The organism is Armatimonadota bacterium, assembly GCA_016223145.1.
Lineage (GTDB): Bacteria > Armatimonadota > Fimbriimonadia > Fimbriimonadales > Fimbriimonadaceae > Nitrosymbiomonas.
In genome coordinates this window covers 59,921-116,675 of sequence record JACRPN010000013.1, presented here as the reverse complement: position 1 = coordinate 116,675, position 56,755 = coordinate 59,921, and the positions used below count along the sequence as shown (strand labels likewise).

General features: G+C 60.2%; 55 protein-coding genes, 1 tRNA gene and 1 riboswitch (1 of these 57 only partly in view). Of the genes, 46 read left to right on the top strand and 10 right to left on the bottom strand.

The window, feature by feature from the left end:
* From rpoB to HZC36_12215, 3 genes are all read left to right on the top strand, one after another.
* On the top strand, positions 1–3,183 hold the 3' portion of the coding sequence (rpoB, locus tag HZC36_12225; protein ID MBI5707741.1) for a DNA-directed RNA polymerase subunit beta. Its footprint begins 870 nt before the window's first position; only the last 3,183 of its 4,053 coding nucleotides appear in the window; the start codon falls outside the window, past its left edge; its stop codon occupies positions 3,181–3,183.
* A 77-nt stretch (positions 3,184–3,260) separates the two neighbouring features.
* Complete coding sequence (gene rpoC / locus HZC36_12220) at positions 3,261–8,027, top strand: DNA-directed RNA polymerase subunit beta' (protein MBI5707740.1); 4,767 nt, start codon at positions 3,261–3,263, stop codon at positions 8,025–8,027.
* A 169-nt stretch (positions 8,028–8,196) separates the two neighbouring features.
* Positions 8,197–9,684, top strand: coding sequence for a hypothetical protein (locus HZC36_12215; protein ID MBI5707739.1), 1,488 nt, complete (start codon positions 8,197–8,199; stop codon positions 9,682–9,684).
* Positions 9,685–9,878: 194 nt separating this feature from the next.
* Here HZC36_12215 and HZC36_12210 read toward each other — a convergent pair whose 3' ends face one another.
* Together HZC36_12210 and lysS are read right to left on the bottom strand one after the other, a co-directional pair.
* Positions 9,879–10,088 (bottom strand): hypothetical protein, encoded by a 210-nt coding sequence (locus tag HZC36_12210; protein MBI5707738.1) that lies wholly within the window; start codon positions 10,086–10,088, stop codon positions 9,879–9,881.
* A gap of 16 nt (positions 10,089–10,104) precedes the next feature.
* Positions 10,105–11,742, bottom strand: coding sequence for a lysine--tRNA ligase (gene lysS, locus HZC36_12205; GenBank protein ID MBI5707737.1), 1,638 nt, complete (start codon positions 11,740–11,742; stop codon positions 10,105–10,107).
* 416 nt (positions 11,743–12,158) lie between these two features.
* On the opposite strand from lysS, the gene HZC36_12200 reads away from it, so the two are divergent.
* The 6 genes from HZC36_12200 to HZC36_12175 all read left to right on the top strand — a co-directional run bounded on the left by HZC36_12200 (position 12,159) and on the right by HZC36_12175 (position 20,019).
* Complete coding sequence (locus tag HZC36_12200; GenBank protein MBI5707736.1) at positions 12,159–12,542, top strand: 30S ribosomal protein S12; 384 nt, start codon at positions 12,159–12,161, stop codon at positions 12,540–12,542.
* Between the two features lie 14 nt (positions 12,543–12,556).
* Positions 12,557–13,027, top strand: a complete 471-nt coding sequence (gene rpsG, locus HZC36_12195; GenBank protein ID MBI5707735.1) for a 30S ribosomal protein S7 — start codon at positions 12,557–12,559, stop codon at positions 13,025–13,027.
* 324 nt (positions 13,028–13,351) lie between these two features.
* Positions 13,352–15,481: an elongation factor G gene (gene fusA, locus HZC36_12190; protein MBI5707734.1), complete on the top strand. Its 2,130-nt coding sequence runs from the start codon at positions 13,352–13,354 to the stop codon at positions 15,479–15,481.
* A 341-nt stretch (positions 15,482–15,822) separates the two neighbouring features.
* Entirely contained in the window at positions 15,823–17,034 is a 1,212-nt protein-coding gene (gene tuf / locus HZC36_12185; GenBank protein ID MBI5707733.1) for an elongation factor Tu, read from the top strand.
* An 82-nt stretch (positions 17,035–17,116) separates the two neighbouring features.
* Positions 17,117–18,304: a hypothetical protein gene (locus HZC36_12180; protein ID MBI5707732.1), complete on the top strand. Its 1,188-nt coding sequence runs from the start codon at positions 17,117–17,119 to the stop codon at positions 18,302–18,304.
* Between the two features lie 71 nt (positions 18,305–18,375).
* A riboswitch (S-adenosyl-L-homocysteine riboswitch) is annotated at positions 18,376–18,466 on the top strand.
* 137 nt (positions 18,467–18,603) lie between these two features.
* On the top strand, positions 18,604–20,019 hold the full coding sequence (locus tag HZC36_12175; GenBank protein MBI5707731.1) for an adenosylhomocysteinase: 1,416 nt from the start codon (positions 18,604–18,606) through the stop codon (positions 20,017–20,019).
* Positions 20,020–20,174: 155 nt separating this feature from the next.
* On the opposite strand, the gene HZC36_12170 is transcribed toward HZC36_12175, so the two are convergent.
* Positions 20,175–20,630, bottom strand: a complete 456-nt coding sequence (locus tag HZC36_12170; GenBank protein ID MBI5707730.1) for a transposase — start codon at positions 20,628–20,630, stop codon at positions 20,175–20,177.
* A gap of 552 nt (positions 20,631–21,182) precedes the next feature.
* On the opposite strand from HZC36_12170, the gene rpsJ reads away from it, so the two are divergent.
* The 19 genes from rpsJ to HZC36_12075 all read left to right on the top strand — a co-directional run bounded on the left by rpsJ (position 21,183) and on the right by HZC36_12075 (position 33,537).
* Positions 21,183–21,482 carry a 30S ribosomal protein S10 gene (gene rpsJ, locus HZC36_12165; GenBank protein MBI5707729.1) on the top strand — a complete coding sequence of 100 codons (300 nt, stop codon included), beginning with the start codon at positions 21,183–21,185 and terminating at the stop codon, positions 21,480–21,482.
* A 239-nt stretch (positions 21,483–21,721) separates the two neighbouring features.
* Positions 21,722–22,348, top strand: coding sequence for a 50S ribosomal protein L3 (gene rplC, locus HZC36_12160; GenBank protein MBI5707728.1), 627 nt, complete (start codon positions 21,722–21,724; stop codon positions 22,346–22,348).
* A 10-nt stretch (positions 22,349–22,358) separates the two neighbouring features.
* On the top strand, positions 22,359–23,024 hold the full coding sequence (rplD, locus tag HZC36_12155; protein MBI5707727.1) for a 50S ribosomal protein L4: 666 nt from the start codon (positions 22,359–22,361) through the stop codon (positions 23,022–23,024).
* Positions 23,021–23,380: a 50S ribosomal protein L23 gene (locus tag HZC36_12150; GenBank protein ID MBI5707726.1), complete on the top strand. Its 360-nt coding sequence runs from the start codon at positions 23,021–23,023 to the stop codon at positions 23,378–23,380. Before rplD ends, HZC36_12150 begins: the two co-directional genes overlap by 4 nt.
* Before the next feature lies 1 nt (position 23,381).
* Positions 23,382–24,212, top strand: coding sequence for a 50S ribosomal protein L2 (gene rplB / locus HZC36_12145; GenBank protein MBI5707725.1), 831 nt, complete (start codon positions 23,382–23,384; stop codon positions 24,210–24,212).
* Between the two features lie 98 nt (positions 24,213–24,310).
* The gene (gene rpsS, locus HZC36_12140) at positions 24,311–24,598 is read left to right on the top strand and encodes a 30S ribosomal protein S19 (protein MBI5707724.1); all 288 of its coding nucleotides are present in this window, start codon (positions 24,311–24,313) and stop codon (positions 24,596–24,598) included.
* A 79-nt stretch (positions 24,599–24,677) separates the two neighbouring features.
* On the top strand, positions 24,678–25,307 hold the full coding sequence (rplV, locus tag HZC36_12135; GenBank protein ID MBI5707723.1) for a 50S ribosomal protein L22: 630 nt from the start codon (positions 24,678–24,680) through the stop codon (positions 25,305–25,307).
* Between the two features lie 3 nt (positions 25,308–25,310).
* Complete coding sequence (gene rpsC / locus HZC36_12130; GenBank protein ID MBI5707722.1) at positions 25,311–26,111, top strand: 30S ribosomal protein S3; 801 nt, start codon at positions 25,311–25,313, stop codon at positions 26,109–26,111.
* Positions 26,098–26,520: a 50S ribosomal protein L16 gene (rplP, locus tag HZC36_12125; protein ID MBI5707721.1), complete on the top strand. Its 423-nt coding sequence runs from the start codon at positions 26,098–26,100 to the stop codon at positions 26,518–26,520. Before rpsC ends, rplP begins: the two co-directional genes overlap by 14 nt.
* Positions 26,521–26,540: 20 nt before the next feature.
* Complete coding sequence (rpmC, locus tag HZC36_12120; protein MBI5707720.1) at positions 26,541–26,834, top strand: 50S ribosomal protein L29; 294 nt, start codon at positions 26,541–26,543, stop codon at positions 26,832–26,834.
* Entirely contained in the window at positions 26,834–27,154 is a 321-nt protein-coding gene (gene rpsQ / locus HZC36_12115) for a 30S ribosomal protein S17 (protein ID MBI5707719.1), read from the top strand. The genes rpmC and rpsQ overlap by 1 nt, the downstream gene beginning before the upstream one ends.
* Positions 27,155–27,275: 121 nt before the next feature.
* On the top strand, positions 27,276–27,647 hold the full coding sequence (rplN, locus tag HZC36_12110; protein MBI5707718.1) for a 50S ribosomal protein L14: 372 nt from the start codon (positions 27,276–27,278) through the stop codon (positions 27,645–27,647).
* A gap of 1 nt (position 27,648) precedes the next feature.
* Positions 27,649–28,047 (top strand): 50S ribosomal protein L24, encoded by a 399-nt coding sequence (rplX, locus tag HZC36_12105; protein ID MBI5707717.1) that lies wholly within the window; start codon positions 27,649–27,651, stop codon positions 28,045–28,047.
* Positions 28,048–28,203: 156 nt separating this feature from the next.
* Positions 28,204–28,791, top strand: a complete 588-nt coding sequence (rplE, locus tag HZC36_12100; GenBank protein ID MBI5707716.1) for a 50S ribosomal protein L5 — start codon at positions 28,204–28,206, stop codon at positions 28,789–28,791.
* A 174-nt stretch (positions 28,792–28,965) separates the two neighbouring features.
* Complete coding sequence (locus tag HZC36_12095) at positions 28,966–29,754, top strand: hypothetical protein (GenBank protein ID MBI5707715.1); 789 nt, start codon at positions 28,966–28,968, stop codon at positions 29,752–29,754.
* Between the two features lie 164 nt (positions 29,755–29,918).
* Positions 29,919–30,719: an ABC-2 family transporter protein gene (locus HZC36_12090; GenBank protein MBI5707714.1), complete on the top strand. Its 801-nt coding sequence runs from the start codon at positions 29,919–29,921 to the stop codon at positions 30,717–30,719.
* Positions 30,720–30,839: 120 nt separating this feature from the next.
* Entirely contained in the window at positions 30,840–31,346 is a 507-nt protein-coding gene (locus tag HZC36_12085; GenBank protein ID MBI5707713.1) for an RNA polymerase sigma factor, read from the top strand.
* Positions 31,343–31,678 (top strand): hypothetical protein, encoded by a 336-nt coding sequence (locus HZC36_12080; GenBank protein MBI5707712.1) that lies wholly within the window; start codon positions 31,343–31,345, stop codon positions 31,676–31,678. Before HZC36_12085 ends, HZC36_12080 begins: the two co-directional genes overlap by 4 nt.
* The gene (locus HZC36_12075) at positions 31,666–33,537 is read left to right on the top strand and encodes a hypothetical protein (protein ID MBI5707711.1); all 1,872 of its coding nucleotides are present in this window, start codon (positions 31,666–31,668) and stop codon (positions 33,535–33,537) included. The genes HZC36_12080 and HZC36_12075 overlap by 13 nt, the downstream gene beginning before the upstream one ends.
* A 223-nt stretch (positions 33,538–33,760) precedes the next feature.
* Here HZC36_12075 and HZC36_12070 read toward each other — a convergent pair whose 3' ends face one another.
* The 3 genes from HZC36_12070 to nadC form a co-directional block, all read right to left on the bottom strand.
* Positions 33,761–34,540, bottom strand: a complete 780-nt coding sequence (locus HZC36_12070) for a DUF5602 domain-containing protein (GenBank protein ID MBI5707710.1) — start codon at positions 34,538–34,540, stop codon at positions 33,761–33,763.
* Positions 34,541–34,816: 276 nt separating this feature from the next.
* Positions 34,817–35,551 (bottom strand): biotin--[acetyl-CoA-carboxylase] ligase, encoded by a 735-nt coding sequence (locus tag HZC36_12065; protein ID MBI5707709.1) that lies wholly within the window; start codon positions 35,549–35,551, stop codon positions 34,817–34,819.
* 40 nt (positions 35,552–35,591) lie between these two features.
* Positions 35,592–36,446 (bottom strand): carboxylating nicotinate-nucleotide diphosphorylase, encoded by an 855-nt coding sequence (gene nadC / locus HZC36_12060; GenBank protein ID MBI5707708.1) that lies wholly within the window; start codon positions 36,444–36,446, stop codon positions 35,592–35,594.
* A gap of 388 nt (positions 36,447–36,834) precedes the next feature.
* Here nadC and HZC36_12055 point away from each other — a divergent pair.
* Together HZC36_12055 and HZC36_12050 are read left to right on the top strand one after the other, a co-directional pair.
* Positions 36,835–36,910, top strand: a tRNA-Arg gene (locus HZC36_12055).
* A gap of 90 nt (positions 36,911–37,000) precedes the next feature.
* Positions 37,001–37,309 carry a hypothetical protein gene (locus HZC36_12050; GenBank protein ID MBI5707707.1) on the top strand — a complete coding sequence of 103 codons (309 nt, stop codon included), beginning with the start codon at positions 37,001–37,003 and terminating at the stop codon, positions 37,307–37,309.
* Positions 37,310–37,380: 71 nt separating this feature from the next.
* Here HZC36_12050 and HZC36_12045 read toward each other — a convergent pair whose 3' ends face one another.
* On the bottom strand, positions 37,381–38,364 hold the full coding sequence (locus HZC36_12045) for a PEP-CTERM sorting domain-containing protein (GenBank protein ID MBI5707706.1): 984 nt from the start codon (positions 38,362–38,364) through the stop codon (positions 37,381–37,383).
* Between the two features lie 265 nt (positions 38,365–38,629).
* Between HZC36_12045 and groES the strand changes: the two genes are divergently transcribed.
* A complete protein-coding gene (gene groES / locus HZC36_12040; GenBank protein MBI5707705.1) occupies positions 38,630–38,920 on the top strand; it encodes a co-chaperone GroES in 291 nt (96 codons plus the stop codon).
* Between the two features lie 104 nt (positions 38,921–39,024).
* Here the strand turns inward: groES and HZC36_12035 are convergent, their stop codons facing one another.
* Complete coding sequence (locus tag HZC36_12035; GenBank protein ID MBI5707704.1) at positions 39,025–40,383, bottom strand: DUF4038 domain-containing protein; 1,359 nt, start codon at positions 40,381–40,383, stop codon at positions 39,025–39,027.
* Between the two features lie 258 nt (positions 40,384–40,641).
* Here HZC36_12035 and HZC36_12030 point away from each other — a divergent pair, with 258 nt between their 5' ends.
* The 12 genes from HZC36_12030 to HZC36_11975 all read left to right on the top strand — a co-directional run bounded on the left by HZC36_12030 (position 40,642) and on the right by HZC36_11975 (position 52,115).
* Positions 40,642–42,000, top strand: a complete 1,359-nt coding sequence (locus HZC36_12030) for a DUF2330 domain-containing protein (protein ID MBI5707703.1) — start codon at positions 40,642–40,644, stop codon at positions 41,998–42,000.
* 288 nt (positions 42,001–42,288) lie between these two features.
* Complete coding sequence (locus HZC36_12025; protein MBI5707702.1) at positions 42,289–43,854, top strand: OmpA family protein; 1,566 nt, start codon at positions 42,289–42,291, stop codon at positions 43,852–43,854.
* 2 nt (positions 43,855–43,856) lie between these two features.
* Positions 43,857–44,642, top strand: a complete 786-nt coding sequence (locus tag HZC36_12020) for an ABC transporter permease (GenBank protein MBI5707701.1) — start codon at positions 43,857–43,859, stop codon at positions 44,640–44,642.
* Positions 44,636–45,451 (top strand): ABC transporter ATP-binding protein, encoded by an 816-nt coding sequence (locus HZC36_12015; GenBank protein MBI5707700.1) that lies wholly within the window; start codon positions 44,636–44,638, stop codon positions 45,449–45,451. The genes HZC36_12020 and HZC36_12015 overlap by 7 nt, the downstream gene beginning before the upstream one ends.
* The gene (locus HZC36_12010) at positions 45,448–46,389 is read left to right on the top strand and encodes a hypothetical protein (protein ID MBI5707699.1); all 942 of its coding nucleotides are present in this window, start codon (positions 45,448–45,450) and stop codon (positions 46,387–46,389) included. The genes HZC36_12015 and HZC36_12010 overlap by 4 nt, the downstream gene beginning before the upstream one ends.
* Positions 46,386–47,066 (top strand): hypothetical protein, encoded by a 681-nt coding sequence (locus HZC36_12005; GenBank protein ID MBI5707698.1) that lies wholly within the window; start codon positions 46,386–46,388, stop codon positions 47,064–47,066. Before HZC36_12010 ends, HZC36_12005 begins: the two co-directional genes overlap by 4 nt.
* 186 nt (positions 47,067–47,252) lie before the next feature.
* On the top strand, positions 47,253–48,053 hold the full coding sequence (locus HZC36_12000; protein ID MBI5707697.1) for a PEP-CTERM sorting domain-containing protein: 801 nt from the start codon (positions 47,253–47,255) through the stop codon (positions 48,051–48,053).
* A 278-nt stretch (positions 48,054–48,331) separates the two neighbouring features.
* The gene (groL, locus tag HZC36_11995) at positions 48,332–49,975 is read left to right on the top strand and encodes a chaperonin GroEL (GenBank protein MBI5707696.1); all 1,644 of its coding nucleotides are present in this window, start codon (positions 48,332–48,334) and stop codon (positions 49,973–49,975) included.
* Positions 49,976–50,069: 94 nt separating this feature from the next.
* Positions 50,070–50,648, top strand: coding sequence for a four helix bundle protein (locus HZC36_11990; protein ID MBI5707695.1), 579 nt, complete (start codon positions 50,070–50,072; stop codon positions 50,646–50,648).
* 507 nt (positions 50,649–51,155) lie between these two features.
* On the top strand, positions 51,156–51,569 hold the full coding sequence (locus HZC36_11985) for a BON domain-containing protein (GenBank protein MBI5707694.1): 414 nt from the start codon (positions 51,156–51,158) through the stop codon (positions 51,567–51,569).
* A 73-nt stretch (positions 51,570–51,642) separates the two neighbouring features.
* A complete protein-coding gene (locus HZC36_11980; protein ID MBI5707693.1) occupies positions 51,643–51,810 on the top strand; it encodes a CsbD family protein in 168 nt (55 codons plus the stop codon).
* 95 nt (positions 51,811–51,905) lie between these two features.
* Positions 51,906–52,115: a hypothetical protein gene (locus HZC36_11975; GenBank protein ID MBI5707692.1), complete on the top strand. Its 210-nt coding sequence runs from the start codon at positions 51,906–51,908 to the stop codon at positions 52,113–52,115.
* A gap of 188 nt (positions 52,116–52,303) precedes the next feature.
* Here the strand turns inward: HZC36_11975 and HZC36_11970 are convergent, their stop codons facing one another.
* On the bottom strand, positions 52,304–52,942 hold the full coding sequence (locus HZC36_11970) for a hypothetical protein (GenBank protein ID MBI5707691.1): 639 nt from the start codon (positions 52,940–52,942) through the stop codon (positions 52,304–52,306).
* Positions 52,943–53,045: 103 nt separating this feature from the next.
* Between HZC36_11970 and HZC36_11965 the strand changes: the two genes are divergently transcribed.
* Both HZC36_11965 and HZC36_11960 read left to right on the top strand, forming a co-directional pair.
* Positions 53,046–53,228 carry a hypothetical protein gene (locus tag HZC36_11965; protein MBI5707690.1) on the top strand — a complete coding sequence of 61 codons (183 nt, stop codon included), beginning with the start codon at positions 53,046–53,048 and terminating at the stop codon, positions 53,226–53,228.
* A gap of 1,086 nt (positions 53,229–54,314) precedes the next feature.
* The gene (locus HZC36_11960) at positions 54,315–54,884 is read left to right on the top strand and encodes a PEP-CTERM sorting domain-containing protein (protein MBI5707689.1); all 570 of its coding nucleotides are present in this window, start codon (positions 54,315–54,317) and stop codon (positions 54,882–54,884) included.
* A gap of 535 nt (positions 54,885–55,419) precedes the next feature.
* Here HZC36_11960 and HZC36_11955 read toward each other — a convergent pair.
* Complete coding sequence (locus HZC36_11955) at positions 55,420–55,653, bottom strand: hypothetical protein (GenBank protein ID MBI5707688.1); 234 nt, start codon at positions 55,651–55,653, stop codon at positions 55,420–55,422.
* 474 nt (positions 55,654–56,127) lie between these two features.
* On the opposite strand from HZC36_11955, the gene HZC36_11950 reads away from it, so the two are divergent.
* Positions 56,128–56,755: hypothetical protein (locus tag HZC36_11950; GenBank protein MBI5707687.1), on the top strand; the 628-nt coding region annotated here is incomplete at its 3' end.

The following is a 56,755-nucleotide window of genomic DNA, read 5'->3' as shown; positions in this document are numbered from 1 at the left end:
GACGGCAAGCTGTTGCTCAAGCGACTTCAGCGCATCGAACCCGAAACCGCGAAGCTGATCGAGTCTTTCGAACTCGATACGATGACCGTTCTTTCGCTGCCGGACGTGGTGGAAGCCACGCTCGACCAGGACCCCACCTCCAACTGGAAGGAAGCCGTTCTTGACATCTACAAGCGGCTCCGCCCCGGTGAAGCCGCAAACGAGGAAGCTGCCCGGCAGCTCATCTACGGCCTCTTCTTCGATGTCAAGCGCTACGACCTGGGCAAGGTCGGCCGGCGGTTCCTCAATAACCGGCTCGGCGTGGACATCCCGCTCGACCGTCGCTGCCTGACCTCCGAAGACCTCTGCGGAATCCTTCTCAAGATGGAAACGTACGTCAAGCGCGAGGCAGAAAGGGACGACATCGACGACCTGAAGAACAAGCGCGTGCGCTCCATCGGAGAGCTGCTGCAGAGCCAGCTTCGCCTTGGGTTCGTGCGCATGGAAAAGGTCGCCCGAGAGCGTATGACCTCGACCGACCAGGAGAACCTCCTTCCCGGAATCATCCTTTCGGTCAAGCCGGTCAGCGCCGCCATCAAGAGCTTCTTCAGCAGCAACCAGCTCAGCACGTTCATGGACCAGACGAACCCGCTCAGCGAGCTGACGAACAAGCGTCGTTTGTCCTCGCTCGGACCGGGTGGTCTCCAGCGAACCAGCGCCAAGCTGGAAGTTCGCGACGTCCACCGTTCGCACTACGGTCGCATCTGCCCGATTGAAACGCCAGAAGGACCGAACATCGGCCTGATCTCGCAGCTTACGGCGCATGCCCGCGTCGATGAGTTCGGGTTCATCATGACCCCCTACCGCCGCGTGGTGAAGGGCGTCGTAACCGAGGAGATCGTGTACCTGACGGCTCAGGAAGACGAGGGCATGCTGATCGCCCCGGCAGACACCCGCACGGACGAGAACAAGAAGATCCTGGCAACAACGCTTCAGGTTCGATGCGCCGGCGCGGAGTATTCGGGCGCCAGCTACCCGATCGTTCCTCTGGAGCGAGTCGGCTTGATGGACGTATCTCCGGTGCAGATCGTCTCAGTGGCGACGGCGCTCATCCCGTTCCTTGAGAACGACGACGCGAACCGTGCTCTGATGGGCGCGAACATGCAGCGTCAGGCGGTCCCCTGTCTTCGAGCCGAGCGGCCCTATGTCTGCACGGGCTATGAGCGCACGGCGGCCGTGGACTCGGGCGCAGCGGTTGTGGCGCACCAGTCGGGAATCGTCGAGATGGTGACCGCGCTCGAGATCAGGATTCGCCGGGTGACCGGAGAACTGGACAAGTATCCGCTGATCCACATGCTCCAGTCGAACAAGTCGACCTGCTTTACGCAGCGTCCCGTTGTGGAGCTTGGCCAGCACGTGCTCGCCGGCGACCCGCTTGCGGACGGTCCTTGCACGGACCAATCCGAGCTTGCGCTTGGAAAGAACGTGCTCGTTGCCTTCGTGCCGTGGGGCGGCTACAACTATGAAGACGCGATCATCATCAGCGAGAGGCTGGTGAAGGACGACGTGTTCACCTCGATCCACATCGAGCGCCACGAGACTGAGGCGGTCGACACCAAGCTTGGACCGGAAGAAATCACCCGCGACATCCCGAACGTCGGCGAAGAGGCCCTGAAGGACCTCGACGAGAACGGCATCGTGCGCGTCGGCGCGGAGGTTCGGCCGGAGGACATCCTGGTCGGAAAGGTCGCGCCCAAGGGCCAGGTCGAGATGACCGCCGAAGAGCGGCTGATCATCGCGATCTTCGGCAAAAAGGCCGAAGAGACCCGCGACGTATCGCTCAGGCTGCCGCACGGTGAAAAGGGAACGGTTGTGGACGTAAAGGTCTTCAGCCGCTACAAGTACCAGTGCAACGGATGTGGCCACGTTTACAAGGAATCCAAAAAGCGCGATCGGCTTTTCTGCGATCGCTGCGATGAGTCTCTGAACCAGCTTCCCGGCGACGAGCTGCCGGCCGGCACGAACATGACCGTCCAGGTCTACATCGCCCAGAAGCGCAAGCTGATGGTCGGCGACAAGATGGCGGGACGCCACGGCAACAAGGGCGTCATCTCGCGGGTGGTGCCGGAAGAGGATATGCCGTTCCTGATGGACGGCTCGCCGGTGGACATCATCTTGAACCCGCTCGGCGTTCCGAGCCGAATGAACATCGGCCAGATTCTGGAGACGCACCTCGGCTATGTCGGCAAGCTGCTCGGCCTGCGCTATCGCTGCCCGGCGTTCGAGGGCGCTTCGGAGCAGGAAGTTCTCGTCGAGATGGATCGCCTGGCGCAGACGATGCGCCATGAAGTGCTGGCCAACTACGTGAATCGCGAACTGAGGCTCGGCGTACAGTTCCAGAAGGACGACGCCATCGACACGATGTTCGAGCGGATTCAGGCTCAGCTCCACACGCTTGACGAAGAAGGCTTGGAGCGCGTCTCGCGCATCCTGTCCGGTCCTGCGGTCAAGAGCGTCGAAGAACTGCTTGCCGTGGACCCCGAGGAGTTCGTCTCCGAGGATGCCGAGTTCATCGGCGAGGAAGGTGAAGAGGCCCCCGCGCCCAAGGCTCCGGGCAAGCCGCACAAGGCGGGCAAGGAAGTGTATGCCACGATCCGCGACAGGATCGAGCACAACGCGTTCCGGCGCGCCGGCATCGACCCCGCCTCCTGTAAGTCGCTGCTTCGCGACGGAATGACGGGAGACGTGATGCCGAACCCGATTACGGTGGGCATCATCTATATGCTCAAGCTGGAGCACCTTGCGGAAGAGAAGATCCACGCCAGGAGCATCGGCCCATACTCGCTCGTCACCCAGCAGCCGCTCGGTGGAAAGGCGCAGTTCGGCGGCCAGCGCTTCGGAGAAATGGAGGTGTGGGCGCTGGAGGCTTATGGCGCTGCGTACACGCTCCAGGAGCTTCTGACCATCAAGTCGGACGACGTGATGGGCCGCGTGAAGGCTTACGAGAGCATCGTCAAGGGCGAAAGCATCCAGGAGCCCGGCATTCCGGAGTCCTTCAAGATTCTGGTGAACGAGCTTCGGTCGTTGTGCCTCAAGGTCACGGTCGAGGACAAGGCGAACAAGGAGCTACCGCTCAAGGATCTGGATGAGCTGGGCAGCGGGGAAGACGTCCGCCTCGCCCGCAGTGTCGGGTTCTTCAACTGAGTTTGACTCCGGCACAGGGCTGTGCCGGAGATTCCGAGTCAACTGTTTCGCGAAGGTTTAGGAGAAAGTAAGCGCGCATGGCAGACGTTAGCCAATTTGACAAAATCCGCATCGGTATGGCCTCGCCCGTGGACATCCGCGGCTGGTCGCTCCGCAACGGCGTCCACCACGAGGTCAAGAAGCCGGAGACCATCAACTACCGGACCTTCAAGCCCGAGCGCGACGGCCTTTTTTGCGAGCGCATCTTCGGGCCCGTCAAGGACTACGAGTGCTCCTGCGGCCGGTACAAGAAGGTCAAATACGCCGGCATCATCTGCGAGCGCTGCGGCGTCGAGGTCACCAAGAGCCGCGTCCGCCGCGAGCGCATGGGCATCATCGAGCTCGCCGCGCCGGTCTGCCACATCTGGTACCTGAAGGGCGTGCCCTCGCCCCTCGCGCTGATCCTGGACATCTCGCCCAGGCTGCTCGAAAAGGTCATCTACTTTGCCAGCTTCATCATCATTGACATCGAAGCCGACAAGATCGCCGAGCTTCTGCCCAGCATCCGCGAGTGCGTCGAGCACGAGAAGGCCAACATCATGGGCCAGATGCGCGAGCTGGAAGAGGAGAGCTTCGACCGCTTCTCCGATGAGCTCGACGGCAACCAGGACGAATACGACGACCAGTCGGTCCGCGAACGCTCCAAGGCCATCAACGACCGCATCCGCGCCGAATACCGCGACGCCGACGACCGGCTGAAGGACCTTGATCTGGCCGTGGACATCCTCGGCAAGCTCGAACAGAACCAGCTCATCGACGAGGACAAGTATCGCGCCGTCAGCAAGATGCTGGACGCGGTGGGTCACCGGCTAAACGTGGACCTTCGTTCGATGCTTCGCGCCAACATCGGCGCCGAAGCCGTGAAGGAGCTTCTCGGCCGAGTGGACCTCGACACGATGGCCCGCAGCTTGCGCCAGGAAATCATCGTCACCACCAGCCAGCGCCGCGCCCGCGCGATCAAGCGCTTGGAAGTGGTCGAGGCGCTCATCAACTCCAAGAGCCGCCCCGAGTGGATGATCCTGGACGTTGTCCCGGTCATCAGCCCCGAGCTGCGGCCCATGGTGCAGCTCGACGGCGGCCGCTTTGCGACCTCCGACCTGAACGATCTCTACCGCCGCATCATCAACCGCAACAACCGGCTGAAGAAGATCATGGAGATCCACGCGCCGGAATCCATCATCAACCACGAAAAGCGCCTCCTGCAGGAAGCCGTGGACGCCCTGGTGGACAACGGACGCCGAGCTCGCCCGGTGGTGGGTTCGAATTCTCGCCCACTCAAGTCGCTCAGCGACATGCTGAAGGGTAAGGAGGGCCGTTTCCGAAAGAACCTGCTCGGAAAGCGCGTGGACTACTCCGGCCGTTCGGTCATCGTGGTCGGCCCGCACCTCAAGCTGCACCAGTGCGGCCTGCCCAAGGAGATGGCGCTCGAGCTGTTCAAGCCGTTCGTGATGAAGACGCTGGTCGAAAAGAAGATCACGCAGAACATCAAGACGGCCAAGCGCATGATCGACCGCATGCACCCGGCGGTTTGGGACGGCCTGGAAGAGGTCATCAAGGAGCATCCGGTTCTTCTGAACCGCGCGCCCACGCTGCACCGGTTGGGTATCCAGGCGTTCGAGCCGATCCTCGTGGACGGCAAAGCGATCCAGATTCACCCGCTGGTCTGCCACGCGTACAACGCGGACTTCGATGGCGACCAGATGGCCGTTCACGTGCCGTTGTCGCTTCAAGCGCAGTCGGAGGCCCGCGTGCTGATGCTCAGTACGCAGAACCTCTTCTCGCCGGCAGACGGCCGCCCGATCCTCTCGCCGATTCAGGACATCGTGCTCGGCGCGTTTGCGCTCACGTACCTCAACACCGAGTCGATGGAGAAGTTCATGGCTCGCGAAGAGGCGCACGCGAAGGACCCGGAGAACAACCCCGGCAACCGCGCCTATCGCGACCCGATCGAAGTGGCGTTCCACATCGAAACGCCGAACGTCGAGGAGCGCATCGGCCTCAACGATCCGGTCAAGGTTCGCATCCGGCGGCCCGTCTTCTCGCCCGACGGCGAGGTGGACTATCGCGACCCGGTTACGGGCGTCGAGTATCGCTACGCGACGATCGAGGACGAAGAGGGCGAGGAGCGAAAAGAGCTTCAGCCGCTGCCTCAAGAATTTGAGGACATTATCGCGGTCACCACACCGGGACGGCTCTACTTCAACGACGTGCTGCCGTACCCGCTCAAGCACTCCGACGCGATGCTTGACTATTCCCTAAACAAGAAGAACATCTCCGAGTGCATCGTGCTCTGCCACAAGCGGTGCGGGCTCGGCGGGACGATCAAGCTGCTGGACGACATGAAGGACCTCGGCTTCCGCTGGGCCACCAAATATGGCCTTTCGATCGCGGTCACCGACATGGACCCTCCCAAGCGCCGCGAAGAGATCCTGAACGAAGCGGACGACAAGTCGCAGACCATCCTTACCCAGTACCGACGGGGCATGCTCGCGTTCAACGAAATGCAGCAGAGCCTCATCAAGCTGTGGGCGGACACCTACGACGAGATCGGTAAGGAGATTGTCGCCGGTATGCGGCAGACGAACCCCCTGTCGATCATCACGGTGTCCGGCGCTCGCGGCTCGGTCAAGCAGCTTTCGCAGCTTGCCGGTATGCGCGGCCTGATGTTCAACCAGTTCAACGAAGTTATCTATGAGCTGCCCGTCCGGAACTCGTTCCAGAAGGGCCTGAACATGCTCGAGTACTTCGTGACCACGCACGGCGCCCGAAAGGGTCTTGCCGACACCGCTCTTCGAACGGCAGACGCGGGCTATCTCACCCGTCGATTGGTCGACGTCTCACAAGACGTGATCATCAAGGCCCTGGATTGCGGTACAGGTGAAGGAATCCTCGTTCATCGCATCCTCGATGAAGGCGAAGTGATCGAGCATGTCGGCGAGCGCTGCCACGGCCGCGTCGCGCTTTGCACGCTCACCGACCCGGACACGGGCGAAGTCTTCGTGCAGTTCGATTCGATCATCACAAAGGACCAAGCTAAGCACATCACCGCCATCGAGAACAAGTTCGTGAGCGCGAGCGATGCTTGCGAGACCGATGAAGAGCGCGATGCCGTCGCCAAGCAGTACATCGGTTGCGGGTTCGACGTGAACGAGCACGGCCAGCTCTGCGTGCAGCTTCGCAGTCCGCTAACCTGCGAGCTGGATCAGGGTATCTGCTCCAAGTGCTACGGCGTGGACCTCTCGACAGGCAAACCGGTCGAGGTGGGCGTGGCCGTCGGAATCATTGCCGCGCAGTCCATCGGTGAGCCTGGAACGCAGCTCACGATGCGTACCTTCCATACGGGAGGCGTCGCGGGTTCGGCAACCATCGCTCGAACCAGCCAGTACAAGACGGGTAAGTTCATCCGCCAGTTCATGGCCGACCTTGAAGCAGCCACGGACACCGAAGCCAAGAACCTCGACCCAACGAAGCTGCTCGAATCGCAGGAAGCCGTCGTCAAGGGCCTGTTCCAAAAGGACATGCTGACGATCAACGAAGAAGATCCCAAGGCCAAGAAGAAGACTGAGCGCCAAACCAAGGCGGCCCAGAAGCTCTTGGACAAGATGGACACCGAATCCCGCAAGATGTGGGAGCGGTCGAGGAAGATCTTCTTCTACGCCTGGACGGGTGAATCCAGCGGTATCGTCCGCGTCGAAGAAATCTTCGAAGCGCGGCGCCAGCCTCGTGGAAAGGCGATCATCTGCCCCGTGACCGGTACTGTTCGAACGATCAAGGAAACGCAGTTCGGACGCTGGGTCATCGTGGACTCAGTCGTCTCCACTGCGAGCCCAATGAAGGACGCTTATGTGAGCGACGTTCAGGCCTGGCAGAAGAGCGGCGACTACGATACCGCGCTCGACCGCCTGACAGGGCAGAAGATGACGGCGGCGACTTTGACAGCTCTGCGAAAGCATGGCGTCGAAGAGGTTGCGGTTTACTACCCGATCCTGGTCCCGCCTCTCGGCAACCTGCCGGTCAAGGTCGGCTCCAAGGTCATCAAGGGCGACCCGCTGACCGAGGGCCCGCGCGATCCGCACGAGATTCTGGAGCTTGCCGGCTCGGCCGCGGTCTACGACTACTTCGTCGAGAACCTGCAGTCGGTCTATAAGGCCCAGGGCGTCGACATCAACACCAAGCACGTCGAGGTCATCATCCGACAGATGCTGCGCAAACGCCGCATCAAAGAACCGGGCGATGCGCCGTTCCTGCCTGGCCAGATCGTGGACCGCTTCACCTTCAGCCGTGAAAACGCCAAGGTTCGCAAGGCAATCCAGGAAGGCAAGAAGGTCAAGTACATCGACCCGATCAGCAGCGAAAGCGTGGAGCGCGATCCGAAGGAAGCGACCGCCGAGTGGATCCTGCTTGGCATCACCGAGGCTTCGTTGGCCACCGAGTCGTTCCTCAGCGCGGCCTCGTTCCAGAAGACGACCCGCGTTCTGACGGAAGCCGCGGTGCGCGGAAAGAAGGACCATCTGATCGGCCTCAAAGAGAACGTCATCATCGGACGGCTCATCCCGGCCGGTACAGGCGTGCCGCAATACCGCTCGGTGGCGATCGACATCGAGCGCGGGCCGGCATGGGCTCAGCAGTCGCTGACGGCTCTTGTTGAGGCTGAAGACGGCGAACTGGGCCTCGGCGACGAGGCGTTGGGCTTCCCGACCCTGGCTGAGATGGCCATGGAGGACCTCGACGACCTGGATGATCTGGGCGAGACCGGGATCGTGGTCGAGGCCGAAGAAGAAGGAGAAGGCGCCGAGAAGGAGTAGTCCTCTTTGGAGCTCGGAAGGCGGCGCCGGCAACAGCCGGCGCCGCCTTCCTTTATGTTTGTTGGCGTTTGCCCCCGTTTGCCGTTTCCGTTCCGACCTTTGTCCAGATTCCACACCAACCCCAGGGCTCTCTGATTCGTCTGAACTCTCGAATCAGGAGGGAAACACCATGCTTTCCGTGCTTGCGGCGCTTGCCGTCGCCCCCATCTTTGTCCAGGACCAGCCGAAGAACGGCCTCGCCTTCAGTACCGAGCTCAAGACCCTTGTGGTTTTCAAGGAGGGTTTCGGGTTCTACGTCCGTGAGGGGAAGGCCCAACTAGAAGACGGCTGGGCTACCACCAACCTTGTCCCTCGTGCCATCCGAGGCACGCTGTGGATGTATCCGACGGCCAAAGACGACCGAGTCGACACGGTCGTGATGACCAACGACAACCAACTCGAATTCAAGGACAAGGCCGAGATCAGCGCCCTCCTAAAGGACAAGGTCGGTTTGCCGCTCTCCATTGCAACGGAAGGGCGGACCGTGCAGGGAGAGCTTTCCAGCCTCCTTCCCACCATGATGCTGCTCAAGGACGCCCAGAAGAACTACATTGCGCTGGAATACGCCAAGGTGGAGACGATTACTTTGGTGGGTTACCCGGTGCGGGTCAAGCTGACGACCGCCAAGCCAAACGGGGTCGCGGGCATCGGGATGGCCTACATCCAAGAGGGCATCCGGTGGGAGCCGAGCTACCTGCTGGAGCTGCAGCCCGGCAAGCAGGGGCGCCTGACTCTGCGCGGAACGCTCTTGAACCTCGATGAGGACCTGAAAAACACCGACGTCGTCTTTGTGGTCGGGGCGCCGCTGATAGCCAACCGTGGCCAGCTTGACAGCTTCCTTATCGGAATGATGCCGGGACTCGCCTCTGGCGGACTGGGAGGCCCTGGAGGGGGTCTCGGCCAAGGGCGTGATTCCCAATCCAACCGGCCCGCGCCCGCCGGAAGGGGCGGAGGAGGCTTTGGCGGGAATGCCGGCGAGGACTTCGAGGCGGGCGGCGCGTTGCCCGCGGCGGAATCCGGAGAACTCCACTATTACACTAAGCCCAAACTGAGGCTCAGGCCTGGCGATCGAGCGATGGCTTCGATCTTCGAGGTCACCGTGCCGGTGACCTCCTCGTTCGAATGGAACGCCGACACCGACGAGCTTTACTATCTGCTCAACATCAAAAACACCTCCAAACAACCCCTAACGACGGGGCCGGTGTTTGTGGTCGAGGATCAGCGCCCGGTCGGCCAGCAGCAGATAAAGTACACGCCTGCGGGTGGTTCGGGGGAACTGCGGCTCGCGGCGGGAATCGGGCTACGGGTCAAGAAGCAGGAAGTCGAGGTGAGGCGGGGCGAAGTGGTGAAGATCGGGGAGACGCAGTTCCTTCCGATCACGCTCAAGGGCACGCTCACGCTGGAGAACTTCCGTGCCGAGGCGGCAGACGTGAAGGTTCGGCGCCAAGTGAACGGCAAGGTGCTGGAGGTGAAGAACGGCGGCGCGATCGAATACACATCGGTGAACCCAGGTGATCCCAATGCCTCGAATGTAGTGGAGTGGAAGATCAGCGTGCCTTCCGGCGGAAAGCTGGACTTGGAATACAGCTATGAGGTGTTTTCGGTGATTAGGAAGTAGAGGGCTTAGGGAGCTATCCCTGGCTCCCCGGAGTCTCCCTCCCCATCCCCTCCCTCATCCCGATCATCGGGACAAGGGAGGGGCTACGCGCCCTCCTCGTCTTGGGGCGATGGTAGAGTGAGGGGTCGTTTTCTCTGCCTCTCGGACCCTTGCTTTCCCAGGGGCCAGGCGAGGATGCCTGCGCTCCGTCCCGCCTACAGCTCGATGGTCTTGCGCTTGTAGGTGTCCTCGGCCTTGATGACCTTTTCCTTCTTGACGGGCTCTTTCATGAAGAGCATCACGACTCCGATGATCGCGGCGATGGCCACGCCGGGGCCCATCAGGAGCCAATCGCCCGAGGTGAAGGCAAAGATCGCCAGGATGGCGGCCAGCGCGAGAAAGACGTAAGCTCGAATCTTGGTCATGGCGTGTTCTCTTATACTAGGATGACGCCTCAGGAGGGGCCTCCGGCTTCATGGTGGGGAAGAGAATGATCTCTCGGAGGTTTTCCGCGCCGGTTAAGATCATCGCCAGCCGGTCGATGCCGATGCCGCAGCCGCCCGCCGGAGGCATGCCGCACTCGAGAGCGTAAAGGAATTCTTCATCCATCGGGTGGGTCTCGTCGGCGCCCTTCGCGGCCGCCTTGACCTGCTCTTCAAAGCGCTCGCGCTGATCGATGGGGTCGTTGATCTCGGAGAAGGCGTTGCAGACCTCACGGCCCCGAATATAGCCCTCGAAGCGGCGGGTGAGGCGCGGGTTGCCGGGCACCTTCTTGGCGAGCGGGGAAGTCTCGATCGGGTAGTTGATGATGAAGGTCGGCTGGATGAGGTTCGGCTCGACGAAGTGTTCGAGGAGTTTCTCGATAATGCCGCCGAGGGAGTCCTCTTTGGCGGTGGGCAGGCCGACCCGCGCCATGGCAGCCTTGGCCGACTCAAACTCAGCAAGCTCGCCGGGCTCGATGCCGGAGTACTGCTGGATGCCGGAAAGAAGGTCGAGGCGAGCCCAGGGCTGAGAGAAGTTGATTTGGGTCTTGGGCTCGTCTGACCGGTCGGACTGGTCTGACGCGTCCGACCTGTCGGACTTGAGAGAGACAGAAGTGCTCCCAAACACCTCCTCCGCCACGCTTCTGAACAGCCCCTCCACCATCGCCATCATGTCTTCCAGGTTGGCGTAGGCCTCGTACCATTCCAGCAGCGTGAACTCAGGGTTGTGGCGGTTGCTGACGCCCTCATTCCGGAACACGCGCCCGATCTCATAGACCTTCGGCAGGTCGCCGCAGATCAGCCGCTTCAGATAAAGCTCCAGGCTGATGCGGAGCTTGACGTCCACGTCGTAGGCGTTGTAGTGGGTCAGAAACGGCCGTGCCGCCGCGCCGCCCGCGACGAACTGGAGCATCGGGGTTTCGACCTCGATGTAGCCCCAGTTTTCAAAGAAACGCCGGGTCGCAGCGACGATCTTGCTTCGCTGCACCAGCTTCTCGCGTTCCTCGGGTCGGGCGATGAGGTCCAGATGGCGATGGCGATAGCGGATTTCGACGTCTTCGAGCTCATACCAGGTCTTGCGGGAGGTCACGTTGCCGGCGTCGTCCTTCTCCTCCAGAACCTTGCCAAGAGGGAGCGTGTGGAGGCACTTCGAAAGCGGCGTGATGTGCCTGACGTGGATGCTCTTTTCACCGGTCTTGGTGATGAAGAGTTCCCCGGAGACGCCGACGTGGTCGCCGATGTCGAGCAGGTTAAAGAGCTCCCAACCCTGCGCGATCTCACCGCTCATCTGGAGGTCGTCCCGTCGAAAGTAGGCTTGGATCTTGCCGTCTCCGTCAGAAAGATGGGCAAATCCGGCCTTGCCCATGAGGCGGTAGCTGGTGACGCGGCCGGCGAAAGAGACGCGGGTAGGGAGTTTGGGGTCTGGGGTCTGGCTTTCGGCGCGTTCGGCGGGGGTGGGGCCGAAATCGTAGTTTGCCAGAAGGTCCGAGGCGCTTGCGGTGGTCTCGAATCGCTCGACCGCATAGGGGTCGTGCCCCAACTCGCGCATCTTGGCGAGCTTGGCAAGTCGAATATCGCGAATGGACTCTTCGGACATGGGAAGGGTGATTGTACTTGGAGATGCGATCTGCGATGGGCGACGGGCGATCGAGGAGTGTCAGCCCTGTCGCGGCGATCCTATCGAAGCCTGCTCCCATCAACCCGGTCGACCTGAAGCGACTCATCGCGCATCGCTCATCGCCCTTCGCGTCTTCAGCCCCTTGACAAGCTTCGTGCCACCTGTCCATAATCCACCTTGGTCTTTGAGGCTGTTGCCTTTTGGGCCAATATCCCTTGTGTGGAGGCTCCCGAGCGCCGAGACGGATTCTGAAGCGAGCGACAAGCAGACGAAGAACCAGAAGGCACGGGCCCCTGTCGAGAGATCGAAGGGGCTTTTTTGATGGGGAGCCAGAGTCGGACAGGTCAGACGAGTCAGACATGTCGGACACAAACAATGGAGAATTTGGAAACAGTATGCCGACAGTCAATCAATTGGTAAGAAAGGGCCGGTCGATTCCGCGAGTCAAGTCGAAGTCGCCCGCGCTCAAAGGGAACCCGTTCAAGAGGGGCGTTTGCACGATCGTCCGAACCATGACCCCCAAGAAGCCGAACTCGGCGCTGCGCAAAGTGGCCCGTGTCCGCCTTACCAACGGCATCGAAGTCACCGCCTATATTCCCGGCATTGGCCACAACCTGCAAGAGCACTCGGTCGTGCTCGTTCGCGGCGGCCGTGTAAAAGACCTGCCCGGCGTGCGCTACCACATCGTCCGCGGCACGCAGCAGACCTCGGGAACCTCGAACCGGATGCAGGGGCGCAGCAAGTACGGCGCCAAGCGTCCGAAGGCGGCGGCGAAGTAAGGAGCTTATAGGAAATGCCAAGAAAAGGTGCTGTCCCCAAACGTCGAATCCTTCCCGATCCCGTCTACGGTTCGGAGCTTGCCCAGCGGTTCATCAACCGCATGATGCTCGATGGCAAGAAAGTCACCGCCGAGAAGATCTTCTACGGAGCGCTTTCTGAGCTGGAAGAGAAGACCGGCAACCCCGGCATCCAGGTATTCGAGAAGGCCGTTCAGAATGTGATGCCCGGCGTCGAAGTGCGCCCCCGGCGCGTTGGCGGCCAGACCTACCAGGTCCCGATGGACGTTCGCCCCGAGCGCAAGCGCAGCCTCGCCTTCCGATGGATCGTCGAAGCCGCTCGCAAGCGTTCCGGCAAGACGATGAAGGACAAGCTTTCTGCCGAACTGCTCGATGCCGCGAACGGCACGGGCTCCTCCGTGAAAAAGCGTGAGGACACGCACCGAATGGCCGACGCCAACAAGGCGTTCGCGCACTATCGCTTCTAGTCGTGGATTCTGGGCTGGGAAACCTTGAGTTTTCCGGCCCAAGTTGCCCATAATGGACATGAAGGGCCGCACAGGCGGCCATTCGGAGCAAGACCATGAAGGAGGCCAACACCTCGGCAAAGGCATAAGCGAATCGAACCGCTTGGCCCTGCCGCATTGAGCGACGGGGTTTTTTGTTGCCAGGCCGCCTCCCAATGGTATTGCTCACTTCCTGCTAATAGAACAAACAACGATCAGCGACAAAACACCGAACGAATGGAGTACCCAGTGGACAGGGCCGTCCCTGGGAAACAAGAACAACAGAAACTGAATCTAAGGAAACCCATGCCACGCACGCACCCTCTCGAACTCGTCCGTAACATCGGCATTGCCGCGCATATCGACGCCGGCAAGACGACCACCACGGAGCGCATCCTTTACTACACGGGCAAGTCGCACAAGATGGGCGAAGTGCACGAGGGCGCGGCGACCATGGACTGGATGGTCCAAGAGCAGGAGCGCGGCATCACCATCACCTCGGCTGCGACAAGCTGCTTCTGGTCGGGTTCCCATGATGACAAGCCCGAGCACAAGATCAATATCATCGACACCCCTGGCCACGTGGACTTCACGGTCGAGGTCGAGCGCTCCTTGCGCGTGCTCGATGGTTGTGTGGCCGTGTTTTGCGCTGTTGGCGGCGTGCAGCCCCAAAGCGAAACGGTTTGGCGTCAGGCCAACAAGTACGGCGTCCCGCGAATCATCTATGTCAACAAGATGGACCGCCTTGGCGCGGACTTCTTCGCGGTCGTAGAGAAGATCCTGCAGCGGCTCGGCACGAACGCCGCGCCCATTCAGATTCCCATCGGCGCGGAGAGCCAGTACAAGGGCTATGTGGACCTTATCACGATGAAGGCCACGATCTACAAGTCCGACGACGGAAAGCAATTTGAAGTTGTGGACTGCCCTGCAGACATGCTCGAGACCGCCGCCAAGTGGCGCGAGAAAATGATCGAAGCCATCTCCGATTACGACGATTCGATCATGGAGCGCTTCCTCGAGGGCGACGACATCAGCGAAGCCGACCTTCGCGCCGCCATCCGTGTCGGCACGGTGGGTAACAAGATCGTGCCGATCCTCTCGGGTTCCAGCTTCAAGAACAAGGGCGTGCAGGCGATGGTCGACGCGGTCGTCGACTTCCTTCCGTCTCCGCTCGATGTGGGCGCGGTCAAGGGTGTCGATCCCGACACTGAAGCGCCGCTTGAGCGCAATCCGGACGACACCGAGCCGTTCTCCGCGCTCGCTTTCAAGATCATGTCCGACAAATATGTCGGCCGCTTGACCTATCTCCGTGTCTATTCGGGCATGCTCCGCAAGGGCTCATCGGTCACGGTTTGCTATCGCGATCCTCAGACCAACGAATTCCGAACTCGAACCGAGCGCGTCGGCCGAATTCTCGAAATGCACGCCAACGACCGCACCGACCTTAACGAGGTGTACGCGGGAGAAATCGTCGGCGTGATCGGTCTGAACGACATCAACACCGGACATACGATCTGTGACGAAAAGAAGCCGATCGCTCTTGAGAGTATCCGCTTCCCGGAACCGGTCATCCAGATTGCCATCGAGCCAAAGAGCAAGGCCGACCAGGAGAAGCTGGCGACCTCGCTGATCCGACTCGCGCAGGAAGATCCGACCTTCCGCATGTTCACCGACGCGGAGAGCGGCCAGACGATCATCTCGGGCATGGGCGAGCTTCACCTCGAAATTATCGTGGACCGTCTGAACCGGGAGTTCGGGGTTCAGGCCAACCAAGGCAAACCGCAGGTCGCCTATCGCGAAACCTGCCGCATCAAGGCCAAGGCCGAAGGGCGCTTTGTCCGTCAGACGGGTGGTTCGGGCCAGTATGGCCACTGTTGGCTAGAGATCGAGCCGCTTCCGCCCGGATCGGGATTCATTTTTGAGAACAAGGTCGTTGGCGGCGCGATTCCGAAGGAATACATCCCCGCGATCGAAAAGGGCGTTCGCGAGGCCATGACCTCGGGCATCGTGGCGGGCTACCCCGTCGTGGATGTCAAGGTGATGGTCGTGGACGGCAGCTACCACGAGGTGGACTCGAACGAAAACGCCTTCAAGCAGGCGGGCGTCATCGGCTTCAAGGAAGCCATGAAAAAGGCTAACCCCGTGCTCAAGGAGCCGATCATGCACGTCGAAGTCACGACGCCGGAAGGCAACGTGGGGGACGTTGTGGGCGACCTGAACAGCCGCCGGGGCCGCATCGAGGGCATGGAGAATGCCATGGGCGGCACGTCGATCGTGAACGCGCATGTGCCCCTCTCCGAGATGTTTGGCTACGTGACGACGCTGCGCTCGCTCACCCAGGGCCGTGCGACGCCGAACGTCACGCCTTCGCACTACGAAGAGGTGCCGAACAACATCGCCACCGAAGTGATAGCGAAGGCCCAGGGCGGGAGATAGCAGGTTCGCAGGTCGGCAAGTTTGTAGGTCTGTAGGTTGGGAATACCACCTCTACCCGCTGGGGCGAGGTGGTCAGCCGTTCGCCATTGCACATCGCGATCCCATCCCCTCACCCGGTTCGCGTCGCTTCGCTTGCCGGCCTCTCTCCGATGGGGCGAGGTGAACCCCGTCCTGAAACCTCGGACCTCGGCCCAGGCACCACGGACCTACCATCCTTCCAACCTCCAAACCCTCCCCATATTGCAGCCTGATTGGCGTTGGCGGTACAATACCGGCTTGTCAGGCTCTCCCCGTAAACCCGGGTGGCGGGAGTTTGAATCTAAAAGGATCCACCCAGATACATGGCAAGACAGAAATTCGAACGAAAGAAGCCGCACGTCAACATCGGCACCATCGGCCACGTCGACCACGGCAAGACCACGCTCACAGCAGCGATTACGGGAGTGCTTCAGACCAAGGGTCTCGCCCAGGCTCGAAAGTACGACGAAATCGACTCCGCCCCCGAAGAAAAAGCGAGGGGCATCACCATCAACATCTCGCACCAGGAATACGAGACGGATAAGCGGCACTATGCCCACGTCGACTGCCCTGGCCACGCGGACTATATCAAGAACATGATCACGGGCGCTGCCCAGATGGACGGCGCGATCCTGGTCGTGGCAGCGAACGACGGCGCTATGGCGCAGACCCGCGAGCACATCCTGCTCGCCCGTCAGGTCGGCGTTCCCAGCATGGTCGTGTACTTGAACAAGGTTGACCTCGTGGATGATCCCGAACTGATCGAGCTCGTCGACATGGAGCTTCGAGAGCTGTTGAGCAAGTTCGGTTTTGACGGCGACAACACCCCGATCATCAAGGGTTCCGCCCGCAAGGCGCTGGACCTGGTCGAAGGTGGCAAGGTCGACCTGGAGAACACCGACATCAAGTCAATCCTCGACCTGATGGATGCCGTTGACGCGTTCATCCCCGAGCCGACGCGCGACACCGAGAAGCCGTTCCTGATGGCCGTCGAAGACGTGTTCACCATCACCGGCCGCGGCACCGTTGCGACGGGCCGTGTCGAGCGCGGCCAACTCAAGTCGATGGAAGAAGTCGAGCTTGTCGGCCTCCACCCGGAGACGAAGAAGACGGTCTGCACCGGCGTCGAAATGTTCCGAAAGACCCTCGACTACTGCCAGGCCGGCGACAACGTAGGCCTGCTGCTTCGAGGCGTCGATCGAGCCCAGGTCGAGCGCGGCATGGTCATCTGCAAGCCGGGCTCCATCAAGCCGCACGTGAAGTTCGACTCCGAGGTTTACGTCCTCTCGAAAGATGAGGGCGGCCGCCACACGCCGTTCGTCACGGGCTACCGCCCACAGTTCTACTTCCGCACGACCGACGTGACCGGAACGCTGAACCTGCCGACGGGTGTGGAAATGGTCATGCCTGGCGACAACGTGACGATGACGATCGAGCTGATCCAGCCGATCGCCATGGAGCAGGGCTCCAAATTCGCGATTCGCGAGGGTGGCCGCACGGTGGGCGCCGGAACGATCACGAAGGTCTACGAGTAAGCACCTGCTTCACTCTTGAGAACGCCCGTGGCCCAAGGCCACGGGCGTTCTTGTTTTTGATGGGAGGAGATATCCTAGAGAAATGAAGTGGTTCACCGTGCCCGGGGCCGGTTTGGCGCTCGGCGTCGTATCGATGTTGGGTGCGGGCTCGCCTCCATCCGCGCAGAAGGCACCCAAGCTTGGCTTTCCGGTTTCCGGGCTGGACCGACAGGAGGACCTCCTCTTCTGGGCAGCGGCAGGGGTATTTGGGTTCAATGTGGGGGTCCAGAAGGGGCTTGGGCCGGTGTTCAACGGGACCTCCTGTCGGGAATGCCACGGCGTCGGAGCGCCTGGCGGCGCGGGGGCGAACAGCGCAAGCGACGTGTTCGTGATCGGCGGGATTCGCGATGGAGAATACTCGGACCTTGCGGACCTCGGCGGGCCGATCCTGCAGCAGAAGTCGCTTGGCCGCAAGATCAAGAACTACCCCGTCCACGGCGAGAAGATCCCTGCAGAGGCGCTCTTTGTTAGCCGACGGACTTCTCCGCAGCTCTTTGGGCTGGGGCTGATCGAGGCGATCGACGATCAGACGCTGCTTGACCTGGCCTCGCGCCCCGAACACGACGGCGTGAAGGGAAAGGTCAATTGGGTGCTCAACCCGTTGAGCCAGCAGACGGAGATCGGGCGGTTCGGCTGGAAGGCGCAGATTTCCGATCTGGAGTGGTTTGCCTCTTTCGCGTATCTCAACGAGATCGGGGTGACCAATCCCCTCATGCAGGAAGAGATTAAGCCTTCTGGCAAGGCGATTCCACAGGGCGCAGACCTGGTCCAGGACCCGGAGGACATCGGCGCGGACATCGACTCCTTCTATCGGTTCATGACCTTCCTCGCGCCGCCCGCTCCGCTTCCCAGCCTCGATCTGGCGGGGAAGCGGCTGTTCGGCGCGATTGGGTGCGAGCGCTGCCATGTTCCATCCTTAACCACCAAACCAGACGCCCATCCTGCGCTGGCCTCGAAGGTGATTGCGCCGTATTCAGACTTTCTGCTCCACGACATGGGTCCGGGGCTTGCCGACGGCATCCGGCAAGGCGACGCCACTGGAAGTGAGTTTCGAACGGCGCCGCTATGGGGTCTGCGGCTGAAGAAGCGGTTTCTGCACGATGGGCGGGCCAAGACGCTTGATTTGGCGATTCGGGCCCACGGCGGCGAGGCGACGGTTTCGAGATCTCGCTATTTGAGCCTTAAGGGGCCTGAACGAAAGCAGGTCCAGCGGTTCTTGGCGGGGCTTTAGGACCTTGGAGCCACCCTTTGGACCCTGGCATAACTGCTGGGGTCCAGCAAGACTTGTGTCATAATATCATCACTGCCGAGGAGCGTTGCAAGCCCGGGTTTCGGGGCCAGGCTCGGCGGGGAGAAGCGTTAGCTTTTTCGTAGGCAACGGCGCTCGCAAGAAAAGGTCTTGCGGGCGTTTTGTTTTTTTGGGAGTCGGAACGCGAGACTCCAGTCTCGCCTAGGGTCCGCGAATCTCCCGATTCGCGCTCGGGCAGCGAGAAGAACAAGACGTCCAGGACCGACAATTCAAGGAGCAACATGCACACCGTCAACAACCCAATTCAGACCGACTTTCATGTCGCCGACCTTGGCCTTGCCGAATGGGGCCGCAAAGAGATCGCGATCGCCGAGAAGGAAATGCCCGGACTCATTGCCATTCGCGACGAGTTCGCCAAGGCGCAGCCGCTCAAGGGCGCGCGCATCGCAGGCTCGCTTCATATGACGATCCAGACGGCCGTCCTTATCGAGACCCTGAGGGCGCTCGGTGCCGATGTGCGTTGGGCGAGCTGCAACATCTACAGCACCCAGGACCACGCCGCCGCCGCGATTGCAGACCAGGGCATCCCGGTGTTTGCCGTCAAAGGCGAGAACCTGGATGAGTATTGGGAGTACACCCACCGGATCATGGATTGGTCCGATGGCGGGACCCCCAACATGATTCTCGACGACGGCGGTGACGCCACTTTGCTTGTGCTGCTGGGTTCCCGAGCCGAAGAGGATCCCGGCGTCGTGGAGAACCCCACGAACGAGGAAGAAACCGCGCTCTACGCTTCGATCAAGAGGCGCCTGGCCTCTTCACCCGGCTACTACTCTCGCATCAAGGCCGCGATCAAGGGCATCAGCGAAGAGACCACGACCGGAGTGAAGCGCCTTTATCAGCTTCAGAAGGAGGGACGGCTTCCGTTCCCCTGCTTCAATGTCAACGACTCGGTGACCAAGTCGAAGTTCGACAACCTTTACGGATGCCGCGAGTCGCTGGTGGACGGCATCAAGCGCGCGACCGACGTAATGATCGCGGGCAAGATCGCGGTGGTCTGCGGCTACGGCGACGTGGGCAAAGGCTGCGCCCAGGCGCTGCGTGCTCTGAGCGCCCAGGTTTGGGTGACCGAAATCGATCCGATCTGCGCGCTGCAGGCGGCGATGGAGGGTTACCCGGTCGTGACGATGGAGGATGCCGCGAGCAAGGCCGACATCTTCGTGACGGCGACCGGCAACTACCACGTGATCACGCACGAGCACATGAAGGCGATGAAGGACGAGGCCATCGTCTGCAACATCGGCCACTTCGACAGCGAGATCGACGTTGCCTCGCTCAAGGGCTACAAGTGGGAGAACATCAAGCCGCAGGTGGACCACATCGTGTTTCCTGACGGGAAGCGGATCACGCTTCTTGCGGAAGGACGCCTGGTCAACCTCGGTTGCGGAACGGGCCACCCCAGCTATGTGATGAGCTCGAGCTTCACCAACCAGGTGATGGCGCAGATCGAGCTTTGGACCAAGGCCGGCGAGTACGCGCCGGGCGTCTATGTGCTGCCAAAGATCCTGGACGAGAAGGTGGCGCGGCTCCAGCTCAAGAAGCTGGATTCCAAGCTGACCCAGCTCCGTCCAGATCAGGCAAGCTACATCTCGGTGGACCCCAACGGCCCATACAAACCGGATCATTATCGGTATTGAGTGCGAAACGTCGGTAAAAGGAACCGCTGAAGCGGCGTTTGGTTCGGAACGCGAGACTCCAGTCTCGCATAGGGTCCGCGAATCTCCAGATTCGCGGATGAGACAAGAGCAGAGCCCCTGAAGAACTTCGGAACGGAAGGCTCAGGGGTTGTGGCTCATCTTCCCGACCGCTTCTCTGCGGACTTTGCCAAAACGCGCCCTATCGCCGTGGGGTTCGCCGAGGAATAGGGGAAGCGGGAGGGATCGGAGCAGAGCCCGGCCTTGACTGGATTCCACTCAATGTAGGCAACGATCTTGCCGAAGTGCTCCTCATCTCGGATCATCCGATCGAAGAAGTCCCTCTGCCAGAAAGCTCCGTGGCCGCCGTAGTGCTTGTGGATCTCACGAGAGCAATATCCCTTCAGAGGCCTGAGAATGTCGCGGAAGTCGCGGCCTTCAAACGGGGTGATCAGGACGTGAACGTGCGTGGGCATCACCACCCACGCGTGAAGCGTGTAATGGAGCTCGTGATAGTAGAGAAGGGCATCTTGAACGATCTTGGCGGCTCCTGGAAGCTTGAGGGTAGCGGACCCGTGGCCCTCGTCGAGGTAACTCTCAATACGAGATTGCATTTGACGGGCAGCTTCCTCTTTGGGGAGACGCCCCATTTCTTCCTCCCAGCTAAGCAAGAGGGCGTGCGGGATAGAATCCTTGAGTCGCCAGGTAATAAATTGGGGCACCGGGCCCGCGTCGATATGTGGAAGATATCCGCGCGAGTACCAGCCTCGAGGCTCGGACATGTGTCTATCTTAGTGGATTCGGCGAGGTGATTCAAGGTGCGGCCAGAGCCCGAGTCTGGAGACTCGGGGACCCTATGCGAGACTGGAGTCTCGCGTTCCGTCCCATCCCATCAACATGCCCCTGTACTCCCGGGAATCCGGGCCATTCCGTATCGCATTGCACCGCCGAAAGGGCCTAAAAAAGCTGAGCAGAAGCTGCGCGAAAGCCAAGGATCCGTTTTGCGGCGCCAATGTGCCTGTGGTACAATCGTCCGTCCCTGAGAGGTTGGGATGGCTGGTCATGCGGCTATCCGGAATTCGCGGGGAAATAGGAGCGCGGACAGCCTTGTCCGCACCCCGGAGCGCAGGCTTCCAGCCTGCGCCAATCTGGAGAAACATCGAAGCATGAAAGTAAGAATCCGCCTACGGGCCTATGACCACCGCATTCTCGACATCTCGGCCGAGAAGATCGCCGAGACCGCACGCCGCACCGGCGCCCGAATCCGCGGCCCGATCCCCCTTCCCACCGATATCCGGCGCTTCTGCGTCAACCGCGGCCCGACCATCGACAAGGAGTCGATGGAACACTTCGAGCTGCGGACCCACAACCGCTTGATCGATATCGTCGAGCCCACGAACAAGACCATCGATGCCCTCATGCGCCTCGATCTGCCAAGCGGCGTTGATATCGAGATCAAGAGTTAGGTATAGTCTTCAAGCTTTGAGCCAAGGCTCGAAGCGCTCGGCTTCGATAGCGAGGACGGCGCTGACCCCGATCTCCGGGGCAACGGCAACCAGATCGTCCTGGGCGGAGAAGCTAAAACCGGAAGGAAACCAGGTTCTGGGTTTTCAGGTGTTCGGGTGTTCAGGTTTTTGGACCTGACAACCTGACAACCTGACAACCCGACAACCTGAAGACCCGACGACCACATTCGGAGAACTTAATGCTGCCAGGACTACTAGGCACGAAAATTGGAATGACCCACGTCTACACGGACGAAGGCAAGATGGTGCCCGTCACCGTCATCCAGGCCGGGCCCGTGTTTGTGACGCAGATCAAGACCCCCGAGACCGACGGCTACTCGGCGGTCCAGGTGGGTTTCGGCGCTGACCGAGAAAAGAACCTCACCTGGCCGAAGTTTGGCCACTTGAAGAAGGCCGGTCTCGATCAGAACGTGAAGACCCTGCGCGAGTTTCGAGTCGAAAACACCAACGGCTTTGAACTCGGGCAGACGATCGACGCCAGCATTTTCGAGGCGGGCGAGAAGGTCGCGGTCACCGGAACCAGCAAGGGCAAAGGGTTTGCCGGCGGCGTCAAGCGCTACCACTTCAAGGGCCAGCACATGACGCACGGCTACATGACCCACCGACGTCCGCTCTCGAGCGGCGCCACGGGTCCTCAGCGCGTTTTCAAAGGCACCCGTCGCCCGGGTCGAATGGGCGGCGACACCATGACCCAGCTTGGGCTCAAGATCCACGCCGTGGACGTTGAGCGCAACCTGATCCTCGTCGACGGCAGCATCCCCGGCGCCCCGGGCTCGCTCGTGATCATCAACAAGTCGGAGCGATAAGGAAACAGAGATGGCTAAGCTCGAAGTAAGAGGAAAAGACGGAAAGAAGGTTGGGACGGTAGACGTCAGCGAGGCCATCGCCAAGGCCGGCGCCGCTCTCCTTCACCGCGCTGTCGTTTCAGAGGAAGCGAATTCAAGGCAAGGCACATCGGCGACGAAGGGCCGTGCCCAGGTCAAGGGCGGCGGCAAGAAGCCCTATAAGCAAAAGAAGACCGGCCGAGCCCGACAGGGAACGATCCGTGCGCCGCACTACACGCATGGCGGACACGCGCACTTCCTGGAGCCGCGCGACTACTCCAAGAAGATGAACCGAAAGGAGCGCCAGGCGGCGATCCTCGGTGCGCTCGCCGAGAAGATCGAATCCAACGACGTGGTGATTGCTGAGAAGATCGCCTTTGCCGGCCCGAAGACCAAGGACGCCGCGGCGTTCCTGAACTCGCTGGAAGTCGGAGAGGCCAAGCGCGTGCTCGTGGTGCTCGCTGAGATTGACGACGTGGCTTACAAGTGTTTCCGCAACATGCCGAACGTGGTGGTTCGCACCGCACCGGCCAAGGTGGAGGAAGGCAAGGCAGCTCCCAAGACCGCAGTGTTTTCAACGCGCGACGTGCTCGTCGCCCACAAAATCGTGATCGCCAAGGACGCGCTCTCCCGAATTGAAGAGGTATGGGGCAAATGAAGGACCCGCACGACATCATCATTCAGCCGCACATCACCGAGCGTTCCGTGGCGCAGAGCTACGGCAATCCCCTCGTTAAGGACGAGAAGGACAACGTTCGCAAGTACACCTTTATCGTTGCGAAGAACTCGACCAAGATCGAGATCAAGGGCGCGATCGAGGCCATCTACAACGCCGGCAAGAAGAAGGGCGAGGCCATCGAAGTGACCGGCGTGAACACCGTGACCATTCGAGGCAAGCTTCGAAGGGTGCGCACCAAGCACGCCCAGTACCCGGTGGCGGGCCATCGAGCCGATTCGAAGAAGGCGATCATCACCTTGAAGGCCGGCCAGCAGTTGGAGGACTTCGGAGTCTAATATGCCCGTAAAGCCACTCAAACCAACCTCTCCAGGCAGGCGCCACAAAATTGGCGCCACCTATTCGGAGATCACCAAGTCCAAGCCGGAGAAGTCGCTCACGTCTGCCAAGCCGAAGAGCGGCGGCCGAAACAACACGGGCCGCACCACTGCTTTCAAGACCGGAGGCGGCAATAAGCAGAAGTATCGAATCATCGACTTCAAGCGAACGAAGGACAGCGTTGTTGCCCAGGTGGCTGCGATAGAATACGATCCGAACCGCACCTGCCGCATCGCGCTGCTCCACTACGCCGACGGCTCAAAGGCCTATATCTTGGCGCCCAAGGGCCTGGTAGTCGGCGCCAAGGTGAGCAGCGGGCCGGAGTCGGACATCCTTCCGGGCAACTGCCTGGCCTTGAAAAACATCCCCCTCGGCACGCTCGTTCACAACATCGAGCTGCAGCCGGGAAAGGGCGGCCAGATGGTCCGGTCGGCGGGCGCCGCGGCCCAGGTTATGGCCAAAGAAGGTCTTTATGTCACGCTGAGGCTTCCCAGCGGCGAAATGCGCATGGTCCACCAGGACTGCCGCGCGACCGTAGGCGAAGTTGGCAACGCCGAGCATGAGAACGAGCGCATGGGCAAGGCGGGCAAGAACCGCGGCCTTGGCCGGCGCCCGACGATTCGCGGCGTTGTGAAATCGCCAAGGGACCACCCCCATGGTGGTGGTGAAGCCAAGTCGCCTGTGGGCCGCAAGAAGGGTCCCGTGGACCGTTGGGGCAACAAGGCTCTGGGTACGCGAACCCGCAAGAACAAGCGGACGAACAAATTCATCGTGAGACGGAGGAACGGCTAGTGAATTGAGGATTTGGGATTTCGGATCTCGGGTTGGGGGCAGTCCCATCCGAGCCAATCCGCAATCCGCCATCCGCAATCCGCAATTGGTAAAAGCTCATGGCTAGAAGCACAAAGAAAGGGTTCTTCGTGGACGACCACCTTCTGAAGAAGGTGCGAGACATGAACACCAAAGGCGACAAGAAGCTCGTCAAGACTTGGTCGAGGCGCTCGACGATCATCCCCGAGATGATCGGGCACACCTTGGCCGTGCACGACGGCAGAAAGCACGTTCCGGTGTTCATCACCGAAAACATGATCGGGCACAAGCTCGGGGAATTTGCCCCCACGCGAACGTTCCGCGGCCACGCGGGCGGCCTGGCCGAGCGAGGAACCCGCATCAAGTAGCATTCGGGCCGGCATAGGTTCAAAAAGGTACAATCAAAGGCCTTTTTGAGCGCGCCAGACGAATCAAGAAGACGAGACAATGGAAGTTAAGGCAGTCGGAAAGAACATAAGGGTGCAGCCGCGCAAGGTGCGGATCGTTGCGGACAAGGTCCGCGGCAATCCTGCCGCTCGCATGGCGTCGACGCTGCGCTTCCACAAGAGCAAGTCGGCACAGGCCCTTCGCAAGGTGATCGAGAGTGCGATCGCCAACGCGGAGAACAACTATGGCCTGAACGGCGATTCGCTCCGGATCGCAGAGGTCTATGTGGACGGCGGCCCCCGCCTCAAGCGGATTCAGCCCCGAGCCATGGGCCGCGCCTATCGGATCGAGAAGAAGACCAGCCACATCACCGTGGTCGTCGAGGAGACCGAAGCGCCGCTGAAGACCAAGAACAAGGGCACTCAGGCGAAGCCAAGGCCCACGTTCGGCGAGAAGAAGAAATCGAAGGCCAAGCCCGTCGCGGAAGCTCCGGCGCCCGCTCCGGTCGAAGAGCCGATCGCAGAAGAAGTCGTCGAGACCGAGGCCGTGGCCGAGGCTCCTGGGGTTCAGGAATCTCCCGCCGAGGACGTGGTCGAGACACCGGCAGAGGAGCCCGCTGAAGAGCCGGCCGCCGCAGACGCTGAAGTCGAGCCAGCCGCCGAGGCTGCCAAAGAAAAGGAAACGGAGTAAAGCTTGGGTCAGAAGATCAATCCAGTTGGGTTTAGGGTAGGCGTGATCCGTGGCTTCGACAGCCACTGGTTCTATAACAAGAAGGGCTATGGCCCCGCGCTTCACCAGGACTATCGCATCCGGGAGTTCATCAAGAACCGGATCGCGAAGGGCGTCATCTCCCGCGTCGAAATCGAGCGAGCGGCAAACCGCGTGAAGGTCACGATCTACACGTCTCGCCCCGGAGCGATCATCGGCAAGGGCGGAAAGGGAATCGACGACCTGAGCGCGGCTTTGAACGCGATGGTCCGACGGTTCGACCACCTTCAATCCGTTCAGGTGAACGTGACCGAGGTGCGACAGCCCGAACTCGATGCCCAGTTAGTGGCCGAGAACGTTGCCGTTCAGCTCGAGAAGCGAATTTCTCACCGTCGAGCGATGCGGCAGGCGCTGACCCGCGTGGCCCGAATGAACGGGCGAGGCATCAAAATCCAGGTTGCTGGCCGATTGGGCGGTTCCGAAATCGCGCGCTCTGAGGGCGACAAGCTTGGAAAGGTGCCGCTGCACACGCTTCGTGCCGACATTGACTACGGCATCGCCACGGCGAACACGATCTATGGTTCTGTAGGCGTGAAGGTCTGGATCTATCGCGGAGAGATCCTCCCCGAGCGCAGACTCGCCGAAGCCGTGGCCGCTCCGGCCGGCGAAGCCGCCCCCAAAGTGGAAGCTCCCGTCCCGTCGCCGGCTCCGGCTCCTGAGCCCGCTCCAGCACCTGTGGAGGCCACGGCTCCCGTTGAGGAGGTGAAGAACGATGTTAATGCCTAAAAGGGTCAAGTACCGCAAGATGCACCGAGGCCGAATGGCCGGACCCGCGACGCGGGGCAACACCGTGGCTTTTGGCGAGTTCGGTCTGATGGCCACCATGCCGGGCTGGATCACCAGCCGACAGATCGAGGCCGCCCGTATCGCCATGACCCGCCACGTGAAGCGCGGCGGAAAGGTCTGGATCCGCATCTTCCCGGACAAGTCCTACACGAAGAAGCCGCTCGAAACCCGTATGGGAAAGGGAAAAGCGCCCGTAGAAGGGTGGGTGGCGGTCATCAAGCCGGGTCGAGTCATGTTCGAGATGGAGGGCGTGCCGGTCGAGGTGGCCCGTGAGGCCATGCGGCTCGCCATGCACAAGCTGCCCATCAGCTCCAAGTTTGTTACCAAGCACGATATCGAGGGCGCGTAAGCCCGACTCAAACGAAACCTATGAAAGCACTGAAGTCGACTGAACTGCGAGGCAAGAACGTGCCGGAGCTCGAAGAGATGCTCTCGGCCGAGCGCTCGGCGCTGTACAAGGCGCGACGGGACCTGGTTTTTCGCCAGAACATGGACCGGTCTGGGCTCGCCGTTCGGCGTCACAACGTCGCTCGCATCTTGACCATCATCGGTGAGAAAAAGCGGGGCGGCGAGACCGTGGCGGCTCCGGCGCCCAAGAAGGCTCCGGCCAAAGCCGCTCCCAAGAAGGCCGCCGTCACCAAGAAGAGCGGAGGTGACGCGTAATGGCAGCAGAGAAAAAGGCCAAGAAGGCTGCGCCGAAGGCCAAAGCCGCCGTCGTCGAGGCTGCGGCTGAAGACCGGGGTACGCGCAAGGTTCGAGAGGGCATGGTCGTATCTGCCAAGATGCAGAAGACCGTAGTGGTCAGCATCGAGCGCCGGATCGCGCACCCACTCTATGGCAAGGTTGTGAAGCGCTCGGAGCGATTCAAGGCACACGACGAGCTTTCCTGCGACGTGGGAGACCGAGTGCAGATCATGGAGACGCGGCCGATCAGCAAGGATAAGCGCTGGAGAGTTTCAAAGATTCTGGAGAAGGTGAAGTAGGGAAGTGAGAATGGACTGATTGGTGAGAATGGTGAGAATGGCACATGGCATCTGACTGCCTGCCCCAGAACTCTCACAATTCCTTCAATTCTCACAACTCTCACGATCTTTGTGAAAAGCAATGATTCAACAATTTTCGAGACTGAAAGTGGCGGACAACTCGGGCGCGCGAGAAGTCATGTGCATTCGCGTGCTCAAGGGTTCGCAGCCCAAGTACGGGGGTGTCGGGGACGTCATCGTGGGCAGCGTGAAGACCGCGACTCCCAACATGCCCGTCAAGAAGGGCGACGTCATCAAGGCCGTCATCGTGCGAACCAAAAAGCCGATCCGACGCGTCGATGGCAGCACGCTCAGGTTTGACGACAACGCCTGCGTGCTCATCAATCCGCAGAACATGGAGCCGAGAGGCACCCGAATCTTCGGGCCGGTGGCGCGCGAGCTTCGAGACCACAACTTTATGAAGATCGTTTCCCTCGCGCCGGAGGTGCTCTAACATGACGAAAGCCGAAATCAAAAAACGAGCCCAGCATATCAAGCTCAAAGTGCGCCAGGGCGACCGAGTGAAGATCATCTCGGGCAAAGACAAGGGTGAAGAGGGCTTCATCGCCGCCGTCGACCCCAAGGCCAACAAGGTCATGGTCCTGAAAGAGAACGAAGAGGACAAGGACCAGCCGCTGCCCCTGAACGCCGCCGTCAAGCACCGAAAGGCGCGCATGCAGGGCGAGAAGTCAGCTCGAATCCGCATCCCCGTGCCGCTCGACGTCAGCAATGTGATGGTGCTCGATCCCAAGACCGGCGAGCCGACCCGCGTGGGCCGGAAGAAGGACGGCGGCAAGATCGTGCGCTACTCCAAGAAGACGAAAACGGTCTTCAAGGACGAGCCGAACAAATAGGGACGTGTGAGAATCGAGGGAAAGGTGAATTTGGTGAGAATGGACATCGGTGTTAGTTGAGCCATTCCCACAACTCTCACAAGTCTCACATTTTTCACGTTCCCCATCCCTCAAAGTGGCTTTCCGGTCAGAAATCGGAGAGCAGAGTAGAAGAAAATGGCTAAAGAGAAGAAATCGGAAGGCGGGCCCGTTGCCCTGCCGACGCCTCGTCTGAAGGCGATCTATAAGGAGCAGGTTGCGCCGAAGCTCATTCAGGAGTTCGGCTACAAGTCGCCGATGCAAGCGCCCCGGCTCGTTAAAGTTGTGCTCAACATGGGCACCGGCACCGGTGAAAAGGACCCCAAGCACCTCGAGAACTCCGTTCGCGACATGACGCTCATCGCAGGCCAAAAGCCCGTGGTGACCATCGCGAAGAAGGCCATTTCGAACTTCAAACTCCGCCAAGGCATGAAGATCGGCTGCAAGGTCACCCTGCGAGGCGACCGCGCCTATCACTTCCTCGACCGCCTTTGCACGGTCGTGCTGCCCCGAATTCGAGACTTCCAGGGCCTTCCCGCCAAATCGTTCGATGGCCGTGGCAACTACGCGCTTGGTCTGAAAGAGCAGCTGGTGTTCCCGGAGATCCCTTACGACTCGTTCGACCGCCAACGCGGAATGGACATCGTGATCTGCACGACAGCGAAAACCGACCAGGAAGCGTGGTCGTTCCTCAAGCAGATGGGACTTCCGCTTCGCGAGAAGTAAGGCCGATCCTGAGCTAGCGGAACGAGCGGACAGCCAGGATAGGGCTGGCGGCCTGTTGTGACAAGACCCAAGGGGTAAGCTTTGACACGTCTCCCGCCGAATTGCTTATGCAGTAGTTGCGGCAGGAATGGCAGTGGTGCAGGCATGGGTGTTTTCCCAAACAAGGGGCCCTGGGTGTTAGCAGTCATCATCTTAGCTGCCACTCTCGTGGTGAGCGCTGCGATCACGCTGTGGATTGTTCCAAGCGTGAACACGGCCGTTGAGGGACGTCGGGAGGAAAGGCAATTCCAGAGGGCATTTTCGGAAGACGCATTGAGGGTGCTAGGCGGCGAGGCGCCGATAGAGCGTAAAGACTTCCCCAACACGCCTTCGGGCGAGGTTCAAGAGATCCTGCATGGCTACATGGAGAAGGTGGCCAACCTTAAGCGCAAGTACGAGGTCGAGTTGATGACTCTCGGCTGGGAGTGGGTACTTTCGCCGGAATCACTAAGCTCAAGGGCAAACCTTGAAGAGTGCCTGCGGAGGATTCGCAAAGCTCAGACTGCGGCTACGCTCTACGAGAGAAATTGTTGGCAAGCGGCAAAAGTCGCATGCGGAGCCTTGAAAAAACGGGCCCAAAGCAATAGATTAGCGACGAAAGCTTGCGAGCAACTTGCACGAAATCTTGATGGGTCGAGCTCCGAATACAGAGCGCTGAAGCGAGAGTTCCAAGTCGTACTAGATAACTTCTCAGCGGCTGAAGCACTCTGTGCCTTTCTCCTTGGCAGAATTGGACAGTACAAGGTTTCTGACGACGGAGCAGTCGAGTTCAACGAGAGAGTGCCAGAGGCCGTAGTCAAGGAGTTCGACTCGATCGTCGATCGGTTGAACTCTACTGAAGAGTTGCTGAATCGGCTTGATGCAGAACGTACGATTGCAGCCAAGAGAGAATGGGAGTGGATTCGGGACTGGGCCGAGAACTGAGCATCGTTAGCGCCCGGGACACTCCATTATTGCTCCTTACCTGGATCTGACGAGGGAGTTCTCACTTGTGGGGACGCATGGGATGTGGCCTCGTCAAACACCGATAGGTATTGAGGCCACTTTGACGGCGCGCCAGGCTTAGCCTTCCCGCCATAATCACCTTCGTGGCGATCCTCTTGAGGAAGTGGCGGGCGGTCTATTCCATCGCGATCCAAGAAACGATCGCGTACCGCGCCTCCATGCTGATCTGGATCCTGACGGACACGACCACAGCCATCACGATGCCATTGGTCTGGGCCAGCGCGGCACGCGTGGGCACGATCCAGGGTTACGCCGTCGGCGAGATGACGCTGTACTACCTGTGTACGCTCATCGTAACGTCGTTCGTGACGTGCCACATGATGTGGGAGGTGGCGTATCAGGTTCGGGAGGGCGTGTTTTCGATCTATCTGGTGCGCCCGATCAGCTATTACCAATGGCAGTTCGTGAACAATCTTGCCTGGCGGACCTTGCGTCCGTTGCTGGCCTTTCCGATCTTTCTCGCCCTCTATTGGCTGTACCAGCCGATCCTCAAGGGAGCGCACCTGCATTTCAGCCCGGAGTTCTGGGTCTCGCTCTTCATGGGGCACCTGGTGAGCTTCTCAACGGTGATGGCGATGGCCTCGCTGTCCCTCTACGTTCAGGAGGCGTTTGCAATCTTTGAACTGTATTACATCCCCCATCTCTTTCTGTCCGGCTATATGTTCCCGGTGGCGCTTCTGCCGGATTGGGCCCGCAACCTGACAAAGATGCTGCCGTTCTATTACACCAATGGCGCTCCGGTGGAGATGCTGGTCGGCAAGCTATCCGGGCCCGCAGCGCAGCAGACCATTCTGATCCAGGCCGCCTGGGTGGCCGGGGCTTTGTTCGTGGGTCAGAAGATGTGGAAACTGGGGCTCCGGCATTACACGGCGGTTGGGATGTGAACGTGCCCCTCCCCCGTTTGGTTTGTAAATGAGGGAGGGGTTGGGGAGGGAGACCCGCGGGCGAGATCAGCAAGAATCCATGAAGGAATGGGCTCCGACAAGGGTCTATTCAACAGGACCATGCTGCAAGCAAGAACGGTTTCCATCTTCAGGCCCCGGGAGGAGCGCGACCCGCAAAGGGCCCTCGAAGCGCTCGCTTCGGAGTGGCGCGTGTGGGGCTTCAGGCTCGCGATCAAGATCACGGGCGACCCCGACCTGGCCGAGGATGCCCTTCAGGACGCGCTGCTGCGGGCTCTCAGGCACCATCGCGGACTGAGGGACCTCCACGCTGCCAAAGGCTGGTTCCGTCGCATTCTGGTGCGGTGCGCCTTGGATCAGTGCCCGGCCGCCATGAGTGGCGAAATGCCGGTCTGTGCCGTTCAAGCCGACCTCGAAGAGGGCCTTGCTGTGAAGAGCGTTCTTTCGGCGATGAAGCCTGAGCAACGAGCCCTGCTGGCGCTTGCGATCGGAGAAGGGCTCAGCTACGAGGAGATCGCCTCGTCCCTGGCGATTCCTGTCGGTACCGTCGCATCCAGGCTCCATACCGCCAAGCAAGCCTTTCGCGCCAAATGGGAGGACCCCCGATGAACGAACCCTTTGACGCCCTGAAGCGACATTATGAAGTCTGCGACGAGGCCAATCCAACCAGGGGCCTGCCCGACCCTGTGGCGGTGAGGGCGATCCGGCTTCGTGGAGCTCTGAACGCACTGGCAGGAGCTTTATTGCCTGCCGGAATCAGCGTCGGCCTCGGCCTAGCTCTCCTCGTGGCATGCTCGCAAACCGGCAGCATGGCCCCCACTCCAAGCTCGATGCCGATCTTCAAGCAGCAGCTTCGAGAGGCGGGACTGGCGCAAGAGGACGCCATCCATTCCCAACCGGCGGGAACCCAAAGGACGGAGGCGAAAGCGTGGCGCGCCTGATCACTCCCAGAACCCTAACCCTCTTCGGCATCGGCCTCGTGCTGTGCGTGGCCCTGGCGCCGATGTCGAGCTGGAGCTTTCGCAACGACCTAGACCTCGCCAAGTCTGGGCTGACTGGCGGACCGGCGTTCTCGGTCCTCGCAGAGTCGCCTTGGAACTCGAGCGCGTCGATGCCCATGATGGATCCCGACGAGATCCATCCTTCAGGCCAGAAAGAGCAGTTCGTCCAGGCCCTTGGCTATGCGGAGTGGGGCTACAACCCAGGGCCGAATGCACCGGAATGGGGGGCCATCCTCACCAAGCGCCTCGAACCACTCGACGCCTACTGCACCAAGAACCCAAAGGACGTGATGGCGCTGGCCCAACTCTTGCGCCTCGCGTTCCAGCCGGCGATTTCGCTTCCCTACAGGGACACCGATCCTGAGCCGAAACCCAAGAAGGTCCTTCCCGAGCGCGAGAGGGTGACCAAGTATGCCCTTGAGCTGGCCAAACGCGGCGAGGCTCTGGAACCGGACAATGCCTATTGGACAATTTCGAGAGGCGCCTTGAGCGAGGCTCTGAGCGACCATTCCGACTCTCTATCTTGCCTGGATCGTGCCTCCCAAATGAAGCGCTACGAAGAGTACGTGCTGGAGGCGGCTTCCGCCACACGGGAGACCATTGAGAGGCGCTGGGGTTATCGTGGGGAGGGTGTGCGCGTGCTTCTAGCAGCCGGAATGCTGTTTCCCCAAGTGGCCAACCATCGGAACTGGATGCGCATCACGTGCAAACCGTCTTCGGACCCGAAGGCCGATGCGAGCCGGAGGCTTCAGGTGTACAAGGTCGGCTACCTGATCACACGCGAAGCGCAAACCCTCATCGGGCAGCTCATCGGTCGGGCTGGCATGGTAGCGGCCGCGAAGGCGGGCGCCTATGCAAAGGAGCCCGACCGCGTCGTTCGCGAAGCCGAAAAGTCGGGCCGACTCTACCGCACGTTTCAGATGGAGCTCGCCAAGGCTGGGATCGACACGGAAGGGCAGAACGTGATTGAGATGGCTACCCAGGCCAACCGGCTCAGAGACGCCGGGCAGAGGGTCATCGCCGGCGGCGCGGGGTCCATGATAGACGACAGCTTCCTCATCGGCTCGATCGTGTCGGCACTGGGCCTGATCTCCCTGCTTGCCACGCTTGCGGCTTGTGGGGTGATGCTTGTGTGGAGCTGGCGCGCGCCGTCGGGCTTCGACCGCTCGCGTGTTGCTCTCGGGCTCGCGCTGATCGTGACGAGCGTGCTGTGGACCAAGATCCACGTTCGGCCGGACGGATCTTCGTTGATGGGAATGGAATCGGCCCTGTGGTTCCTGATGATGGCGGTGCTCTATGGGCTCCGGGCCGGTACCGAGATGTTTGGCACCTCGGAGGGGTTCCAGAAGGGCGCCAATATGGTCTGCCTTTTGGCAGGACTCAGCGCCTTGGCGGCCGCTTCGTTCCCCTTTTCCCTGCTACTGGCGGGAGCAAACACGCTGGCCCTCGTCTTCTTTTGGAGAGCGGGGAGCAAGCTGGGCCCGATCCTCGCCATGATCGTGATGGCGTGTTTGGCGGTGGGGCTGGTCGCAAGCCTGCCGCGCGGCGTGCATCCGGGGCATCACTTCATCTTTAGTTTCTGCATGGCAGGGGCCCTTTTCTGTGCGTTCTCATCCGAGAAGCGCAAGCTGGCGGCAAGTGTCGCGTTCTCCGTCGCGTGTGTGGGCTACTTCGGCGCGGCCGCCTTTGGCCTGAGCGTCAATGCGCGCCTCAATCCGTTCTACAACGATTTCCTGACCGAAGCTCACCGGGCGAGGGTCGCCGCAAACCTGCCCAGGCTCTCAACCGGGAAGCCCTAGCCGCAATCGGGGTTTCCACCCCCAACCCCCTCCTCATTTTCGACTTCGTCAAAAACAAGGAGGGGGCTATTGCCACCTCTCCCGAGTGGGAGAGGTTGGTGAAAGGAGTGAACCGGGTGAGGGCCGCCCACATGGGGAGGTGATCAACGCCTCCCGGGTCTCCACCCCCAACCCCCTCCTCATTTTCGACTTCGTCAAAAACAAGGAGGGGGCTCTCCGGAAGCTATCGCTTCTTGAATCCAGTGAGGATGACGTGGATCTCACCAGACTTTGCGTCGTGGTGCAGCTTGAACCGGGTTGGGTAGTACTTGCCCTTCTTCTGAAAGGCCTTGGGTTGCGCGATCGCTGCGTTCACCTCGATGCCCGCTTCGAGGAACTCCCTCGAGATCATCGGCTCGACAAACGCCACCTTGCCGTTATAGGAGCCATAGATCATCGTGTAGGTGAACGGCTTGCCGTGCAGCTCTGGCGTGGCCGTGTCCACCCAGTGGGATCCCATCTGTGGCACTTCCGTCCCCGGCGCCTGAATGTATGCCGCGGGCATGTATTTGGGTTCGGGCGCCTTCTTGCAGCGGGCCAGGTCGTCGCCTTGCGCCGTGATCGCCTTGCGCTCCTTCTCCGTCAGGGTGTAAAAGTGGAAGTCAATGTGGGGCACGGTGTAGACGCCCTCAGGGTCGTGGCCGCGAGGATTCCAGTCCATGGCGGCATGGGTGAACGCCGTGGCGGACGCTGAACGGGGCAGGGCCATCTCGAAGAGGTGCGTGTCGAAGTTGGCAACCTTGATCTCCGGGTTTGCGGGTGGTAGTCCCGTCATAGCGGATTTCGGAAAGCTGATCCCCATCTCGACCGGTTTGCCCTTAGCATCCGACTTGATCCAAGAGGTGGCTTTGCCGCTGCCGAACGAAACGGAGGGGCCCTTTTCAGTCTTGGTCCCGCTTGCCAGGGAACAGGCGGGAACTCCGACGATCACGGCTGCCAATACGAATAGGGTTTTCTTGTTCATATCCACTTCCATTAGGAGGCTATCTGCCTCACGTCAGCACAGATTATGTGGGAATCCCTACTGTTCAGTAAAGACCTAGGGCTTGATCCCCGGGACCGTGTGATCGAGACGTGATGAGTTGAGGCCATGAGATGAGGAGTTGAAGAGGTGGTTTTTTGGGGGAGCGGAAGAGCCCCTCCCTTGTCCCGGCCACCCGGGATGAGCGAGGGGTTGGGGAGGGAGACAGGGAAGATTGGCAACTCTGCTTCCCTTCGGTCCGTGGCCGCTATCTCCCTTTCAGTTGGCGAAATGGGCCTCGGCGGCTCGAACGGCCATCGGATTTCCCTCGACCGATAACAACAATTCGCCGTCCCTCCCCACCCTCAGTGCGATACCCTGACGCCCGTCAGGCATCGAATACAGCTTGCCTGCGGTCGCGTCGAAGAGGTCCCAGATCGGTGAGAGGTGGGCCCATTCGGTGGGTTCAGGAAGGCTGGGGAGTCGTTCCACGACCTTTGCGAGGATGTTCCTCGGCGTTAATGCCATTGGGTTCGCTCCCCCGAACCCAGCCTCGTGGGCCATTGTCAGGCTTATCGCGCGCTGCTCAATTTCGGGAGGGAACGAGCTCTGGTTCAGGTTGATTCCCAGGCCCACCACGGGAATGCGGCGCCCGTCGCGATCCTCAAAGACTTCGGTGAGAACTCCGCCCAGCTTCTTGCCACGCGCCAAGAGATCGTTTGGCCATTGGAGCTGGCAATGCAGGACGCTGGCGGCTGCACATGCCAACGCCATGCCGATCAGCCAGGGTTTCGGAGCGTTCGCATACTCCCCAAACACCAAGCTCGCCGTTAGGGATTCGCCGGGTGCGCTATACCATGTTCGCCCGTGACGCCCATGTCCAGAGGTTTGATGGTGCGCAAAGATCAGCGAAGGGGCGTGGCCGTTCTCCTTGATGAGCCGGGCTGCCAAGTGCTGGGTGGAATCGACTTCCTCGACCTCCAGAAACGCAGCCTCCGAAGTGTCGAAACGCATTGCATCCTTAGCTTGGCACGAATGCGAGCCGCCGGTGCGCTCAGGAGAATTCCATGTGCATCGCAAGGCTTGGGGCAGAATGGGTCAGCGCCCCAATCGAGATGAAGTCGACTCCGGTCTGCGCCACACCCTTGACCGTGTCGAGCGAAATGCCGCCGCTGGCCTCGAAAAGCGCTTGACCTTGGAAGTTTCGGACTGCCTCGCGCATCTCGAAGGGGTCCATGTTGTCGAGAAGGACGATCTCTGCGCCAGCCTCGATCGCCTCCTTGACCTCCCCCATGTTTCGACACTCGACCTCGACGTTCAGCGTATGGGGAAGGTAGCTCTTGACGGCCTTGACCGCCGCTCGAATGCTCCCCGCCGCGGCAATGTGGTTGTCCTTGACCAAGGCGCCGTCAAACAGCCCCATGCGGTGGTTTCTGCCGCCGCCGCAGCGTACGGCGTACTTCTGAAGCGCCCTCAAACCTGGGGTGGTCTTTCGCGTGTCGAGGATTTCGGCCTTTGTTCCTTCGGTCCGCGCGACGTATTGCGCGGTGAGCGTCGCGACGCCGCTCAGCATCATCATGAAGTTCAGGGCCACCCGTTCGGCCATCAGGGCCCTGCGCGCCGGCAGCACGCCCGACACGATCGGATCACCCCGCTGCACCCCGCCGCCGTCCCCTTTGGACACCGTGAAGCGGCATTCGTCGGGATCGGAGGGATATGGGCTGAGAAGGTACTCGGCGATGCCGACGCCGCAGACGATTCCGTCCGCCTGAGCTTCGATCGAATACTCAGCGAGGAGGTCGGGATCGATGCACCCGCTGGTCACGTCTCCACTGCCCACGTCCTCTTCTATGGCGTCGTCGACGCAATGCCACCAGTTGGCGGGTTCGGGCTGAAGCCAAGTCGTCACGGGTGCTCGGAGGTTTACCCCAAGGGCGAGTGTCGAGAAATGGTGGATTGGTGCTCGAAGACTACAATCGTTGAACCTAAGTTACCCGGGCCAGACGCCTGGGCTACACCGTCTTCAGTACTCCCGAGGGGGGAGGCGCGTGGCAACTACAATCGTTGAACCTAAGTTACCCAGGCGAGACGCCTGGGCTACATCGTCTTCAGTACTCCCGAGGGGGGAGGCGCGTGGTGCGTGGCGCCTGGTTAGCGGCGTTTCTGTTCGTCCCTCCGTCCCCTCATCCCTTAATCCCTTCATCCCTTCACAATCCTCACCCCCTCCACCCCTCCACCCTTCCACCCTTCCAGCCCTCCCTGCCTCCTCGCTCCAGGTACAATCGACTCCCAACTGCGCGGGCGTAGCTCAACGGATAGAGCATCAGTCTTCGGAACTGAGGGTTGGGGGTTCGAATCCCTTCGCCCGCGCCACCTCAAAATTCGAGGTACAGTTGAACCCACAGCGAGGATTTCGAGTCTGAGAAGTTGACACGAACACTCCGATATTAGAGTGAGATGAGCATGGTCAATACGCTACAACAGCCTCTATTGGGCCTCGAGAACGAGTTTCCCGACACGGTTTACGTCTCTTTCCACCCGTCCACGGGCAAATACGGCTGCTATTGCCACCTTGGGGTCCACGGTTTGGCCTGCTTCAGCACGGAATCCAGCGCTTTTCGCTTCACCGAGTGGATCGAGCTCAGCGGCATGTCGGTCATCGAGCTTTCCTTCGACGAGGCGCGAGAAGTGGCCAAATCTCGCCCGCATCCTGTGGTCGCGCTCATGCTCCTCGACAGCATGGAAGATCCCAAGATCCATTACGTTCGTTAGCTCATCTATCCAGCGAAAAGCCGGCCCCGCACCTTGTGCGGGGCCGGCTTTCTTTTGGAGGTGTCGCGCGCCTACTTGCGCCGACGTCGCGCAAGGGCCAACATCCCAAGCCCGAGAACGGCCATCGAGCCCGGCTCCGGGGTCACATGAACGTTGTCCACGAGACCGAAGAGCAACTGTCGCGAGATGGCTTCGGTGGAGGCGCTAGTGTTGATGTCTCCGTAGCCGATGAAGATGTTGTCGCTCCCCATCTGCGCCGTTGCCCCAGTGATAGTTGCAATGAGCTTGCCATCAACGGTCCACGTCACCGTATCGCCGATCTTCTCGATCTCCCAGTATCGCCAGGCCATTCCGAGGGCGCCAACGTTGGTGCTTCCCGTTTGGCTGCCGAAGCCAAGTCCAGAAGCGTATGCGGTCTGCGCAGCTGGGACGGTTCCCTGAAAGTTGCCGTAATAGGAGTTCGTGTTGTTTCGAACGCCGCTTCCCGTGCCGGCCGCATACGCGCCGCTTGCTTCGGAAAGCGGAGCGCCCGCGTCAACGTAGGCGCGATAGTCAATGGAACTGCCTCCATCACCTGTCGCAGCAAAGCCGACCGCCGTCCACGGACCGCCAATGAACTGCAGCCCGTCAGTGCTTCCGAGTCCAGCGAGGGTCAACTGGGATGTCCCGGAGCCCCCCCCTGGAAAAGGACCCTGGAAGTTCTGCCAGCAATCGAAGCTCAGCTTGTAGTCGCCGGAGAAGTGTTGGCCGATCGGCGAAGCGCTCATTCCCATAAGCACTCCGGTTGTCGTCCCGAACACGTTCGCTTCCATCTTCAGGCCACGCGTTCCGCCAGAGGATGAGTGCGGCGCCAAAGGAATGCCTACCGTCGAGTAGTCAAAGAAGAAGTTGGCTTCGTTGTTGAAGTTGTCGGATGTTCCATCCGCGGTCTGCGACGAGTTGAACTGCCAATTGGCAGTGCTGTCAACCTCAAAGTCGTCGCTGAACTGGGCGGCAGACACAGCTGCAAATGCCAACGCTGCTAAGGACGCCACAGGCGTCAAACGATTTCTCATATTCCTCCTCCTCATCGAGGGCAGAACCCCTCGGGTCCCAAAATGGGGCCAAACAGATATTGGAGCCGATGAACTCCGCTGAACACAGTGTAGCGGCAACTTTGTTCATTGACCACAGCAAAATTGCCGGTCTGGCAAAAAATGGAGGATGCACTGTTGCATGGCCATGCGGGTCGCCGGTTGACAGCGCCCTTCGTTCGCGGTACCATTTAGCAATCAGCTTGGGCGAGTGCTAACGCCCTGTGATGGAGGAAACACACAAGACATGAGCAACTTGCGACCGCTCGGCGACAAGGTCGTCGTGCAGCTACTCGAAGAAGAAGAGAAAACCGCGGGAGGCATCTACTTGCCCGACGCCGCCAAGAAGAAGCCCCAGGAAGGCAAGATCATCGCCGTTGGCCCGGGCCGCATCCTGGATGACGGCACGCGCAACAAGATCTCCGTCAAAGTCGGCGACCGGGTGATCTTCAGCAAGTACGGCGGCAACGAAGTCACCATCGGCGTCGAGGAGTACACCATCCTCGACGAAGACCAAGTCTACGCGATTGTAGGCTGATCTTTATTTCGCCCTGTCGTTCGGTCATCAAGGGTCGAACGGCGGGGCGAAGCTGTTTCTGCACACGAACAACATAGGGACCTGGACTGGCGGCCTGGCCTCTCTTAGGCGTGAGCCATGTGTCCAGGCGCAGCGAACTCCTTCGAGGCGTCATCCAGCACCAACACGCTGTCCGGACCGGGCGTCGGCGACTCCACTTCGAGGTGCCTGTCCATGATTTTGGACTCGAACCTCTCCGCCTTGCCGGTTTGTGGATCAAACCACCAACCCACGAGGTCCTTTGCCAAGCTCGCTACCTTGAGACGGCATCGCATGCCCGGATTGGGGAAGTAGACCATCGCAAAGCGGCCATTCGAGTCGCGCGTCGCGCGGATGTGATCCCCACCCGTGCCGTTCGGCATGTCCAACAGGGTTTGGTCCGGTATTCGACTGAGAAACGGGCGCGAGAGCATCAGCCGCTTAAGGTGGATCATCTGCTTTGCCGCGGGCCGCTGGATCGCCTGCTTCCAGGGCATCTGCTCGTTGCCGTTGTTGACCGGCTCGCGGCCCTCGTCAAACATCTGCCAGACAAAGTGGTGGCCATAGGTCACGCCAAAGCCACCTGCGAACACAGACCGATACACCTGCTTGCGAACGGAATGATCCCGGAAGTACCCACTCTTCGGGTCCCATTTGGGCCAGGGCGCGACCGGATGGTCCTCGTAGTTTGGTTCGCCGTCGAGTACCGGCTTTGGCGGATCGAGGCGATAGAGATGCTCGATCCAGTCCCAGGTTGGGTTCTCAGCGGCCCAGTGTCCTGACTGGATCATCGTAAAGTTGGCCCACGGCGCCCTATGAACGGTTGTGGGAGTATCAGGCCCACCGTCCGGATGATAGGTGATCAACGCGGAGCGCCCCATGGCTGCCTGGATTCCCTCTGCCATCGCGGACCAGATCGGGCTCCAATCATGGTCCCCTTTGTGCATTGGCCGGTCGCCACCCAGCACCCAGATGAGGTTTGTCGCGAATAGATACCGATTCGCGAGATAGTGCCCATAGCTCAGTGCCTTCGCTGCGTCAAACACGACCGGCCCCGCGCCCCAGGCGAGCGTCACCTTGTCGGCCCAAGTGGGAAGCAGTGCTAGGTAGATGTCGTGCTTGGCCGCTGCCTGCACAACATAGTCCAGGTCCTGGAAGTAGCCCTCATCCGGTTTGGCGGGATCTAGATCGTGAAAGGGAAGGTGTCCGTAAGCATTGGGTGTGCGCAACCCGTCCAGCTCGGCGAGCGCCACCGTTTGCACCACGTTGAACCCTTGCTCGCTGCGCGCGGCGAAGTAGTGGTCGATCTCATCGCGCTTCAGACGGTGAACGAGCTCCCAGGCTGTGTCGCCTAGCCAAAAGAATGGCTGTCCTGTTTCGGTGATCAAGTAGCGCCGATTGGCGCTGAGGGCGAGCCTCGGAAGCGTGGACATGGCTTGCTTCATTCTATCCGCGCATCGCACCGATTAGGGCCGGCCACTTCTGGGCATCTCAAGGGCCGTTTCCGGAGGCCCAACGGGCCGACCTGTTGGAGCGAAGGGCGCAGCCCTGGAACCAGGTGGCCGTTTGTGGACGAGCCCTGTAAGGGCGACACCCGACTATTGAGATTGCCTGTAGTCATGCCCACCGTCCCAAGCATTGCCCGTCGACCTGTGTGAACGATTGCCGGAGTAGAGCACACTAACCGATAAGGAGTCACCGCGATGACCAGACTAGCCTTGGTTTGCCTCCTGACCGTCGTTGCGTCGGCCAAAGCGCTTGCCGACGGCGGCATGTTTCCCGAACGCACCGTCCAGCTGACCGAGCGTCCGCCGAGCATCCCCAGTCAGCGCGCCGTGCTCAAGTGGGACGGCAAGACCGAAACGCTCATCATCGAATCGGTGCTCGACGGCCCTAGCGGAGGCTATGGCTGGGTGGTGCCGCTACCCGCCAAGCCCAGCTTTGTCAAGGCGGTCAAGCCGGAGTACATCACGCGGACCTTTGAGAAGGTCAAGCCGCGCGTCCTTAGCCTAAGCAACAGGGACCACCAAACGGTCGGCCTCCTTGCCATCTTCGCGGCGGCGGTGCTCCTGAGTTCGGGTGTGCGCCACCGCAAGGCGTCGCCCGGCAACCGCCTGGGCTGGATGCTGCTTGAGGCATTCCTGTTGGCCTGCTTCCTGGTGGTCAACGTTTGGTTCGACCCCTCCGACGCACGAAATGCCGCCAAGTCCGGCGCAACAGAATCAGCGGCAGCCGAGGGCGGAGCTTCGTACAAGATGGCTCAGCCTGAGGTCAACGTCACCAACTACGGCACGATCGGGTCCTATGAGGTCTCAGCGCTCTCATCGGAATCCTCGAAGCCTATCATGGATTGGCTCAGGGACCACAATATCGACGTCCCCGAGCAGGCGGCCTCGGTGATCGATCAATACGCCGAGGAAGGGTGGTGCTTCCTTGCGGCGAGCTTCCGGAAGGCGACCGACCGGCCACTCCCACCCCACCCGCTGAAGGCCGTTTTTGATACCGAGAAGCCGGTCTATCCCATGCGCCTGACCGCCACGATGAACCAGCCGGTCCACCTGGAGCTGGTGGTCGTAGGCGGCCGAAGAGCCGAAATCGAGGGCATGAGGGTGTGGAAAGCCGACAACTACGGCCTGGAGATTGAGGTTCGGAAAGACCCGCAAGAGGATAAGGGCCTCTTCGACGAATGGAAGGGCACACGCTACGCCATGGCCAAGTTCGGCGTGGCTTACACCTTCCTCCGGGGCGACATCCAGCCGAGCCAGATGAACAGGGATTTCGACGTGAGCTGGAAGCCCTACACCGGTTTCACGCTCGAAGTGTTTGACTTCGACCAGTCCAGCAACAGGGCGTGGCTGTACTTCTGGTTCGGGGTGCCGGTGTTTGCGCTGATCTTTGGGGTGCTTCCCACCCTTTGGGAGAAGCGCCATATCGCCATCCCAATTGCAGTCGCACTGACTCTATTGGCCGCTGCGGTGCCGCCGCAAAACTGGCTCAGGAGCATCGAGCGTGTGGAGACGGACGCGCACTCTCTGCCCGTTGACGGGTACCCGGAAGGCTGAAACCTGGACCGTCGAGACGCCGGTTGCTCGGAGCTCGATATGGGGCGTTTGTGTCTCCAAGACCGGGGGAAGGTCCAAGTTTGCCTGACGAAAAGCGTCCATCCGGCTGCTGATCTTCGCGTGGGAGCGAGGCCGACCCGCCGGTTGCCACACCGCATCCGTCTGGTTCGAGCTTCAAAGAATATCCCGACAGCAACCTCTTGATGCTTCCAACGTATGGGATGTTTGCTAAACTACTCATCAGTCGATCCTAAGCAAATCGACCTAGTGGGGTTTGGAGGCAATTCGATGCGCATTAAACCTTTGGGGAAGGTACTTATCTTCCTAATCGTCTTGACGGGCTTGGGCTTTGGGGCTTACCGGTACATGAACGGTGGCTCCAAAGAAGGCGGACTCTTCGGTGGTGGAGGGAACACGGTGTCGGGAGACCAGGGAATCCTGGGCAGGCCGCTCCGGGTAGGCATCGTCACCTGGCCTGGTTATGCCGGCGGTCTCGTGGCCAATCATGGGTTCAAACCCAACAAAGAATGCATCTACTGGAAGAACCACAAGCTCCTCGTTGAGTTCATGCTGATGGAAGATGTGGACGCACGCGCAAAGGCCTTTGCGAAGGGTGGACCCGATGGGGTCGACATCGTCTGGTCGACCGTCGACTTTTGGGGCAATGAGCTTCCCGGTTTCATCAAAGGCGGCGTCGATTCAAAAGCCATCATGCAGGTGGACTGGTCCCGCGGTGGCGATGCCATCGTCGTAAGGTCTGGGATCAATCGAATTGAGGACCTCGCCGGTAAGAAGATCTCGCTGGCCCTCTTCACACCCTCCCACTGGCTCCTCGAATACAGTCTGGCAAACTCTAGCCTGGACGATACGGAGCAAGCCCGAATCGTGAAGGCCCTGGTTGGAAAGAACGCCTCGCCTGACGCCCGAGCCGACTTCGTGGCCGGAAAAGTCGACGCCGCCGTGGTTTGGGAGCCCGACGTCACCGAGTGCCTCAACAAGCGGCCCGGCAGCAAGATACTTGTTAGCTCAAAGACCGCTGCGAACCTGATTGCGGATCTCATGGTTGCGCGGACCGAGTTCATCAAGCAGCATCCGGATGTCATCAAGGCGTTCGTCAAGGGATGGCTCGAGGGAACGACAGAAGCTAACCGCAGGCCCGACCTTGCCGTCAACGCGCTCATGGAAAATGAACCGCTGTACAAGGATCTCGGCCAAGAAGAGACCCTAAGCCAACTCTCGACGGTGAAGTGGGCAGACCTCGTAGATAACACCAAGATGTTCGGCCTTGACGGCTCTGAACCGCTCTTTGACCGCATTTTTAAAGAGGCGAGCACAGCCTGGGTACGCCGGGGCTATATTCCTGAAGCCGTTCGTCCAAGCGTCGCCAAAGACGACAGCTTCCTCAAGGAGATCTATGCCGAGGCTTCGAAGAATGCCGAGATCAAGGCTCCTGTAGAGGAATCGAAGTTCCCAGCACGGACGCCAAAAGAAAAGGTCAACGAGCCTGCTCTGATGACGAAACCGGTGAACATCTTCTTTGCCACCGGGCAGGCAAGCCTGGATCCAAATGCCAAGCAAGCGCTGGACCAGGTGGCTTTGACGGCACAAACCTACTCGAACGCTTACATCCGCGTGGAAGGCAATACCGATAGTCGAGGCTCAGCGGCCACGAATACTGCGCTCAGTCAGCGGCGCGCCCAGTCGGTCGTGAACTACCTGGTCTCCAAGTATCACTTCAATGCCGCCCGCTTCATCGCGAAGGGGAATGGCCCGAACAAGCCGGTTGCGTCAAACGACACCGAAGAAGGCAGATCGAAGAACCGCAGAACGGACATCATGGTCGTCCCTAAGTAATCGTGAAGGACTTTCTCGCAGTCAGAGGCAAACTGACCCCCAGGGTCGATCTGATGATCGGCATGCTGGGCGTCCTCATGCTGGGTCTGTTGTGGAGCGCCGCAACCTATGGCGGATACGTGAAGCCCTTGTTTCTTCCCACGCCTTCGGCAGTGTGGGAGGCTCTGGCCGAGTATCACCACAAGGATTGGCTTCTGCCAGCCATCTTGCGAAGCACGTTTCGAGTGGTCCAGGCGCTTGGCCTTGTCATCTTGGTTGGAGTGCCTTTGGGTCTCCTCATGGGGGCCTTTGCACCGATCGATGCCTTGTTTCGCAAGGTTGTGAACGGCGCCAAAAGCGTTCCCACCACGGGCCTTGTAGGCTTGATTGTGCTTTGGTTCAGCGTGGAAGAAAAAGCCAAGATCGTGTTCCTATTCCTTGGCGCGCTGTTCTACATGATCGTTCTTGTGCGGCAGGCCGTGTTGGCCGTAAGTCAGGATTACGTCAACGTTGCGTTGGACATTGGCGCCAAGCGCCGCCAGGTCTTAGGGAAGGTGCTGCTTCCTGGCGCCCTGCCGCAGATTTGGGAGGCCGTCGCCGTCTGCAACGGCATCATGTGGACCTACATCGTCTTGGCGGAGTTCATCAACAACAGCGAAGAGCAGCTGGGGCTGGGATATCTTCTTTACGTCGGTTCACGTACACAAGACTCAGGAAAGGTCTTCGCCACGCTCATCGTCGTCGGCATCATCTCCGCGATCACGGACTGGGCGTTCCTGATAGCGCGCAGGAGGCTGTTCCCATGGTAGATGGAGACGCGCTGCTCAAGTTCGACCACGTCGGGCATTCCTACTTGCGCAAAGGGCAGGAACCGGTGATGGCGATCAAGGAGATCGATTTTCAAGTCACCAAAGACGAAGACGGCGAGTTCATTGCCATCGTCGGCCCTTCGGGCTGCGGGAAGAGCACGCTTCTGAACATGATTTCAGGGCTGCTCCTGCCATCGCACGGCAAAGTCTATATCATGGGAGAGCAGGTCGTCGGGCCGACCGTTCAAGCGGTAACGGTCCAGCAAGCCTACACCTGCTTTCCTTGGAGAACGGTCCTTGGGAATGTCACGTTCGGGCTAGAGCTCATGGGCGCGCCCCAAGACGAAACCCAGGACACCGCCCGCAAATACCTGGGAATGGTTGGACTGGCGGACCGCGAAAACGCCTATCCCCGCGAGCTGTCTGGTGGCATGCAGCAACGCGTTGCGATAGCGCGCGCGCTTGCCCTCAAGCGTCCAGTGCTTCTTATGGATGAACCGTTCGGCGCTTTGGATGCCCAAACCAGGGCGGACATGCAACGGCTCATCGTGGACATTTGGCAGCAAGAAAGGAGCCTGATCGTGTTCGTGACGCACGACATTATGGAAGCTCTCCTCCTTGCTGACAGGGTCTTGGTGCTCTCTCCTCGCCCGTCGCAGATCGTGCTCGATACCATGATCTCCTTCGCCCGGCCGCGCACGCTCGCGATCCAGACGGAGCCGAACTTTCAGAGGCTCCATCAGGCGATCCTAAACATGCTGAAGTCGCCGGCTCCGAACGGCGTACCCCAAGGCGGGCCTGCCAAGTGAAGAGGCCGAGCAACCTCAAGAGCGCTCTCTCTGAAACGCCCAACCTCCTCGGGCTCGCCTCGGCATTCGCCCTTAGCGCTGCGTTTCTCAATCCTCTGCCTCTGATGGCTGGTCTCGCGCTCGAAGCAGGCTACTTGCTGTTCGCGCCAGATTCAAAGTGGTACAACGGGCTCCTCGAAAAGCGCTATCAACTGGAGGTGGAGCGTCGCCGCGCCGATCTCAAAAAGCGCGTCTTCCCATTTCTCTCACCAAAGGAGCAGATCCGCTACAACCGTTTGGAGGAGAACCGCGCCAACATCCAGCCCATCGACAGGGACAGGCCCTTTCTGCGCGACGTGCTGAAGAAGCTGGACTACCTGCTGGAGAAGTACTTGCTCTTTGCAGCCAAGAGGCTTGAATTCCAGAACTACCTCATCCACGTACACGAACAAGTGATCCCCGAACGTGCGCCGGCAGTGCCGGCGCAGTTCGACTTAGGATCAAAAAAGGGCAAGAAGGGCGCTCCCCCGCCATCACCTCCTTCTAGCGACGACACCGAGGGACTTGAAGCCTGGGCGAAAGCCATCGTCGACGACGTCCAGGATTTTTACCGCAACGAGAACGACCGCCTTAATCGCCAGTCCGTCGACGAGGAGAACCTCCATAACAAGGCCCTTCTCGATAAGCGGATTGAAATCATGAACCGCCGGGCGCTCTACGTGCAGCAGATCGCTGACATCTTTGATAACCTCACAAACCAGATGAAGCTCATGGAAGACACGCTCGGACTCATCAGCGACGAAATCAGGGCGCGATCACCCGAACAGGTGATCGCCGAGATCGACAGCGTGGTCAGCCAGAGCGACATCCTGACAGAGGCGCTCAGCGAGATGACGCCGTTCGACGAGATGCCCGTCGCCCAGGGGGCGAGCCGGCTGTATAATCTGCCTAACAAATGAGCGTTCGCGACACTGTAAGAAAGGTGGCTGGGCTCTTCGTCGAGATGGACCCCGACACCGGCTACGTTTCGTCGCCCGGATTGGCCGACCCGGCGAGTGCCCAAACGGCTGCGCCAAGGCCCCAAAAAACGATTGAACAGCTGGTACGCGATGCTCCTGGACCCAACCTCGACGAGATCTCGCCGACGGTGAGCCAGGAAAGTGCCGACCTGCCCGTCATCTCATCCGACGGCAAAGTCAGTTTTGAGGCCATCTACAAGATGGCCAAGCTCCCGCAGGAGGCCTTCACGGCTGAAAACGTGCTTGAGCTTTTCGCTCAGCTCCCCGCAGAATTGCCCATCGAATCCAAGCGAGCCACCCTCAAGGTGACCCTTGGCGCCATGTCGAAGACGAGCGGAGTGACGATCGAGAGCGTCTTGGCGGATGCCTCGCGCAAGCTCGCCGCGCTCGCCAGCTATTCGGAGAGCCACGAAAAGCAGGCGCAGTCCTTCGTCGCCGCATCGGAACAGCAGATAGCTCAGCTCCAGTCGCAAATCGCCTCGATCAAGAGAGCCATCGAAGACGCCAAAACCAGGTCCACCGGCGTTTCGCAGGCCTGTGAGTCCGAATCCAACCGCCTCGACGATGTCGTGGAGTTCTTTAGCCTGGACAAAGCGCCGAGCAAGCACGCGCCGTAGCCCTTTGCTCGCCTCCGCTGGCCCCGCAAGACTGGTTCAGGAGCTATAAGCGGGCGAAGGCCGCCGGGCAAACTCTCCAATCAGCCTCGTTTCCGTACGGCTGCTTCAGATTGTTTTCGCCCGCGCCTAGAGCACATTTGGCGCTTTTCGTCACAAATGCCATGTCGTTCAGCAATTAGTAGTGACATGAAAGGAAAGCGACTTGTACTTTTGGGGGCATTGCTGGCGGCAACGGCAATGTCGTTCTCTACGATTTTCGCCTACGACGATGCCTCCGACTCGGCCTACGACGGTGGGTTCCTGCAGTACTCAAACGGGGGCTTTGGTTTTGATGTGTGGGACTACGGAACCTCGAACAACTCCGATCCGAACCCAATGTTTCTTGGATCTTCGAATTCGAACGGTGGGGGCGGTGGCCCGGGCATTGATACTGGAGGGCGCTCGTGGGGAGTCTCTTATCCTGTGATCGGCGGCAGCTACATTGCTCGTTTTCTCTCTGCCCCAATGCCCACGGGCGCCACCTATAGCTGCCTATGGGACACCGGATCTCTCGCACAAGGCACTCACTATGAGACAGGGCTCTACGGCGATACGATTGGCTTCTTCTTCGTGGATGTCAGCAGCAGCCAGCCGAGATATCATGTGCAGTTCTCTGAGGTGGTTGGCAAGCTTGACACCGGCATCGCGTGGACCGACGGCGGACTGAAGGTGTCCCTGACCCTTCTCGCGGCCAATGGGGACGAGTTCGACTATCGGTTTGAGCTGGAGGCCCTAGCCACATCGCAAACCTTCACCTACACCGGCACGACCTATAATGCGGGTGGTTTTGCTCCCAACTACGCCGATTTCTGGGGCAGGATTGCCAGAAATGCCCCTTCAGGCGACTACTTTGTCAACGAAATGAAGATCGAATCTGTACCTGAGCCGTCGGGGCTGCTGGTGCTGACCCTTGGTTTGGGTGCCTTCCGCCGCCGCCGACGCGGATGAGGGTCAGAAGGTCGATTCAATGACAAAGGGACCTAGATTCGCGCACGCCTGAGCACCACTTGCCGCCTTTGGCCATCAGACTGCAGGGTTTCTGTTGACACTCTCTCCCTGAGAGTGCCAAAATAGCAGTCATCAGCGCCGAGTGCTAACAGAGAGCGGTCTGAGGTCCAAGGTCTGAGGAGTCCGACCAGTCCGACTTGTTCGACCGGCAAGACACGTCAGCCAAAACCCACGCTCCCCGTCAGGCACCCGGCCGACAACAACCAAGGAAACAAACTATGCCAGCCAAAACCCTACTTTATGACGATACCGCTCGCCGTGCCCTGGAGCGCGGCGTCGACAAAGTCGCCGATGCCGTCAAGGTCACCCTCGGCCCCAAAGGCCGCAATGTCGTCCTCGACAAGAAGTGGGGAAGCCCCACCATTACCAAGGACGGCGTGACCGTCGCCAAGGAGATCGAGCTCGAGGATCCCTATGAGAACATGGGCGCCCAGCTCTGTAAAGAGGTCGCCAGCAAGACCAACGACGTCGCCGGTGACGGCACCACCACCGCCACCGTGCTCGCCCAGGCCATCGTGAAGGAGGGCCTGCGCTACGTGGCCGCCGGCGGAAACCCCATCGCGGTCAAGCGCGGCATCGATAACGCCGTTGAAACCGTCGTCGCCGAAATCAAGAAGCTCGCCAAGCCCATCAAGGACAAGGAGCAGGTCGAGTTCGTCGCCACCATCGCGGGCAACGACAGCGAGATCGGCAAGCACGTGGCCGAGGCCATGGACAAGGTCGGCAAAGACGGCGTCATCACCGTCGAAGAGAGCCGCGGCCGAGAGACCAACCTCGAAATCGTCGAGGGCATGCAGTTTGACCGGGGCTACATCTCGCCCTACTTCGTCACCGACCCCGAGCGCATGGAGGCCGTGCTGGAGAACCCGCTGATCCTCATCCACGAGAAGAAGCCCAGCAACGCGCAGGAGCTCGTCGGGTTCCTTGAGAAGGTCATGGCCACCCGCCGCCCGCTGCTCATCGTGGCGGAGGACGTGGAAGGCGATGCGCTGGCCACCCTCGTGCTCAACAAGATCCGGGGCGTGCTCCAGGTCTGCGCCGTGAAGGCCCCCGGATTCGGCGAGCGCCGCAAGGCCATGCTCGAAGATATCGCCGTGCTCACCAACGGCAAGTTCATCAGCGAGGACCTCGGCGTCAAGCTTGAGAACATCACGGTGGACATGCTCGGCACGGCCAAGAAGGTCGTGATCTCGAAAGAAGACACCACGATCATCGAAGGCGCGGGCACGAGCGATGCCGTGAAGGGCCGCATCGCGCAGATCAAGGCGCAGATCGACAAGACCGACAGCAACTACGACAAGGAGAAGCTGCAGGAGCGCCTGGCCAAGCTCAGCGGCGGCGTCGCGGTCATCAAGGTCGGCGCGAGCACCGAGACCGAGCTCAAAGAGAAGAAGCACCGCTACGAGGACGCCCTTTCGGCGACCCGCGCGGCGGTGGAAGAGGGCATCGTGCCCGGCGGCGGCGTGACGCTGCTGGCCGCGGCGGTCGCCCTGGAAAAGATCATCGCCAAGGCCGAGCCCAGCGACGAGACCACGGGCCTGAAGATCGTGGCGCGAGCCCTGGAAGAGCCGCTGCGCACCATCGCCGAGAACGCTGGCCTCGAGGGCAGCGTGGTGGTCGGCAAGGTTCGCGAGGCGAAAGCCGGCTTTGGGTTCAACGCGCTGAACAACCAGATCGAGGACCTGGTGAAGCAGGGCATCGTCGACCCGGCGAAGGTCACGCGCAGCACGGTCCAGAACGCGGCGTCGATCGCAGGCCTGGTGCTGACGACTGAGGCTCTGGTGGTCGAGAAGCCCGAAAAGAAGAAAGCCCCCGCCGGCGGCCACGACCACGACCACGGCATGGGTGGCATGGACTTCTAGGGGAGCCTAAGTCCAGCCTCCCTGAATGGGACCTATAGGACTCATATGTCCTATAGGTCTTTTTTTGTCGCATTCCTGTGGTAGCCTCCCGCCCATGCCGGACCGCCCAATCATTCCTCCGCACGGGGGCTATCGCGGTCTGGAAGTCTTCAAACTTGCAGAGATTATCTATGATGGGACCGTCGCTTTCTGCAGGCGCTGTGTCGATCCAAAGTCCAGAACAAAGGACCAGATGGTGCAGGCTGCCCGTAGCGGAAAGCAGAACATCGCCGAGGGTAGCCAGTTCTCAGCGACTTCCAAGAAGATTGAGCTCAAACTGATGGGAGTTGCCAGGGCGAGTCTCGAGGAGTTGTTGCTCGATTACGAGGACTTCCTTCGGCAGAAAAGCCTCGAACTCTGGCCCAAAGACCACGAAAAGGCGCTCTTCATCAGAAGTCTTGCCATGAGGAAAGATAAGTCCTATTCGACTTATAGGACCTATATCGAAGAAAAGTCCGAGGAATCCTCCGCAAACACTCTCATTTGCCTGATCCACCAGGCTTCCTATCTGCTGGACCAGCTCCTACGGCGCCTGGAGAGAGACTTTGCTGAGGAAGGCGGCTTCACCGAACGCCTCCACAAGGCCCGGACCCAGCACCGCTCCAGCCAATCTGACCATCCACACTCCCAATAAGTCAGATGCCTCCAATACGTCGTATCTGTCCTACTTGTCTCGTCCAGCCACGCTTTGCGTGGGGTCACAGGGAAGGGTGACACTGGGATTACCCAGATTTGAGTGCCGGCCAGCCACGCTTCGCGTGGGGACACAGAGTTGGGTGACACCGGGATAGCCCAGCTTAGGGTGCCGCCCCACACCGACTCTGGGAGGTATGGGGCGAAAGCGGCGCCTTCTACCCTCGACAGGCCCACCAGCTTACAGATCGGATGAACGGCTCTGGAACACTCTTGAGCCCAAGCGCCTGCCACCCACAAAAGCCGGTCCCCTCAGCTGCCCTCCATTCCGTGTCTGGATTTAGTGGGACGTCGAATGTTCGACTTGCGCGGGCCAAAGCGGGCCCGTAGACTCTCAGAAGGTGGAGGCTACGGCTTTCGGTAGACCCTGATCGAGATGACCGGAAACCTAAAGGCTCGAGTTTCCTTAAGGGAAATCCGTCGCAAGCCCTACATGAGGAAGCAAGCATTGAGAAACCAGAAAGAAGGCACGAAAGCAATTAAACGGCTGGCCCTGCCCGTGGCCATAGGCTTTGTGATTTCAGGGTGCAGCCCGGCAGCCCGCGACCAATACTCCGAAGCGGGCCAAGATGCCGGCGATGCCGCGAAACAGACTGGGCGTGCCGCAGCAACCGATGCTGAAAACGCGAAGCAGGCCGCGGACAACACCCTTCAGACCTCAAAGGTGATGAGCGCCCTCAATTCAGCCTCCGGCCTGAAAGCGGGCGACATCAACGTCGACACCGACACGAGGGCCGGGACGATCACACTGAATGGTTCAGTGCCTGATCGAAAGCAGCGGGATCAGGCTGTTACCGTCGCCGAAGGGATGGCAGGAAGTGAATTCAAGGTTGTGAACAACCTGGAAATCGTCAGCAAGTAAGCGAACACGCGAGGCTTGCAGGCAGGGCTGAGTCTTGCCAAAACCCACTCGAGAGCGGGGGATAGGAGATTCCATGGACAAAGATCGCATTAAGGGAAAGATCAAGCAAAACAAGGGCAAGGTCCAAAAGGCAAAGGGCAAACTGACCCACTCCAAGTCGGACGAGATCGAAGGAGCCGCGAAAGTGCTGGAGGGAAAAGTCGAGGAAGCGTACGGCAAGGCAAAGGACGCCCTGCGCTAAGTCCCAGCCAGGGCGCCAACCCAACGCCCGGAATCATCCCAAGGAGACTTGCGGCCAATCGCGGCCCCAACGGGGATGGCCGAGGAGATGAAGACATGTTGAATCGCGTTAGCTGGATAGGCTTGGCGATCATGGCTGTAGCCGTGCTCCTGTACTTGGGAGACATCGTAACAACCTACGTCCGGCCCATGCTGCCATGGATCGCCGCTGTCGGTGGCGTCCTGTTCGTCGGTGGTGTGGCCTATGCCATCGTGCACCATTGGCAAGATGGCCAGGAGGAGCCGCTGAGTCCTGAGGGTCCGTGAAGCAGGCGCGGATTGCCAAGCATTGAACTGGATCTGAGCGTCCCGAGGACGTTGGGATCCTTGGATGCCGGGCGAATAGGGGTTCACCGCGGCGAGTGAACGGTGCCGGTGCAGAACAGAATGCCGAATCGGGGCGCCTTCATCACTCGGAATCTCGAAAACGGAAGCAAGGAAATGCCGGACCGGAGTTAGCCGCCGCGGTGAGCTTTGTGGTTCATCGGCTTCTTGGCGGCTGGGCGTTTTGAGGTCGTCTTGGCCATCGGCTTTTTGGGCGCCATCGGATGCGAAGCCATGTGCTTCATCATCATCGAGCACATTTGGTGCATCGACTTGTGCTGCAGGGCCATCTCAGCCACAACCGCGGTCGTGGCGTCTGCCTTATTGGTGCCCTCCGCTGAATTCATGGCTGAGACAAGATCATCCATTCGAGCTTGTGCCGCCACCATGTTGGCCATGTGTGTCTCCATATTCATCATCGGCATGGACGAGCCCTTCGATCCCATGGCCATCGGTGCCATATGCTTCATCATCATCGAGCACATTTGGCCCATCGCCTTCTGCTGATTCGCCATTTCTGCCACGACAGCAGCTGTGGCCTCGGGCCTATCCGAAGCCTCGGCCTCATTCATTTTCAGGACCAGGGCATCCATCTTTGCTTGTCCCGCCGCCATATTGGCCATGCACTTCTTCATGTCCATCATCGTCATGGAGGAGTGTTGAGCGGCCTTTGGCTTGGGGGAAACGTGCTGGGTATGTGAAGTCACCTGGGCAGGAGCCAGCACTGTGGTGGCTGCTGCAAGGACAATAAGGAGGCTTTTGAATTTCATGGCAGAACCTTGATCGGCACTTGGCCCATCAAGTTTCAGTCTACGTGCCGGCACCTCGGGCGGACCAGTCTGCCCTTGAGTGTACGAGGGTTCACCTACAGGCATGAGCAAGTTGAGGGCGGCCGGCGTGGGAACACCAGTGGACAACGACGAGAGCTGCTCGGTCGCGCCGTCAGCCATGCTCCAGGGCAAACTCTACGAGAGTCTATCTGCGGCTTCGATAGAAGTAGCCACCTCCACCGAACACGAGGAGAAGGACGATAATCAGGATGATCAGTTGGGTTGACATTTCCGTTCCTTGATGCGGATCGCTTGACAGGCTCCTTGAGCCACCGCCCCAAGCTACGCCAAGCGAGCACACGGCCGAGGAAGGGTCTACTCGGTTTGCCCGGAGACGCGCTCAAGCGACGATCCACCTAGAATCATGAACGCGAATTGTGCTGGTGGAAAGTCCGCTCTTTGGTGTCCAGTGAATCTCGAAGGCAAGCCACCCCCTGCTGCGTGGAGCACCACGACGAGTCCACGAGTCTTGGTGCAATCGAAGTGGACTGGTCCAGGGGTTCAGGCAGAGGGTGGCCTGGCCCAAATTCGTGGTTGACAGACCTTCCCCGAAGCACCTTATGCAGAGAGCTCGCAGGGCAAGGAGGATTGCATGCCTGCAGAATATAGTCCCAAAATACTGCTTTTCCAGAAGTGACGAAGGATTCCAGGGATTTCAAGGACTCGGACAGCACCCTTCGCGAGGGGGCCGCACCCCTTTTCCAGGCTCTGCCCGACGCGTAATCAGGCGCTACCGCTCAGCTCCTTTCGGCAGGCCACCCTCCGGGTGGGGCCACCGCAACCTGATCGAAGCATGGGGTGGCTCGACGCTTTTGAGCGGTGCGATGGATCCCGTGCTGAAGGCTTGAAGACAGGTCCCGGGCGATCAATGCCACCACGGACACCACTCTCAAGAAGCTGCGTCAATGTGCTGTGGTGTTCCCAGAGACTAACCCCGCCGCGCCCACGCGGCGGGTGCATTGAAGCTGAGCACTTGGCCGTCGACCCACCGCGTGTGCGCGGTGGGGATAGGTCAGAACACAATGACGCAACTTCTTAAGAGTGGAGGCTCCCGAACTCATTTCCCGGCGTGAGACCCGTGCGAAGCGTGGCCAGTCGCCAAAGACAAAAGTCCGGTCCAACCCACCAAAGTCTGAGTCCACTCGGTCAATGCCTCTCGTCTCCAAGGATATCGCGCGTTAGGGCAGGTACAGCTCACCGTAATATTGCCGGGTTTAGGAGACCCCGGACACTCCATCGGTAGAATTACCATAGCCTCGGCTATACTTTCGAACAGGTTCGCTCCGATTGGGGCGCCAAAAGGAGAAAATAGATGAGCGTTCGCAGTTTATCTGCCTGCGTGGGCCTTGCCATCTTGGCCGTGCCCTCGTTCGCTTCGACAACCATCAATTTCGACAATGTCGCTGCTGGTACCGTCATCACGACGCAGTATGCCGGTGTGACGTTTTCCAGCAACTCGGGTCAGGAAAACCGTGCTGAAGCCCAGAACCTCGGCTCGTCTCTGCCCAACTTCATCTGCACCTTCGCCGTTGGCGGCAGCATCAACTGCGTCAACGACACGTACGTCGACTTTGCGGGCGGCGTGAGCAACCTCTCGTTTCTGGCTATCGGCGCCGACAACAACGGCCACAATGCGGACGTCGACGTTTTCATCAACAACGTCTTCGACCACACGGTGCAAGTAATCGGGAACGGTACGCCGTATACGCCAGATCTCGTCACTATTGCCGGTTCGAATATCACGCGTATCGAGATCAAGAACATCACTGATGGCGCCGGTCTTGGCTGGGACGATTTCACCTACGACGCCGTTCCTGAGCCCGGAACTCTTGCCGCGCTCGGATTCGGTGCGATAGCGCTGATCCGCCGCCGAAAGAACTGAGCTTGAGAACGTCGTCTTGGGCCACGGATGGCCCTCACAGGATCTGGTGGAGCCCAGCCACGGGCCCAAAATCGGCTGGCCACCCTCCGGGTGTGACCTCCTCAGCCTGATTGGAACATAGGGTGGCTCCACGGCCAGCCACCCTCCAAGTGGGGCCACCGCAACCTGTTCGGAGCTTTGGGTGGCTACACGCTTTAGCGCGGTGCGATCGGAGTCAGGCTCCCAACCGCCGTCCGGCTTCCTGAGCTAACCCAGGCACTTTCGGCAAATCATCGGCTCGACGTTGGGTCTTTCCAGCTTCTCCGCGCGCTTTGCGTCGTCGATTGAGTCAAATGACTCAGGGATCCACCTGTTGTGCTTCCGGTGGTGGTGCACACCAGCGCCATGGTTGCACGAAGGGCACTCTCCCAGATGGATGTGAACCCGACCGCTCTTGTTCAATTAGACGTGGTAAGCCATAGATGACTTTGGCATCGGACCCGCTACCCTTCGCGAGGGGGCCGCACCCCTTTTCCAGGCTCTGCCCGACGCGTAATCAGGCGCTCCCGCTCAGCTCTTTGCGGTCATCTTCCCGGATCACGCGGTCGTAATGTGCGGCTCTCAGCTCGCGGACCGTTTGCTCCAGTGCCTCGAGCCGCTGCTGCGTTTCGCCGGGGTTTCCTCGGTGCAGGATCTCGGCCATCGAGCGCTGGTGCCGCAACAGCAGGAAGGTGATAGGGAACACGACCACGGCTCCAAAGAACCCGAGTGCGGCGATTATTTCAGGCAAGTTCGGCGGCATAAAGGGTGAACGCGGGTAGCGTTGATCGGGTTGCAGATCGTCAGCTGGTGGGAGGTCACGACAGGCATTCTGGCGCCCCTCACTCGGTCCCTTAAGGCGCGGGATCTTCGATTCGCCGGAGCTTACCGGCCTCTCCCCAAAAGTGGCGAGGTGATGCCATGGACCCGGTCCGACATCGCGACTCGCGCATAGCTTATCGCTCCCTGGCCCCTCTCTCGTCACCGGCGAACCACGCTTCGCGGGCAGAGGCAGTGTCCGTCGATGAAGTGCTGCAGAGCGGCAGAGCCTTAGTGCACCCCCCCCAAAGGGTGGCTGGCCCGTTCCCGCTTTGTGCATCAAAGAGTTCCAGTAAAGCCCTGAAAACCTGGAAGGTTTACCGCGATGAGGCTGCCCACGAATCCCGACAATCCAACTTGAGCGCCCGGAAACCCGACGCTGGGATGCGGACGCTCGGAGGGATCGATGCTTCGCACCGCTTTCGCATGCTCGTCGCTCGCCGCGCTCGTACTGGTCTCTACGGGGTGCTTCGGTACGGCCCAAGCTCGGGACGCCTCACAAGTGCCGTTTGCTCCTGAACAGGGGTCCAGCCAGAAGACGGCCAGGGTCAAGCCGGCCTTCGAACGGCCCTTGCTCATTGCCAAATCCGGCGGCTACTTTTCCTGGGTCGCGCCCAAGGGGTGGAAGTCGAGTGAGACGTCGAACGGCGTTGACCTCGTTTCACCCGATGGCAGCAAGGGGGCCAGTTCGGCAGTCCTCATCGGCAGCATCGGCGAATCTAGCCCCTGGCGGTTCTTGAGCTGGGCACTGGAGGCTGCCGGCTACCGGCAGATCGAGCGCGTGAGCACAGAGAACCTCCCCTCGCAGCCCTCCGGCTACCCGGGCATTTCGTATGAGGTCAAGGCCTTTATCATCAAGTACCTTGATCCGACGGGCTCCGAACGGCAAGCAGAAGTTACAGTAGGAATCTGTAACGCCTATGGCGCCTATTCGGCGGCGTTTCAGATGTATTTCGCGTCCCCCGGGGAGTTCAAGAACGCCAAGACCTGGCTTCCGATGCTGACCGATTGCGTGCGCCCGCTCGACGCCTCGC

Excerpts from the sequence above, each read along its gene's own strand:
- rplD (MBI5707727.1), top strand. The coding sequence starts at position 22,359 with ATGGCTAAGCTCGAAGTAAGAGGAAAAGACGGAAAGAAGGTTGGGACG.
- HZC36_11970 (MBI5707691.1), bottom strand. The coding sequence starts at position 52,942 with ATGAAATTCAAAAGCCTCCTTATTGTCCTTGCAGCAGCCACCACAGTG.
- groES (MBI5707705.1), top strand. The coding sequence starts at position 38,630 with ATGAGCAACTTGCGACCGCTCGGCGACAAGGTCGTCGTGCAGCTACTC.
- rpsJ (MBI5707729.1), top strand. The coding sequence starts at position 21,183 with ATGAAAGTAAGAATCCGCCTACGGGCCTATGACCACCGCATTCTCGAC.
- rplC (MBI5707728.1), top strand. The coding sequence starts at position 21,722 with ATGCTGCCAGGACTACTAGGCACGAAAATTGGAATGACCCACGTCTAC.
- HZC36_12210 (MBI5707738.1), bottom strand. The coding sequence starts at position 10,088 with ATGACCAAGATTCGAGCTTACGTCTTTCTCGCGCTGGCCGCCATCCTG.
- lysS (MBI5707737.1), bottom strand. The coding sequence starts at position 11,742 with ATGTCCGAAGAGTCCATTCGCGATATTCGACTTGCCAAGCTCGCCAAG.
- HZC36_11960 (MBI5707689.1), top strand. The coding sequence starts at position 54,315 with ATGAGCGTTCGCAGTTTATCTGCCTGCGTGGGCCTTGCCATCTTGGCC.
- HZC36_12085 (MBI5707713.1), top strand. The coding sequence starts at position 30,840 with ATGCTGCAAGCAAGAACGGTTTCCATCTTCAGGCCCCGGGAGGAGCGC.
- rpmC (MBI5707720.1), top strand. The coding sequence starts at position 26,541 with ATGAAAGCACTGAAGTCGACTGAACTGCGAGGCAAGAACGTGCCGGAG.
- rpoC (MBI5707740.1), top strand. The coding sequence starts at position 3,261 with ATGGCAGACGTTAGCCAATTTGACAAAATCCGCATCGGTATGGCCTCG.
- fusA (MBI5707734.1), top strand. The coding sequence starts at position 13,352 with ATGCCACGCACGCACCCTCTCGAACTCGTCCGTAACATCGGCATTGCC.
- HZC36_11975 (MBI5707692.1), top strand. The coding sequence starts at position 51,906 with ATGTTGAATCGCGTTAGCTGGATAGGCTTGGCGATCATGGCTGTAGCC.
- HZC36_12200 (MBI5707736.1), top strand. The coding sequence starts at position 12,159 with ATGCCGACAGTCAATCAATTGGTAAGAAAGGGCCGGTCGATTCCGCGA.
- rpsQ (MBI5707719.1), top strand. The coding sequence starts at position 26,834 with ATGGCAGCAGAGAAAAAGGCCAAGAAGGCTGCGCCGAAGGCCAAAGCC.
- HZC36_12015 (MBI5707700.1), top strand. The coding sequence starts at position 44,636 with ATGGTAGATGGAGACGCGCTGCTCAAGTTCGACCACGTCGGGCATTCC.
- HZC36_12080 (MBI5707712.1), top strand. The coding sequence starts at position 31,343 with ATGAACGAACCCTTTGACGCCCTGAAGCGACATTATGAAGTCTGCGAC.
- HZC36_12000 (MBI5707697.1), top strand. The coding sequence starts at position 47,253 with ATGAAAGGAAAGCGACTTGTACTTTTGGGGGCATTGCTGGCGGCAACG.
- HZC36_11990 (MBI5707695.1), top strand. The coding sequence starts at position 50,070 with ATGCCGGACCGCCCAATCATTCCTCCGCACGGGGGCTATCGCGGTCTG.
- rplB (MBI5707725.1), top strand. The coding sequence starts at position 23,382 with ATGCCCGTAAAGCCACTCAAACCAACCTCTCCAGGCAGGCGCCACAAA.
- HZC36_12070 (MBI5707710.1), bottom strand. The coding sequence starts at position 34,540 with ATGAACAAGAAAACCCTATTCGTATTGGCAGCCGTGATCGTCGGAGTT.
- groL (MBI5707696.1), top strand. The coding sequence starts at position 48,332 with ATGCCAGCCAAAACCCTACTTTATGACGATACCGCTCGCCGTGCCCTG.
- HZC36_11965 (MBI5707690.1), top strand. The coding sequence starts at position 53,046 with ATGAGCAAGTTGAGGGCGGCCGGCGTGGGAACACCAGTGGACAACGAC.
- rplV (MBI5707723.1), top strand. The coding sequence starts at position 24,678 with ATGGAAGTTAAGGCAGTCGGAAAGAACATAAGGGTGCAGCCGCGCAAG.
- HZC36_12175 (MBI5707731.1), top strand. The coding sequence starts at position 18,604 with ATGCACACCGTCAACAACCCAATTCAGACCGACTTTCATGTCGCCGAC.
- HZC36_12005 (MBI5707698.1), top strand. The coding sequence starts at position 46,386 with ATGAGCGTTCGCGACACTGTAAGAAAGGTGGCTGGGCTCTTCGTCGAG.
- rpsG (MBI5707735.1), top strand. The coding sequence starts at position 12,557 with ATGCCAAGAAAAGGTGCTGTCCCCAAACGTCGAATCCTTCCCGATCCC.
- HZC36_12030 (MBI5707703.1), top strand. The coding sequence starts at position 40,642 with ATGACCAGACTAGCCTTGGTTTGCCTCCTGACCGTCGTTGCGTCGGCC.
- HZC36_12150 (MBI5707726.1), top strand. The coding sequence starts at position 23,021 with ATGAAGGACCCGCACGACATCATCATTCAGCCGCACATCACCGAGCGT.
- HZC36_12215 (MBI5707739.1), top strand. The coding sequence starts at position 8,197 with ATGCTTTCCGTGCTTGCGGCGCTTGCCGTCGCCCCCATCTTTGTCCAG.
- HZC36_12050 (MBI5707707.1), top strand. The coding sequence starts at position 37,001 with ATGGTCAATACGCTACAACAGCCTCTATTGGGCCTCGAGAACGAGTTT.
- HZC36_11980 (MBI5707693.1), top strand. The coding sequence starts at position 51,643 with ATGGACAAAGATCGCATTAAGGGAAAGATCAAGCAAAACAAGGGCAAG.
- rplX (MBI5707717.1), top strand. The coding sequence starts at position 27,649 with ATGACGAAAGCCGAAATCAAAAAACGAGCCCAGCATATCAAGCTCAAA.
- HZC36_12180 (MBI5707732.1), top strand. The coding sequence starts at position 17,117 with ATGAAGTGGTTCACCGTGCCCGGGGCCGGTTTGGCGCTCGGCGTCGTA.
- rplP (MBI5707721.1), top strand. The coding sequence starts at position 26,098 with ATGTTAATGCCTAAAAGGGTCAAGTACCGCAAGATGCACCGAGGCCGA.
- rpsS (MBI5707724.1), top strand. The coding sequence starts at position 24,311 with ATGGCTAGAAGCACAAAGAAAGGGTTCTTCGTGGACGACCACCTTCTG.
- HZC36_12170 (MBI5707730.1), bottom strand. The coding sequence starts at position 20,630 with ATGCAATCTCGTATTGAGAGTTACCTCGACGAGGGCCACGGGTCCGCT.
- HZC36_12065 (MBI5707709.1), bottom strand. The coding sequence starts at position 35,551 with ATGCGTTTCGACACTTCGGAGGCTGCGTTTCTGGAGGTCGAGGAAGTC.
- HZC36_12045 (MBI5707706.1), bottom strand. The coding sequence starts at position 38,364 with ATGAGAAATCGTTTGACGCCTGTGGCGTCCTTAGCAGCGTTGGCATTT.
- HZC36_12035 (MBI5707704.1), bottom strand. The coding sequence starts at position 40,383 with ATGAAGCAAGCCATGTCCACGCTTCCGAGGCTCGCCCTCAGCGCCAAT.
- rplN (MBI5707718.1), top strand. The coding sequence starts at position 27,276 with ATGATTCAACAATTTTCGAGACTGAAAGTGGCGGACAACTCGGGCGCG.
- HZC36_12025 (MBI5707702.1), top strand. The coding sequence starts at position 42,289 with ATGCGCATTAAACCTTTGGGGAAGGTACTTATCTTCCTAATCGTCTTG.
- tuf (MBI5707733.1), top strand. The coding sequence starts at position 15,823 with ATGGCAAGACAGAAATTCGAACGAAAGAAGCCGCACGTCAACATCGGC.
- rplE (MBI5707716.1), top strand. The coding sequence starts at position 28,204 with ATGGCTAAAGAGAAGAAATCGGAAGGCGGGCCCGTTGCCCTGCCGACG.